At 71.1% G+C, this 57,671-nt stretch carries 34 protein-coding genes and 4 pseudogenes (1 of these 38 running past the window's edge); 17 read left to right on the top strand and 21 right to left on the bottom strand.

Annotated elements, in window-relative coordinates; all coding sequences use genetic code 11:
* On the top strand, nt 1-461 hold the 3' portion of the coding sequence (locus ACWDAK_RS27730; protein ID WP_427395049.1) for a hypothetical protein. The gene continues 115 nt to the left of window position 1, outside the view; 461 of the gene's 576 nt are visible here — the last part of the coding sequence; the start codon falls outside the window, past its left edge; the stop codon is at nt 459-461.
* Here the strand turns inward: ACWDAK_RS27730 and ACWDAK_RS27725 are convergent.
* The 3 genes from ACWDAK_RS27725 to ACWDAK_RS27715 all read right to left on the bottom strand — a co-directional run bounded on the left by ACWDAK_RS27725 (nt 434) and on the right by ACWDAK_RS27715 (nt 3,175).
* Nucleotides 434-955 (bottom strand): hypothetical protein, encoded by a 522-nt coding sequence (locus ACWDAK_RS27725; RefSeq protein ID WP_427395050.1) that lies wholly within the window; start codon nt 953-955, stop codon nt 434-436. The two genes, ACWDAK_RS27730 and ACWDAK_RS27725, sit on opposite strands and share 28 nt — an antisense overlap.
* Before the next feature lie 144 nt (nt 956-1,099).
* The gene (locus ACWDAK_RS27720; RefSeq protein WP_427395051.1) at nt 1,100-1,963 is read right to left on the bottom strand and encodes an LLM class flavin-dependent oxidoreductase; all 864 of its coding nucleotides are present in this window, start codon (nt 1,961-1,963) and stop codon (nt 1,100-1,102) included.
* Between the two features lie 243 nt (nt 1,964-2,206).
* A complete protein-coding gene (locus ACWDAK_RS27715) occupies nt 2,207-3,175 on the bottom strand; it encodes a hypothetical protein (protein ID WP_344640913.1) in 969 nt (322 codons plus the stop codon).
* A gap of 68 nt (nt 3,176-3,243) precedes the next feature.
* Here ACWDAK_RS27715 and ACWDAK_RS27710 point away from each other — a divergent pair, with 68 nt between their 5' ends.
* Nucleotides 3,244-3,915, top strand: a complete 672-nt coding sequence (locus tag ACWDAK_RS27710; RefSeq protein ID WP_344640877.1) for a TetR/AcrR family transcriptional regulator — start codon at nt 3,244-3,246, stop codon at nt 3,913-3,915.
* 120 nt (nt 3,916-4,035) lie between these two features.
* Here the strand turns inward: ACWDAK_RS27710 and ACWDAK_RS27705 are convergent.
* The 10 genes and pseudogenes from ACWDAK_RS27705 to ACWDAK_RS27660 form a co-directional block, all read right to left on the bottom strand.
* Nucleotides 4,036-4,476: pseudogene (locus tag ACWDAK_RS27705) on the bottom strand (transposase); the annotation flags it as partial.
* Nucleotides 4,477-4,493: 17 nt separating this feature from the next.
* On the bottom strand, nt 4,494-5,033 hold the full coding sequence (locus tag ACWDAK_RS27700; RefSeq protein WP_427395052.1) for a hypothetical protein: 540 nt from the start codon (nt 5,031-5,033) through the stop codon (nt 4,494-4,496).
* A gap of 380 nt (nt 5,034-5,413) precedes the next feature.
* Nucleotides 5,414-5,806: a hypothetical protein gene (locus ACWDAK_RS27695; RefSeq protein WP_344640233.1), complete on the bottom strand. Its 393-nt coding sequence runs from the start codon at nt 5,804-5,806 to the stop codon at nt 5,414-5,416.
* 320 nt (nt 5,807-6,126) lie between these two features.
* Nucleotides 6,127-6,957, bottom strand: a complete 831-nt coding sequence (locus ACWDAK_RS27690) for a COG4705 family protein (RefSeq protein ID WP_427395053.1) — start codon at nt 6,955-6,957, stop codon at nt 6,127-6,129.
* 409 nt (nt 6,958-7,366) lie between these two features.
* Nucleotides 7,367-8,869, bottom strand: coding sequence for a replicative DNA helicase (dnaB, locus tag ACWDAK_RS27685; RefSeq protein ID WP_344640235.1), 1,503 nt, complete (start codon nt 8,867-8,869; stop codon nt 7,367-7,369).
* 69 nt (nt 8,870-8,938) lie between these two features.
* Entirely contained in the window at nt 8,939-10,219 is a 1,281-nt protein-coding gene (locus ACWDAK_RS27680; RefSeq protein WP_427395054.1) for a hypothetical protein, read from the bottom strand.
* Nucleotides 10,220-11,566: 1,347 nt separating this feature from the next.
* On the bottom strand, nt 11,567-12,133 hold the full coding sequence (locus ACWDAK_RS27675) for an ATP-binding protein (protein WP_449806507.1): 567 nt from the start codon (nt 12,131-12,133) through the stop codon (nt 11,567-11,569).
* Between the two features lie 25 nt (nt 12,134-12,158).
* Nucleotides 12,159-18,611 (bottom strand): SDR family NAD(P)-dependent oxidoreductase, encoded by a 6,453-nt coding sequence (locus tag ACWDAK_RS27670; protein ID WP_427395055.1) that lies wholly within the window; start codon nt 18,609-18,611, stop codon nt 12,159-12,161.
* A 64-nt stretch (nt 18,612-18,675) separates the two neighbouring features.
* Nucleotides 18,676-19,980, bottom strand: a complete 1,305-nt coding sequence (locus tag ACWDAK_RS27665) for a beta-ketoacyl synthase N-terminal-like domain-containing protein (protein ID WP_427395056.1) — start codon at nt 19,978-19,980, stop codon at nt 18,676-18,678.
* Between the two features lie 272 nt (nt 19,981-20,252).
* Nucleotides 20,253-20,462, bottom strand: coding sequence for a DUF5988 family protein (locus ACWDAK_RS27660; protein WP_427395057.1), 210 nt, complete (start codon nt 20,460-20,462; stop codon nt 20,253-20,255).
* A 665-nt stretch (nt 20,463-21,127) separates the two neighbouring features.
* Here ACWDAK_RS27660 and ACWDAK_RS27655 point away from each other — a divergent pair.
* The 5 genes from ACWDAK_RS27655 (at nt 21,128) to ACWDAK_RS27635 (ending at nt 26,889) form a co-directional block, all read left to right on the top strand.
* Nucleotides 21,128-21,625 (top strand): IPT/TIG domain-containing protein, encoded by a 498-nt coding sequence (locus tag ACWDAK_RS27655; protein ID WP_344640242.1) that lies wholly within the window; start codon nt 21,128-21,130, stop codon nt 21,623-21,625.
* 245 nt (nt 21,626-21,870) lie between these two features.
* Entirely contained in the window at nt 21,871-22,035 is a 165-nt protein-coding gene (locus ACWDAK_RS27650) for a hypothetical protein (protein WP_344640243.1), read from the top strand.
* Between the two features lie 2,405 nt (nt 22,036-24,440).
* A complete protein-coding gene (locus tag ACWDAK_RS27645) occupies nt 24,441-24,638 on the top strand; it encodes a hypothetical protein (protein WP_344640244.1) in 198 nt (65 codons plus the stop codon).
* A gap of 87 nt (nt 24,639-24,725) precedes the next feature.
* Nucleotides 24,726-26,465 carry a DUF6895 family protein gene (locus ACWDAK_RS27640; RefSeq protein ID WP_427395065.1) on the top strand — a complete coding sequence of 580 codons (1,740 nt, stop codon included), beginning with the start codon at nt 24,726-24,728 and terminating at the stop codon, nt 26,463-26,465.
* Between the two features lie 145 nt (nt 26,466-26,610).
* Complete coding sequence (locus ACWDAK_RS27635; protein ID WP_344640246.1) at nt 26,611-26,889, top strand: hypothetical protein; 279 nt, start codon at nt 26,611-26,613, stop codon at nt 26,887-26,889.
* Nucleotides 26,890-28,370: 1,481 nt separating this feature from the next.
* Here ACWDAK_RS27635 and ACWDAK_RS27630 read toward each other — a convergent pair.
* The 6 genes from ACWDAK_RS27630 to ACWDAK_RS27605 form a co-directional block, all read right to left on the bottom strand.
* Nucleotides 28,371-29,918, bottom strand: a complete 1,548-nt coding sequence (locus ACWDAK_RS27630; RefSeq protein WP_427395058.1) for an ArnT family glycosyltransferase — start codon at nt 29,916-29,918, stop codon at nt 28,371-28,373.
* Nucleotides 29,915-30,613, bottom strand: coding sequence for a hypothetical protein (locus ACWDAK_RS27625; RefSeq protein WP_344640248.1), 699 nt, complete (start codon nt 30,611-30,613; stop codon nt 29,915-29,917). Before ACWDAK_RS27625 ends, ACWDAK_RS27630 begins: the two co-directional genes overlap by 4 nt.
* Nucleotides 30,613-31,512, bottom strand: a complete 900-nt coding sequence (locus ACWDAK_RS27620; protein WP_427395059.1) for an ABC transporter ATP-binding protein — start codon at nt 31,510-31,512, stop codon at nt 30,613-30,615. The genes ACWDAK_RS27625 and ACWDAK_RS27620 overlap by 1 nt, the downstream gene beginning before the upstream one ends.
* Nucleotides 31,509-31,901 carry a GntR family transcriptional regulator gene (locus ACWDAK_RS27615; protein ID WP_344640250.1) on the bottom strand — a complete coding sequence of 131 codons (393 nt, stop codon included), beginning with the start codon at nt 31,899-31,901 and terminating at the stop codon, nt 31,509-31,511. The genes ACWDAK_RS27620 and ACWDAK_RS27615 overlap by 4 nt, the downstream gene beginning before the upstream one ends.
* Before the next feature lie 84 nt (nt 31,902-31,985).
* Nucleotides 31,986-32,198 carry a hypothetical protein gene (locus ACWDAK_RS27610; protein WP_344640251.1) on the bottom strand — a complete coding sequence of 71 codons (213 nt, stop codon included), beginning with the start codon at nt 32,196-32,198 and terminating at the stop codon, nt 31,986-31,988.
* Between the two features lie 318 nt (nt 32,199-32,516).
* Complete coding sequence (locus ACWDAK_RS27605; protein WP_344640252.1) at nt 32,517-33,398, bottom strand: SDR family oxidoreductase; 882 nt, start codon at nt 33,396-33,398, stop codon at nt 32,517-32,519.
* 86 nt (nt 33,399-33,484) lie between these two features.
* Between ACWDAK_RS27605 and ACWDAK_RS27600 the strand changes: the two genes are divergently transcribed.
* Nucleotides 33,485-34,063 carry a TetR/AcrR family transcriptional regulator gene (locus ACWDAK_RS27600; protein WP_344640253.1) on the top strand — a complete coding sequence of 193 codons (579 nt, stop codon included), beginning with the start codon at nt 33,485-33,487 and terminating at the stop codon, nt 34,061-34,063.
* A 281-nt stretch (nt 34,064-34,344) separates the two neighbouring features.
* Nucleotides 34,345-34,659 (top strand): annotated as a pseudogene (locus ACWDAK_RS27595) (integrase); the annotation flags it as partial.
* A gap of 636 nt (nt 34,660-35,295) precedes the next feature.
* Here ACWDAK_RS27595 and ACWDAK_RS27590 read toward each other — a convergent pair.
* Entirely contained in the window at nt 35,296-35,460 is a 165-nt protein-coding gene (locus ACWDAK_RS27590) for a hypothetical protein (protein WP_344640254.1), read from the bottom strand.
* Between the two features lie 350 nt (nt 35,461-35,810).
* Between ACWDAK_RS27590 and ACWDAK_RS27585 the strand changes: the two genes are divergently transcribed.
* The 8 genes and pseudogenes from ACWDAK_RS27585 to ACWDAK_RS27550 all read left to right on the top strand — a co-directional run.
* Entirely contained in the window at nt 35,811-36,026 is a 216-nt protein-coding gene (locus tag ACWDAK_RS27585; RefSeq protein ID WP_344640255.1) for an MbtH family protein, read from the top strand.
* Nucleotides 36,023-37,543, top strand: coding sequence for a condensation domain-containing protein (locus tag ACWDAK_RS27580; protein WP_344640256.1), 1,521 nt, complete (start codon nt 36,023-36,025; stop codon nt 37,541-37,543). The genes ACWDAK_RS27585 and ACWDAK_RS27580 overlap by 4 nt, the downstream gene beginning before the upstream one ends.
* Nucleotides 37,528-38,847, top strand: coding sequence for an MFS transporter (locus ACWDAK_RS27575; RefSeq protein WP_344640257.1), 1,320 nt, complete (start codon nt 37,528-37,530; stop codon nt 38,845-38,847). Before ACWDAK_RS27580 ends, ACWDAK_RS27575 begins: the two co-directional genes overlap by 16 nt.
* Before the next feature lie 80 nt (nt 38,848-38,927).
* The gene (locus ACWDAK_RS27570; protein ID WP_427395060.1) at nt 38,928-39,899 is read left to right on the top strand and encodes a TauD/TfdA family dioxygenase; all 972 of its coding nucleotides are present in this window, start codon (nt 38,928-38,930) and stop codon (nt 39,897-39,899) included.
* Nucleotides 39,900-39,901: 2 nt separating this feature from the next.
* Complete coding sequence (locus tag ACWDAK_RS27565; protein WP_427395061.1) at nt 39,902-43,738, top strand: amino acid adenylation domain-containing protein; 3,837 nt, start codon at nt 39,902-39,904, stop codon at nt 43,736-43,738.
* Complete coding sequence (locus ACWDAK_RS27560; protein WP_427395062.1) at nt 43,731-49,439, top strand: amino acid adenylation domain-containing protein; 5,709 nt, start codon at nt 43,731-43,733, stop codon at nt 49,437-49,439. The genes ACWDAK_RS27565 and ACWDAK_RS27560 overlap by 8 nt, the downstream gene beginning before the upstream one ends.
* A gap of 62 nt (nt 49,440-49,501) precedes the next feature.
* Nucleotides 49,502-56,794 carry a hybrid non-ribosomal peptide synthetase/type I polyketide synthase gene (locus ACWDAK_RS27555; RefSeq protein ID WP_427395063.1) on the top strand — a complete coding sequence of 2,431 codons (7,293 nt, stop codon included), beginning with the start codon at nt 49,502-49,504 and terminating at the stop codon, nt 56,792-56,794.
* Nucleotides 56,679-57,512 (top strand): annotated as a pseudogene (locus ACWDAK_RS27550) (thioesterase II family protein); the annotation flags it as partial. The gene ACWDAK_RS27555 and the pseudogene ACWDAK_RS27550, both read left to right, overlap by 116 nt.
* A gap of 55 nt (nt 57,513-57,567) precedes the next feature.
* Here the strand turns inward: ACWDAK_RS27550 and ACWDAK_RS27545 are convergent.
* A pseudogene (locus ACWDAK_RS27545) lies at nt 57,568-57,671 on the bottom strand (hypothetical protein); the annotation flags it as partial.

The following is a 57,671-nucleotide window of genomic DNA, read 5'->3' as shown; positions in this document are numbered from 1 at the left end:
TCGCCGCCCAGCCCACGGTGATCGTGAACGGACAGCTGTACGCCAACGACAACCTCGTCGTCAGTGAAGCCGGGCGCACGAAGTTCACCACGGTCGGCGCCAACGGGCTGCGCGTCCTGGGGGACCTCTCCGCCGACTCCCAGCTCAGCGTCACGGGAACCCTCGTCGCGAACGGCTTCCTCGTCGCCAACAACAACGTCATCGTCAGTGAGGGCGGACGCACGAAGTTCTCGTCGGTCGGCGCCAACGGGCTGCGCGTCGTGGGAGAGCTCACCGCCGAGTCGCGGCTCAGCGTCGAGGGAGACCTGGTGGCACACGGCGTCCTCCATGCCAACAAGGACATCAACGTCAGCGACGGCGGTACCACGAAGTTCACCACGGTCGGCGCCAACGGCCTCCGCGTGGCCAAAGACCTCACCGCCGAGGGCAACCTTTACGCCAGGAAGGGCGTCAAAAAGTAGCCGTGCGTACGGTTGGCTGCGTAGATCACAGCCGGCGCCACCGCGAGGTGAGCCAGCCTTTCCGTACCGCGGGCTGGCTGACCGGGCTCAGATCCGGCTGCGGCGCGCCGCCGGCCTTGAGGGCGGGATCTGTTCGGTGCCGCGCAGCGCAAGTGCTGCGGTGCGGGTGCGCCCTCCAGCCGCCACGTCTTGTGGCGGGCTGCGGTGTTGCCGTCCGAGGCGACCAGGCTGTGCAGCGCGAGGTCGCCGAGCGCCTGCCGGATCGCCTTGTTCGACGCCACACCGGGGCGCAGCAGGCGCTGGAGCTGATCGGCGGTGGCGACCTTGAGGACGCCGAGCGCGGCGAGGACATCCGCGCGCAGCACAGTGGTCGAGCCGTTGGGGTTCTCGGCGCCGCGCCGGTACGCGGTCCGGCCCAGCCGGGACAGCCTCCCGCCGTCCCGGTCGTGGCCGTCGTTGTCGTCGGGCGGGGCTGGGCTGTGACGGGTGCTCACGGACGTCTCCGGTGGTCGTGCCCCTCCGGGATATCCGGCGCTCCTGACAGCGGCCAAGCCCGTTCCGAGCCCGCGCGCCGCACCCTCTCCAACCACCCCGATCCGGCCCCCGCCGACAAGCCCGGCGCACCCTCGAACGGCTCATTAGATGACTGGCGGCCCCGCCTCAATGCGGCGTAGCACCGGGGGCAGACGATCCAGGTCGGGGCCGGTCTGGACCTGCCGCTCGTCCCACCAGGTGGCGCCGGCGTCGTGCAGCGGACCGATCACGTCCTTGGCCTTGGCCGGGTGCGGAGGCGTGGCACCGCCGAACACGAACTCGAAGGGGCGCCCGGCCCCGGCCGTACGCTGCGTGCGCACGTAGCCGACCAGCTCCCGTACCTCCATCGCATCCGGCACGTGACCATGCCGGGCCGTCTCGAACAGCGGCACCGCGCCGTCCCACCGCGCTGCCCGCCGCATAGGCGCACGACGCGGCCAGAACCCGCCGATCCACACCGGCGGACCGGGCCGCTGCACGGTGGCGGGCACCAGCGTCACGTCCCGGACCTCGTAGTGCCGGCCGTGGTGGTTCACCGGCTCGCCGGACCAGAAGCGCCCCAACAACTCAAGCCCCTCGTCCAGCCGCTCGGCGAGGATGCCCGGCTCGGCGACGTCGCCGAAGCTCCGGTATTCGTCCTCGAGCGGGCCGCCCAGGCCCGCGGCGAAGATCACCCGGCCGCCGCTGAGGTGGTCCAGGGTGGCCACCTGGCGGGCGAGCTGCTGCGGACGGTACCAGGGGACCGGTGTCAGCAGGGTGCCCAGTCGGATCCGCGAGGTCGCCAGCGCGGCGGCGGTCAGCAGCATCCAGGGGTCCCCGAAGGGACGCCCCTGATGCTGTCGGTGCAGTACGTGGTCCCAGACGAAGAGCCCGTCCCAGCCGGCCTGTTCGGCGGCAGCCGCCACAGTCGCGACGTTACGGGGGTCAGCGAAGTCGCCGAAGTTGGGGATGTTGATGGAGAAGCGCATCCCAGCAGGATGCGCAGCTGACCGTGAAGGGGCAATCGAATTCGGATCCAGGCGGCTTCACGGCAGGTCGCCGACAGGCGCAGGACTACGCCGCTCGATCTGGACACCTGAACCGCTAAACGAGCGGGGCCCGGCGGCTGCTACGGCCAACGTGACCGTCGACAGGGACACGAGGGATGATCGAGGCGGACAACTTCTTGATCTGGCGGGTCTGGCTTTCAGTGACTCGTCGGGGCCGCAGCGTCACCGAACTGAGGTGACTGGCGGGTTGCCCATTTCATTGATGAGTTGCCGGTAGGTCGCGGAGGCCGGCTTGGGGGTGTAGTCGTCGCGCAGCAGGCCGAAGTGGTGGAAGAGCCCTTCGTCGTTGCTGTCGGCGTCCCGCAGGGCGAAGAGCGAGTAGCCGTCGATGTTCAGGTCGGTGGCGAGGGCGGCGACGGTCCGGATGACAGTGTCGAGGACTGCGGCCTGTCGTTGTTCGGTGCGGCCGGGGCCGGTGGGCCAGCCGTTCTCGCAGATGCGGATCGGGACGCTGTCGGGGATGCCGGCCTGCGGCAGGCTGGTGCGGCGGAACGCCGTGAGGACCGCAGTGACGGCGTCTGCCAGCTGGTCCTCGGGGATGGGGTGGAACACGTCCGGGAAGAAGTCCAGGCCGACGTAGTCCAGGCTCTGCCGGAAGCGCGCGTCGGCCAGGGTGCCGAGGTCGGACCAGAAGGTGTCGGAGGGGTCGAAGGTCGGCACGGCGTTGAAGCCGACCGCCACATGGCGGCCGAGAGATTGGGCCTCCTGCTTGGCGGCGGCGACGCCTTGGACGAGCGCGTTCAGGACGTTGGGGGTGCTGCCGTCGACGGAGGGGAGGTTGAGGTTGGGCTCCTCGCAGACCTGGACGGATGTCAGCTCAGGTCCCCCGGTCCGGACGGCCTCGCGGACGAACTCCGGCCAGCCGTCCAGTTCGCCGGACGGCTCGCGGAACTGCAGCACGAGGTCCAGGGTGCGCCCGCGCTGGAGGTAGGCGTGCGGATCGGCGGGTGCGGGCGGCGGCGGTGTCACGGTGGCGGCGAACGAGCGGTAGGCGCGCACCGCCAGCGTGGCCACGTCGCCCTGGAGCTCGTCGAGGGCCTCGTTGATGCGGTCCGGCTCGTCCGGTCGGACCGGATGGATGATGCCCTGGTCGTCGCCCAGGACGCCGCCAGGGTAGATGCCGAAGGTCATGGTCACGCCGTCGCCCCCAAAAATTCATGGTGTCACACCAAATTTGTGGTGACACTATCATGTGGGGCATGGGCCTTCGAGAGATCAAGAAACAGCAGACCCGCACAGCGATCGCCGACGCGGCCCTGCCTCTGTTCCTGGAACACGGCTTCGACCAGGTCACGGTCGCCGAGGTGGCACGGCACGCAGGCGTCTCCACCAACACCGTGTTCAACTACTTCCCCACCAAGGAAGACCTGTTCTTCGACCGCCAGGCCGAGGTCGAGAACCACCTCGCCACCCTGGTACGCGACCGAACCCCGGGCACCTGCCCCATCGAGGCCGTCCGCGACGACCTGCTCTCCGCCCTACGGCAGGACCACCCCATGCTCGGGCTCCAGCCCGGAGCGCCCGCGTTCTGGCAGGCCATCCAGGACAGCCCGGCCCTGCGCGCCCGCGAACGCGAGATCGGCGAACGCATCGAGGCCGCTCTGGCAACCGCCCTGACCGAACATCCGCCGAACGCCGCAGACACACCCGGCGATGCCGGCTACGCATTGCCCGCGCTCCTCGCAGGCGCCGTCGCCGGAACGCACCGCGCCGCTCTGCGCGAGCTCCGACGACGCGTCATGTCCGGCGAACCGCCCGCGTGCGCCCGCGACGCCGTCGCCTCGGCGGCCCTCCAGGCATTCACCCTGCTGTGCTCCGGACTTCACGCAGGTGACGAACGAACGTCACAGGAGCCACAGCTCCCTCAGTAAGAGCACCCGAAACGTAGTCCCGCTGACACAGGCGCTGTCGAAACCCGCGAACAGTTCGACTCGCTCCTCGGCGCCAACTGCCTCCCCAAACCCTTGAACATGTGCTGTCCTAGTGCCGCATCAGGCAACGTTCGCCCTGTCGACGATGGCGCGTAGGCGCCGGTCGTCGGCATGGCGGTTTCGCCAGATGATGTAGCGGCGGATCATGCTGCCCTGCTCCTTGTGGTCGGCGTGGTCGGTGCCGTCGAGGGTGAAGTAGCGCAGTGCGGTGAACTGGGCCTCGATGCGGTTGAGCCAGGAGCTGTTCGTGGGGGTGTAGGCGATCTCGACGTTGTTCGCCGCAGCCCAGGTACCGACCCGTTGGCACTTCTTCGTGGTGAGGTGCGGGGAGAAGTTGTCGCAGACGATCGCGATACGGACTTCGGACGGGTAGAGGGTGCGCAGGTATCGGCAGAACTCCAGGAACTGGGTGCGCCGCTTGATGGGCTTGATGTGGCCGTAGAGCTTGTCCTTGGCCAGGTCCAGGGCGGCGAACAGGTGCCGGACCCCGCCGTAGCGGTTGACAATGCAGCCCGGTGTCAGGGGCCGACCCGGTCGTAGCGGAGCGCGGTGAAGCCAACGCCGTCGGAGTAGACCTGTGCGACGGTGGCCGCCCCGACGGCGTTGATCTCCTGTGCCTGCAGCCGGATCGTTGTCGGCCCACTGACCCTGATCAGCTCGCTGATCGGCGCGGTCTGGTTGCCGCCCGCCTGGGCGGTGCCCGGGTTCCCGTCGATGATCTGGTAGACGAGCCGCTCGCTCTCCGGTACCTCGGCAACGGCCGTGACGTTCCACAGCCGCGCGCTCATGTAGACGTTGAGCGACGGATTGCCCGCGAGGCGTCCGCGGACATCCGCGTCGAGCTCATACGTGCCGGCCTGGGGAAGCGTGACCTCCAACGGCGTATCGGCCCACCTGCCGGGCGGCAGGTCAACGATCGTGTGCAGCTTCGCGATCCCGCTGACCGCAACCGGTGCGGCCGGGGCCGCCTTCGCGTTGCTCTGCACAGCTGCCGCAGTCGTGGCGCCCACGAGCAGCAGTGCCGCGATGCCGATGAGGCCGGTACGCAGCGTTGACATGGTTCCTCCCGAACGAAGGCGATGGGTTATGCCTCTGACAAGGTAGGAATCGCCCACTCCACGGCCTATCGCCCGAACGGGTGAGGACCGCTCGCGTACCAAGCAGCTGCGAACGGGCGTACGCCTAGCCGTCTCCAGGCGCTTGAGGGCCTTGGCGGCGGCTTTCTCCTGGCGTTCCTCGTGCTTGTGGTGGCAGGGGTGAGAAGGTCGGCCCGGACCGGCTGGAGTGCCCGCAGTGCGTGAGCGACCGGAAGGTGGAGGAGCTGGGCCCGCTGGTGCTGCCCGCCCCGACCAAGCGGGAGCTGGTGGCCGCGCTGGTCTCCGCCCCGGACGATCCGTGGTGGGAGATCCGGCGGCAGCACGCCCGCGACTACCCGAACCTAGCAGCGGCCTTGGGGGCGTCGGGTCCACTGGCCCTGGAGCCCGTACTCGTAGGTGCTCTCCTGCTTGGGGACCTGGCCGCAGTCGGCGCAGGTCAGGGTCTGCATCAGCTCGTGGTGGGCCTGCTTGGCCTTCTTCTCGCGGGCCTGCTGGCGCTGGTCGTAGGCGGCGCGGTTGTTCGGGTTGTCCAGCGCGTCGGTCAGGGAGTGCCGGCCGGGGCGGCCGAAGCGCCACCAGATGGGGCCGAGCGGGCCGTGCTCGGCCAGCAGCTGAAGGGTGGTGGCGACGATGGGCACGGCGTCGTCGTAGGCCCGCCAGCCGTCCCCGTCGTTGTCGAGGTGTGTGACGGTCCACCAGCTGCCGCTCCAGACCTCGGCCGACAGGTCGGCCACCGCCTTCTGGCGGCTGCCAGGCCGACCGGTCCGGCGTCGGTGACGACCAGGGCCACGGGCGGGTACCCGGCTCGGGTGTGCCCGGGCCAGGCGCAGCGCCACCAGTGCACCGTACGGTCGGCGCTCTCCTCGTCGGCGAGGGCCGGATCGTTGTCGCGGACCTTGGTACGGAACAGCTCGCGGTAGGCAGTGAACTTCGCCGCCACCCGCTCCGGCGCCATCGTGGACCGGTCGAGATGGCCACGGCGGGTACCTCGTAAGCGATCACCGGGTGCAGCGGTTCGCCCGCCATGCCCCGAACTCAATCGCTCCCAAGGTCGTCAGAGAACAGTGTCCTCTACCGTACGGGTTTGCCCGTCGTTGCTGAGGAGTTGGTAGCCAACCAGGACCATCAGAACGGCGAGCAGGGCACCGGAGGTAATGGTGGTCCCCACCCCGAGTCCACCCTGCACAACGGGCTTCTCCACCGCGTTCTCCGCGACCGCCCCGAGTGGGCGGGTCAGCACGTAGGCCGCCCAGAACAGCACGGTGCCCGAGACCGCGGTCAGATAGTGTGCGGCAAGGATCAGCAGCATCGCCCCGGAAAGCAGCAGAGCACTGTCGCGGAAGCCGAGGCCCAGACCGTTCGACAGGAAGTCACCGCTGGAGGTGCCCAGCGTGTTGGACACCAGGGTCGCGGTCCAGTACAGGATCTCGCCTTGGGTGGTGTCGATCCGTTCCACGTCCATGGTCTGCCCGGTCAACCGCCACCCGACGAGCACAGCAATCAGGAGGCCGGTCAGCACGGCCGCACCGCCGGCGTAGCCCAGACCGGCGGTGCGGTTCATGAAGTCGGACATCGCGGTGCCCGCGATGCTGGTGGTCAGGATCACCGACCAGAACACCACCGGCTGGAACCGGTCGATCCTCAGCTGCACCGTCAGAGTGAGCCCGAACGCCACCAGGAAGACAACCGCGGCAGCGGCGTAGCCGAGGTGCAGCGGTGTCATCGACACGAAGTTCGACACCGACTCACCCAGAGTGGTCGCCACGATCTTGATCGCCCAGAACAACGCGCCGACCATCGGCAACTTGCTCACAGCAGCCCTGCTCACGACAGTTCCCATACGCATCACCCACGAAGCCGATCGTCGGATCGCTGACAGCACCACCGATGGTCCTGGGGCCGGCGGGCGTCCAGGTCCTCATGTTGTGCCTGGCCACTGGTATATGCCGGGCCGTCACGGAACGCATGACTCGACGGCTCGGCAATCGGGTGCTTCGGGGCCGCCTGCGGTCGGCGTCGAACGGCGTCCTGGACGGGTGATGACGCGTACTGCCACGTCGAGACCGGACAGCAAGAGAGCCCATTTCACGCCCTCAGAGCGCAACAGGTCACGCCTTCCGGTCCTTCGCAGGGTAGAGCTTCGCGTGGAGCACCCGCGTCTCCCACCACGGATCGTCCGTGGTGGAGACCTGCTCGGTCTCGTGCTCCTGGTCCTCCTTCATGCCCGCTCCCCGTCGCGTGGTGCTGATCTCCCCGCTCTACCTCACACCACCGTCGTGCAGCAGCAGAACAGGTCACACCCGGTTGACGATGCGGCAGTAGGGGCCTTGGAAGGACGCGGTGATCACGGCGGTAGGTCCGCCGCGGTGCTTGGCGACGTTGAGCTCCATCTCGCCGACCCGCGGGGAGTCCTTGTTGTAGGCGTCCTCACGGTGCAGCAGGATCACGATGTCCGCATCCTGTTCGATACTTCCGCTCTCTCGCAGGTCGGAGACGTGCGGGCGCCTGTCGTCACGCTGTTCGGAGGCGCGGTTGAGCTGAGAGAGCGCGACGACCGGACACTCCAGCTCCTTCGCCATCAGTTTGAGGTTGCGCGACATGTCGCTCACCTCCTCCTGTCTGTTGCCGTACCGCTTGGCACTGCCGGACTGCATGAGCTGCAGGTAGTCGACAACGACCAGGCCGAGCCCGTTGTACTGCTGCGCGATGCGCCGGGCCCGGGACCGGATCTCCATGATCGTCAGCTCCTGCGAGTCGTCGATCACCAACGGGGCGGACATGATGTCGGTCGTCCGGCGGGCGAGGCGGGCAACGTCGTCGTCATCGACGCTTCCGGAACGGATGTGGTGCAGTGCCACCCTGGCCTCAGCGGAGAACGTACGCTGGACGAGTTCCTTACGGCTCATCTCCAGCGAGAAGAACGCCACCGTTCTGCCCTGGTGGATGGCGCAGGCCCGGGAGAGGTCAAGCGCCAGGGTGGACTTCCCGACTGCCGGGCGCGCGCCGATCACGATCAGCTGACCGGGCAGTAGTCCGCTGGTCAGGGCATCCAGATCCGCGAAGCCGGTGGAGACACCGGCCAACTCCATGCGGGTCTTGGCGGCGTCCAGGTCGTCGAAGAACCCGGCGACATCGTCGCGGACCAGCGCATAAGGAGTGCTGACGCTCCATTGCCCGACCGCCTCGTAGACGGCGCGCTGCGCGGCCTGAATGATGTCGTCGACGTCGCCTTCGGCGGCGTAGCCCATCCCGGCGATCCGCTGCCCGGCCTCCACCAGGCGTCTGAGCACAGCGAGTTCGTGGACGATCGCGGCGTAGTACCCGGCGTTCGCGGCGGTCGGTACTGAGCTGACCAGGGTGTGCAGATAGTCGGGGCCGCCGACGCGTGCCAACGCACCGCGTTTGGCCAGCTCGCTGACCACGGTGATCGGATCGGCGGGCTCCCCCGCGTTGTACAGGGCGACGATCGCGGAGTGGATCAGCTCGTGCGCGGGCCGGTAGTAGTCCGCAGGCTTGAGGATCTCGACAACCTCCGAGATCACCTCTTTGGACAGCAGCATGCCGCCCAGGACCGACTGCTCGGCCGCCAGGTCCTGCGGCGGCAGCCGCTCGAAGCTCAAAGCGGCCCCCGCGTCCCTGTCCTCCCGCCTGCGGTGGTCCACGGGCAGGCCCCGGCCCGAGGTCGGCGGTGCCTTGACGCAGGGGTTGTCGTACGGGTCGTACGGCAGGCTGCGAAATTCGAGGACGTGATCACCGGTCAGGTCCTGGGACTCCTGGCCGTCCCGCAGTTCATTCATGGCGAACTTCCAATTCGATAATGCGTTTGGGTGGCCCGGGATACCCCGGCCACCGTTGTGTTCTGTCGGTCAAACAGTGGCCTTCGGCTGCCATGACACGCCCTCGGTAGCCAGGATCTCGGCAAGGCTCAGCCCGGCTGCTCCACCTCCACGCAACTGCTCTTCCTCACGTCGGCAGGTCGGGCAGTCCAGCGGCAGGACCGGGTGACGCGGACACTTGTCTGCAGCGAGACGCCTGACCTCGCGGGTGCTGCCGCCGGATCGGGTAGGAGCACCGGCGCACTGCGCCTTGGCCGCCAGGCCCAGCTGCCACCAGGCAGGTTTCTCCGCGCCCATCCACGCGGCGACCGACACCAGCCACTCCACCGACTCACCGCTTGCCACCAGAGCGCGTGCCGACTCGGTGAACTCCGCCAGCGCCGACGGCTTGCGGTGGGGCCCGACTCCAGCCGATCGGCGCGACGCCGCCCAGGCGGCCACGATCCGCCCGACAGCAGCCGAGAGAGGATCCTCCGGCATCGGGGTGCCCATGACCGGCTGCTCCCTCCGCGGCGCCGGCACGGCTGGTGGCTGTCCGACAGCAGCCGGGGGAGGATCCTTCGGGGTGCCCATGACCGGCTGCTCCCTCCGCGGCGCCGGCACGGCTGGTGGCTGTCCCGGCAGTTCCCAGAAGGTCGTGTCACGGGCCCGGTCAGCCGCGGCCGTCTGCGGATCGTCCCACCGGCTGTCGATCGTCTTCTGGGGTCGGGACTGCGCCGGCAAGGCGGGCGAGGCAGAAGAGGAAGTCTCAGGAACAGTATTAGAGAGAGTCCCCGCCTCACCGGGGGCCGGTTGACCGGCCCCCGGTTTCCGGGGGGCCGGTCGCTGACGGCCCTGATCGCAGGATGTGGGCCCGACACTGCCGGGGGCCGCTCGACCCGCCTTCCTCGGGTCGAGGTGCTCCGGCTCAACCGTGATCTTCTTGACGTTGCCGTCGGCCATGAGCTCGGCAAGCATGTCTGCAACGTCCTCGGGTGTGAACGGGATGCTGTCGACGCTGAAGGTTGTCCACCAGCTGCCACCGCGCTTTAGCACCGGCGAGCCGTTCGGCCCCACCACCGTCTCCGACCTGGCTCGCTGGACCTTCAGCTTCACGACGTTGCCGGCCTGGACCAGTTCCCGCATGGCCCGGGACAACGCGGCCTCGCCTTCCGAGTAGTCCCTGGCCAGGCTTTCAACTGTCACATGGTCGCCATCCCTCGCCCTGATCAACCTGGTCAACAGACCGATTCCCAGAATCGACGGCAGCGAGTCGATCGCCTTGTTGTCGATCGCGGCGAACCGGGGAGGTCGGGTTACGCGCTTCCTCACTCAGTCATCTCCGAGCCGGCGACGGGCGTCAGGAGCGACCCTCCTGGACGGCAGGCGGGGTACGTGGACGCGGTTGTACGGATGTGTAGCCGAAGGTCCGACGAGTGCACGGGCTCACCCGGATGCGATGTGGCGGGTGCTGCCCTTCGACGGCCACGGAAGTGCTGATCACCCTCAGCGGAAGCGGCCTGCGGACGGATCCTGCCGGGCTCGGGGGCGGCGGACGCGGGCCGGTTGACGTGCCGGGCCGGATCGCCGGATGACGCTGCCTAGAGCTACGGGGCGGAAGGGGTTGAGCGCGTGGCCGATCCGCCAAGTGGTGGCCTGGGGCAAGAAGGCACCGCCTTTCAGGAGGAGCGCCGTCGCTGGCAGCGAGATCCAGTCGGCGGCTGGGATGGCGTCATTCGGAACGACACCGTTCACGGTGCCGGCGGCCGGCTCGCGGTGCCCGGCCACTTCCGCGCTTTCGCGGGATTGCGGCACCTGTCGGCCGGTCGGGTGATAGCCGCGCAAGGCGACGGTGGGATCGGCGTCTGCGAGGAGTCTCCCAACCGCACCGGCCTCGGCACCCTGTCGGGAACGCCGGTTCACGTTTCCCGCTCGGGTACTTCCTCGTGGTCGGGACGGGCAGCCGTCTGGCCCCGGTGCCTGCGGCAGCCGATGGCGGTCCCCTCGGCGAACCGGCCGTTCACCGATGCCCCGGGAGGCGCCGGGAAAGCCGCGAGTCGGCAGATCCGCCCGGCAGGGCCCGGCCATTCTCCGGGTGCGTTCCACGCGGCTTGCGGAAACGGGGCACACCTGGCACTGCAGGGAAAGCCCGAATCCCCCCTCAACGATCATACAATCCCCAGGTCGGAAAAAATGCTCAATTTGCAGAATTCGATGAACTGATCGATAAATATGCCACACGCGCAGCATATCATCAAAGAAGCATCCTCCTGAAGTCCGAGATGTGGGTAATTTTAGAGAGCGTCGAGGCCACCACTTCGACTTTGCGATATCCTGCACCATGACCATCGGAGGAAGCCGGTAATAATTCAAGAATGAATCGACCATTCGAGGGCTTACCGCACACTGCAGACATCCTTCGGGTCCGTACAACTGCTTCCCGGCACCTATTGATGCCGCCCCATCAGAACAATCGTATGCATACTCGAAGCCTGTCTCCGAAATGCCGGTTCAGGTCACGGCGTTCTTTATCGCCCACCTCGGCGGGGGAGTGCGGCGGGCGAGCTGGGGTCGGCAGGACCCGGCGGCTGTGGGCAGTTGCGGGCGGCAGCGCCAGACAGGGCGTTCGGCGCCCTCGCCGGGGTTGTTGCCGACGGTGTCCGTCGAAGCGGAGCGACCTCACCACCTGCTGTCGGGCGTCGGGCTCGAAGGCTCCATCTGCGGGGGATTCTCCAGAGGAAGCCGGCAGGACACGGTCTTGGTGCCGTCTCCGTGGGTCTCGCAGAGCCACGACTCGGCTACGTGTCCCACCAGCAGCAGCCCACGGCCGTTCTCGTGGGACACGGTGGCTCTGACGTCCCGTGGCATACCGGTGGACCGGTCCCGTACGGCGAGAGACAGCCATTGATCGTCGTACTCGACCGCGACCTCGATCGGGCGTGGGTCCGGTGCGTGGCGGATCGCGTTGGTCACCAGTTCACTTGTCACGAGTTGGGCGTCCTCGATGAGATGCTCCAGGCACCAGTGCCTCAAGGCCGCTGTGACCGTGCGGCGTGCCTCGCTGACCCGCTCGGGAAGCGGCGGCACGAACGCTGTGAAGCGGCGCAGTCCGCGGTCGCACGCCGACACCCTGCCCTGTGGCGCCGGGGGAGCGACGGGCGTCGCGTGCCGGCGCGCGGGGACGGTCGGATGCTGATCTGCCAGGCTGATGGCGACCGAGCCAGAAGGTTGCTGATGAGTGTCCATGTCCTTGCCCCCAGCTGTCGTCCGCTCAGTCTGGCTGCTTCCTCGGGGTCCCGTCGCGTCGGCTCGGGCGGCCGGTACGGGTCGGCCGTGCCGGCGCGCTCGATGGCTTGGAACCATCGCCGTCCAGGTCCAGGTCCAGGCCCAGGTGCTCGGCGAGCCCGGTGGCGAGGGCCGCCAAGGTGGGGTGCTGCCACACGAAGTCGTTGGAGAGCCGCGTGGCGAGACCGGACTCGAGGCGGGTGCGGAGTTCGATTCTCAGAAGGGAGTCGAATCCGAGCGCCTTCAGAGGGGTCTGGGGGTCGAGCGTGGTGCTTCCCAGCCGGAGAACGGTGCGGATGTGCTCGGCCAGGTAGTCCTCCAGAGCCGTTCGGCGGGCGAGCCCCGGTTCGGCGGACCTGAGCTCGGTCAGGACGTCCCGTCCCACGGCGCTCTGATCCTCTCGGTTCTGCCCGTCTGGGGAGAGGAGACCGAACAGTGACGAGTGCCGGCCGGCTGGCGGGATCCAGGTAGCGGGTGGTCCGGGGATGACACCGGTGTGTACCCGGTCGTGCGTCAGCAGCGTCGCCAGGGCCTGGAGGCCCTCCGCGGTGGGGATGGTCTGGTAGCCGCGGGCGGCAAAGCCCGTGGCGACGCCGGTTTCACCCCAGGGCCCCCAGTTGACGGCAAGTGTGCGCAGGCCGCAGCCGGTGCGCCAGGTCGCGAACGCGTCGAGCCACGCGTTCGCGGCGGCGTAGGCGCCCTGGCCTGGGTTACCGAGTAGCGAGGCTATGGACGAGTACAGGACGAACCAGTCCAGGGCCAGATGGCTCGTGGCCTCGTGCAGCCGCCACGCACCGGTGACCTTGGGGTGCCACACCCGTTCCAACTGCGCGTCGGTGATGTTGGTGATGGCCGCGTCGTGCAGCACCATGGCTGCGTGGATCACTCCGCGCAGCGGAAGGCCGTCGGCCGTGGCAGCAGCCACCAGGCGGTCGGCGGTGCCGGGCTCAGCGATGTCGCCGAGCACCACGCTGACCCGGATGCCGGCCTGGCGCAGGTGTGCGAGGACCTGCTCGGTGGTGGGCGACGGGGCCGTACGGCCGTTGAGGACCAGATGGGATGCGCCTTGCCGGGCCAGCCAGGACGCGGTGGCGAGGCCAACGCCGCGCAGACCGCCGGTGATGAGGTAGGCGCCGTCCGCCCGGACCGGCGATGGCGGCCGCTGGAGCACCGCGGTGGTGTTGCCGGTGTTCGGGACGGTGAGAACCAGTTTGCCGGTGTGGCGGGCGCCGGCCATCTGCCGCAGCGCGTCGGCGCTCTGGGAGATCGGGTAGACCCGGCACGGCAGGGGCGCGAAGGTTCCTCTGCCGAGCTCTTCGAGAACCTCCCGCATCACCGTGGCGAAGGTCTGCGGGCGGCTGGTCTGGAGCTCGATGAGGTCGACCGTGCTCATCGTGATGTTGTGCCGCAGCGGCGCCAGCCCAAGACGTGCGTCGGAGATGATGTCGCGTACGCCCAGTTCGACGAATCGGCCGAAGGGGCGCAGGGTCTCCAGGCCGGCCCTGATGGCCTGTCCGGACAGGGAGTTCAGGACGACGTCGACGCCTTCTCCGGCGGTGGCGGCGCGGGTCTGCTCGGCGAAGTCCAGTGATCGCGAGTCCATGACGTGCGCGATGCCCATCCCGCGTAGATATCGGCGCTTCTCCTCGGTGCCGGCGGTGGCGAACACCTCGGCCCCCAGTCTGGCCGCGACCGCGACCGCGGCCAGGCCGGTTCCGCCGGTGGCACTGTGGATCAGGACACGCTCTCCGGCGGAGAGGCGGGCGATGTGGTGCAGTGCGTACCAGGCCGTGAGGAACGCGACGGGCAGTCCGGCGGCCGCGTCGGGGTCGACTCCTGCGGGGATGGGCGCCACTGCGTCCGCAGGGACCGTGGCGAACGAGGCGAAGGCGCCGCCGCGCAGGTCCGCGGCAAGCACGGCGTCGCCGACACGGACGTGCTCGACACCGGGACCGACGGCCGTGACCTCCCCGGTGCACTCGAATCCGATGCGGTACCCGGCGTCCTCGTCGGTGGACAGCATGCCCATCGCGGTGAGTACGTCGCGGAAGTTCACGCCCGCGGCCCGCACACGGAGTTCGACTTCTCCCGGGCCTGGGGGGCGTCTGTGGGACAACGCGAACTCCAGCGTGTTGAGGTCGCCCATCCGGCCGACGCGAAGCTGGAAGCGGTCCTCGGAACCGTAGCGGACGGTACGGGTCATGGCCGTCGTACGTTCGCCGTCGGACAGCGGGGTGTAGGACAGGAGGGCGATGTGGCGGGCTGTGCCGCGCAGGGCCACCTCGTCCTCCGGCGCGTCGGCGAGCAGTTCCCGCGCCACGCCGTGCAGGTCGGCGTCACCGGGGTCGGTGTCGATGAGGGTCGCGCGAAGTTCCGGGTGCTCGTGTGTCAGAACCCTGACGAGGCCGCGCAGCGCGCCCTGCGCCGGGTCGGTACCGCGGCCGGGCTCGGGGCTGTGGGCGGCCCGGGTCACCGCATACACGCGGGGCGGCTCCGCATGGGCTGTCGCGGTCTGGGCGACGGCGAGCAGGCGCCGCGTGCGGCGCAGCGCGGTCGTGCGGGTGTCCTGTCCGGGTGTGGGCGGTTCGCACAGCAGGACCACGGCTCGCGGGGGTGGGGCGGGGAGGGCCCAGGAGGTGGTGAGGGAGTCCTTGAGCTGGTCGAGGGAGTCGTCGCCGACGGGGATGTTGAGGGCCCTGGTCGTGGCACCCGCCGCGCTCAGCGTGTCTGCCAGTACCTCGGCGGAACCGTCGCTCTCGCCGAGGACGATCCAGGTTCCCGGGTCGGCGGGGCGGGCGGCCGTCGGCGGCCGGGGCCGCCAGCTGGTCTCGAGGAACCACCGGTCGACGGTTTTGCGACTTGTGCCGTGGCGGATGAAGCGCAGGCCTTCGACGGTGGCGACAGGGTTGCCCGCCTGGTCCAGCAGCAGGACGTTTCCGACCACTCCGTCCGCGGCGGTGTGGTCGATTTGGGCGTGGGCGTAGGCGGCGGTCTCCGGATTGCCGGCGATCCGGATGCGTCCCACGTGGACGGGCAGGATCAGGCCGTGGCCCGGTTCCAGGATCAGGCCGGCCACCACGAGTTGGGCGCACAGGTCCAGAAGTACCGGGTGGATGATCAGGGCGTGGTGGCCTGTGCGCGTGGCGGCGGGGAGGGTGACACGGGCCCAGAAGCTGTCGCCCTGGGACGAGCCGCGCAGGTCGATGATGCCCTGGAAGGCTGGCCCGTGTTCCAGGCCCCGGGTGCGCAGACTCGTGTAGAGGGCGTCGGAGTTGAGGATGACGGGGTGGCGGGCTTCCAGCTCGGGCACGGATGCGGCGGTTGGCTGGGGGGTGGTGGAGGTGCGGCGCAGTACCGCGGTGGCGTGCCTCGCCCAGGTGCCGTCCTGGCCACGGGAGAAGATCTCGCAGTCGGCGCGGTCGGGAGCGGTCTGGGTGACGGTGGTGCCGATGTGCGTGTTGGCGGCGAGGTGCATGAGTTCACGGAAGTGGATGTCGGTTGCCTCCACTTCGTGGGGGGCGGCGCGGAAGGTGTCGCGGGCGGTGGTCAGCGCGAGGGCGCAGTAGGCGGCACCGGGGAGGACGGGACCGCCGTGGACGCAGTGGTCGGCCAGCCAGGGCACGGCGTCGGTTCCTGTGTCGGCGCGCCAGTAGTGGCGGGACTCGGAGCCGGGGATCTCCGTGTGCGTTCCGGGAAGGGCGCTCTCCTGGGCGCCCGGGCGCCGGGTGGCGCGGAGGGCCGGGGCCGTCTGTGTCCAGTGCGGGCGGCGGTCGAAGGTCAGCGGCGGCACGTCGGCGAGGTGGCCGTCGGCGTAGAGGCGCGACCAGTCGACGCCGACGCCGGCGCAGTGGAGGGCGGCCAGCTGGGTGCGGAAGGTGGTCGGCTCGTCCTCGTCGCGGCGCAGAGTCGGCACGATGACGGGGCTGTGGAGCCGGTTGGCCAGGCTCTTCGCAAGGCTGTGGGTGACGACGGGTTGGGGGGAGAGTTCGATGTAGACCTGGTGGCGGGCTGCGGCTGCGGCGGCGACTGCGGCGGTGAAGCGGACGGGATTGCGCAGGTTGGCGCACCAGTATGCGGCGTCGAAGAGCGGGGTCTCGTGAGGGTCGTCCAGGACCGTGGAGTAGAAGGGGATGGCGGGCTGGCGCGGGCTCAGGTTGGCGAGCGCGGTGCCGAGGTCGGCGAGCAGCGGGTCGACCTGGGCGCAGTGTGAGGCGACGTCGACGGCGATCAGGTGTGCGGTGATGCCGCGGGCCTGCCAGGTGGTGACGAGCCGCCGGACCGTCTTGGCGTTGCCGGCGATGACGGTCGAGTCGGGGGCGGCCAGGACGGCTACCGAGACGGTGCCTGCGGCGCTGGCCGCGGTGAGTTCCCTCTCCACGGTGGCGGGGCTGAGAGCGACGGTTGCCATCGCGCCTGAGCCTGCGATGCGGGCGAGGAGGGCGGAGCGTCGGCAGATGACGCGGACGCCGTCGGCGAGGGTGAGTGCTCCGGCTGTGACGGCGGCTGCGACTTCGCCCATGGAGTGGCCGATGACGGCGGCGGGTTCGACGCCGTGGGCGCGCCAGGTGGCGGCCAGGGCGATCTGGAGTGCGAACAGGGCGGGTTGGACCCAGCCGCAGCCGGTGACCTGTTCTCGGTTGTGTATCGCCTCGAGGACCGAGAATCCGGCTTCGGCGGTGATCAGGGTGTCGACCTCGGCGAGGGCTTCGGCGAAGGCCGGTTCGTGCTGGTACAGACCGCGTCCCATGCCTTGCCGCTGGGAGCCTTGGCCGGAGAAGACCCAGACGGGGCGTCGGCTGATGCCTGCTCCCACCTCGCCTTGGGTCAGGCCCGGGTGGGCGCGGCCGGCCTTGAAGGAGCGCAGAGCGCGGACGAGATCGTGGTGTGTGGGTGCCACGACGCCGAGTCGGCCGCGTCCGAGGGAGTGTCTGAGGGCGAGGGTGTGGGCGATGTCGTGCAGCGGAACGTCGGCACCGTCGTGTTCCAGCCATAGCGCCAGGCGCTCGGCTGCGGCGGGCAGGGCGTTCGCGGAGCCTGCCGAAACGAGGAAGACCTCGGGCGGTGGGGTGCGCTGGACCGGTACGCGTGAGCGGTGGCCGGCGGTGGCCTGTGCGGGGACCTTGAGGGCGGTGACGGCGGGTGGGCGGCGGACGGTGGCCGGCGGTTGCTCCAGGATCATGTGGGCGTTGGTCCCGGAGAAGCCGAAGGAGGAGACGGCGGCCAGCCGTGGGGCCGTTCGGACGGGCCAGGGGTTCAGTTCGGTCGGGACGAACAGGCGGGTGCCGTCGGCGGTGATGGCCGGGTTCCAGCGGCTGAAGTGCAGGTTCGGCGGTATCAGTCCGTGCCGGACGCACTGCACCGCCTTGATCAGGCCGATTACTCCGGCGGCGGGTTCGAGATGTCCCACGTTCGTCTTGACCGATCCGAGGGCGCAGCGTCCTTGGCCCACGCCGTAGACGGCGGCGAGGCTGGAGAATTCGATCGGGTCCCCGACCGGTGTGCCTGTGCCGTGGGTCTCGATCAGCCCGACTTCGCGCGGGTCGGTTCCGGCCCGTTCCAGGGCCTGGCGGAAGAGAGCTTGCTGTGCGGCGGGCGAAGGGGCGGCCAACCCGTCGGAGCGGCCGTCCTGGTTGACCGCCGAGCCGCGGAGCACTGCCAGGACACGGTCGCCGTCGCGCAGTGCGTCAGGCAGTCGTTTGAGGACCACCATGCCGCAGCCTTCGCTGCGGACGAATCCGTCTGCCGCGGCGTCGAAGGTGCGGCAGCGACCGGTGGGCGAGAGCATGCCCATCCGGGTGAAGGACCGGGTCGTCCTGGCTCCCAGGATGAGGCTGACACCGCCCGCCAGAGCGAGGTCGCACTCCTGGTCGCGAAGGGCCTGGCAGGCCAGATGGGTTGCGACCAGAGAGGAGGAGCACGCCGTGTCCAGTGCGACGCAGGGCCCGTGCAGCCCCAGGAGGTACGATATGCGGCCGGCGGCGACGCAGTGACCGTTCGTCAGGATGGATCCTTCCAGTTCGCGTGGTTGCCCGGCCAGGGACTCCATGTAGTCGGAGTAGCTCAGTCCGCAGAACAGGCCAGTGGGGGTTCCCGCCAGCCGGTCCGGTGGAATTCCGGCGTGTTCGAGCGCTTCCCAGGCGACCTCCAGCAGCAGCCTGTGCTGGGGGTCCAGTACGTCGGCCTCCCTGCCGGAGACTCCGAAGAAGTCCGCGTCGAAACCGGAGACGTCCCGGAGGTAGCCTCCCCAGCGGGGCGTCGGCTCGCCGGTGTCGGCCGGCTCCTCGGTTCCCTCCGTCCGGCCGGGCGGAGGCTCCGTGACCGCGTCGTGTGCTTCCACGAGCAGTCGCCACATCGCGTTGGGCGAGTCCACGTCTCTGGGAAGCCGGCATCCCATGCCGACGACGGCGATCGAGTCGGCGCGCTGGGCGGTTGCGTTCATGCGGGTCCCTCTTCCTGCCTGAATCGGCCGGATACGGCGGTGGGCGGGTTCTGCGGCGCTAGCGCTAGGTGGCGTCGGGGCTGCCGAGCAGGATCGCGTTCTTGACGCCACCGATCTGGTAGTTGCAGCTCACGGCGTAGTCGAAGTCGAGACGGCGGGTCTGGACGCCGGGAACGGGGTCGAAGGTGAGGCGTTCGTCCGGCTCCTCGCAGTTCGCGGTGGGGCAGACCTCTCCGCGCTCGAGCATGAGGAGGGTCAAGGCGACGCCCACGGCACCTGCAGGCGCGCCGTTGTGGCCGAAGCACGCCTCCTGCGAGGTCATCAGCAGGTCGGCTGCGGCGGATCCGTAGAGCTGTCCGACGGCGTTCGACTCGAAGGCGGTCACCACCACGTCGCCGTCGCTGCCTCCATGGATGTAGGGGACCTGCTCGATGCTCCAGCGTTCGCCCAGGCAGGCGCGGATGGCTGCGACGAGCGAGGCGCCGCTCTGGTCGCTCGCCAGCGGGTTGGAGAGGCCGTCGCGGGTCATGGCGTGTGCGAGGACCTGCCCGTAGACGTGTGCTCCACGCCGGTCCGCGTGCTCGCGGCTCTCCAGGATCAGCGTCGCCGAGCCTTCGCCGTGGTTCACGCAGTCGGCGCGCCGGTCGTATGGGCGCATGATGCGGTCGAAGGACGGCAGGAGTTCGGGCATGCCGTCGACTCGGATCGCGTCATAGCTGTGCTGGGCCCCGTACAGCAGGCGCTGGACGTTCTGGATCACTTCCAGGCCGAAGACGTCGACGCCGGTGACGACGGCGAGGTCGACGGCACCGTCAGCGATCATCCGGCGGGCGTTTCCGATCTGCACGGCCGAGGACGCGCAGCCGCAGGACACCGTGAAACACGGGCCGGTCGTGCGGGTGTACGCCCCCTGGACCAGGGCGACGTCCGACGGGGTGAGTGCCTGTTGGCCCCGGACGAACAGTTCCATGGCCTCGTGCGGCAATGTCGTGCCGGCGTCGGCCTGGGCCACGGCGAGGTAACTGGGGACGTTCGCGTCGATTCCCCCGCGTCCGGCCAGGACTGCGGCCTCGGCGAGGTGGCCGGCGCGGATGTCCAGGCCGGCGTCCGCGCTGGCTTCCACCAATGACGTCAGCCCGAACCGGTGGGCGTTGGTGTAGTGCCGGGAGAAGATCCCGGGAAGGTCAGGCAGGCGCTTGTCGAAGACAGCGGCCGGCAGGTCGACCGACCCGTAGTACACGCCGTGGTGCTTGAGGCATGAACGGCCGTGCGAGGCGACTTCCCACAGGTCGGCGGCCGTAAGCACGGGACCGTCGGTGCCGGGCAGGCAGAAACCCATGCCGGTGACCACGGTGTCGCGTGCGCTCACACTGTTGCTCCTCGGAGCGGGTTTCCTGCTCACCGCGTTCCTCCCCGTGCCAGGTGGAGACCGCCCTCCACAAGCCCTTTGAAGGCCAAGCCGCTCATGCCTTACCTCGGTCTCTGATGCTTCGTCCGGACGGAGCTTCGCGCTGCCGCCGGCCCGGGGCCGGCCGGGGGCTGCAGCTGCCCCGGGCTGCACACGTCGGTGCCGGAGCCCGGGTCTCAAAGCGCCTTCCGGCGGATTTCTGGATTCGAGCGCTATCCGCCCGAAGTGATCGGCTACTCTGCGATCGCGGTTCGATACACCCACCTGTAGACCGGAAGGCGCTCATCGCTGATAGCAGCAAATTCGTTGGCGAATTCAAAGTGCTCATAGCCGTTTCGATATGCAACCTTGATGTGGTCCTCGAACCGGTCGACAAGCACGTTAAGAATCCTCGGTATGCCATCCGGCCCCCCTTCGAGAAGGACGGACAGTGAGCGAGGCATGATACTCACCCCCTCGGAGGCGGAAGAGTATGCCGCGATCAATCAAGAATTCGCAGCACGCCGTGAATTCCCGCACGAAAGATCGCGAAACGCCTGACAAGGAGACCGGCGGAGCGCTTTAGGGGAAGTGCGCCCCCATCCCGTCGCCCGGCCGTCTTGCAAATCAAACGAGGCGCATAGTTCAGATTTTATTACCGCCCCTTCGGGTCGGCTCCTCGATCAACAGAACGAGCCGAAGCCAATTCCCCAGCCGCACGGATCAAATCGGTCGCCGAAGATCTTTTCACGGGAGGGCCAGCCGCCGCTCCAGCTGACACCTCGCACGAATCGCGACCACCTTTAGCCGAAAGCCCAGCAAGCCGCACACATGACGCCATGCCTCAACCCGGACCATAAGCCACAATCCGGCACATCTCCGGGCGGATCAGTCGCGGTCTACCGCTCCGGTGGGCCGCCGTAGATATTCGCCGAACGGCTTCGCATTTGATCGTCAAGGCAACTTGACGGCGCATCGAGAAAAAGTCACTCCCCTCGTCAGCTGATGCTTCGTCAGAGAACTTTCTGCCATTGATGCTCCATCAGGTGACTCCTAGCCTGAAATGGAGACGCCCAGACGGCCGGGCCGAGATGGCCCGCCGGCGTCAGTACGGGGAAGGGGAAAGAAAATGTCACCGATTCTCTTGGCTATCGTGCCCTCGCAGGGTCCGGCCACCGGGGGCAACACCGTGACGCTGGTCGGCAGCGGCCTGACCGGTGCCACGGCGGTCACGTTCGGCAGCACCCCGGCGACGTTCACCGTGCTGTTCGACGGGGCGATCACGGCCACCGCGCCGGCCGGAAGCGGCACGGTCCCGGTGACCGTGACCACGCCCTCGGGCACCAGCAACCCGGTGAACTACACCTACCAGGAGCCGGCCGCGCCGGTCATCATGGCGCTGGTTCCTCCGGTCGGCCTGGCCATGGGTGGCCTCCCTGTCCTGATCGTGGGCACCCACCTGTCCGGCACCACCGCGGTGACCTTCGGAGCCGTCCCGGCTGCGAACTTCACCGTTCTCGGTGATGGCGCCGTGCTGGCGATCTCTCCCCCCGGAAGCGGAACGGTCCAGGTCACCGTGACCACGGGAGCCGGCACCAGTAACGGCGCCAGCTACACCTACCTGTAGGACGGCCGGGCGCAGGTGCAGCGGCAGCCCGCCCACTTCGCGCCGGAACCGAGGCAGGAGCACTCGTCGTGAGCTCCGGCAGGTCCACAGCACCTGCCGGAGCTCAACGGCGTTGAAAGGCAAAAACGCCTCCGAGCCCGGCAGCACGAGATTCCACTTCACTGCCGGCGGAACGCCGGATCGGCGAGAGCGGTCTGCGTGCCAGGATCAGTGGCGGTGATCTCGGTATGCGAATTATGAGCTCTGTGATCCTTCGTCCGATCTTCATCATCCGGATACCCGAGGATGCTGGCGACGATGTGCCGGCCTCCGCCGAACCGATCCCGAGCACGCCGATACCCGCCTGCGTGATCGAGCCGCAATCCTCGGGTTCGCAGCCGGCGCGCCGCCGGGATGACAGCGCAGAATGAGATGATGTGTCGTCGAACTGGGCGTTGACCCGGTGTTCGCCGGATCCGCCGCCGACGGAAATCAAGCGATAGGACCGTCCCGGCCACTGCCGGCGGCGCCTCGATCAAGCCGGGCGCGTAGCCGGGGGGACGTCATCCGATCCGGCGGTGACGGATTCGCGAAGCTTCCGACCATGCCGCTTGCCACACCGATCTGCATCACTGCCGAAGTCCGAGACCGCCCTACACTCCACGTCGTGTCGGAAGATGCCGAGGGAAAGCCAGCACCGCGTACCGAACCGGGCCCGATACGGCAGCCGAAAAGCCGGAGACGGCTCAGCGCATGTACGAATCAGTTTTCCGTGCGCTTTCGACAGGGCTGCCTCGCAGAACCGGTCCGCATGCCTTGGCGGCAGGACGCGAAGCCGCTCGACTGGACCGCTCATCACCTCGGACGTCCCGCCGACGGTTCCAAAATCCTCCCGCCGACCGCAGCGGAGGGTCCTCCGTCGGCGCCGCCGTTGTCCGGCTGCTGCAGGAATCGGAAGACGTGGCCGCGGAATCGAATCTCCAACGGAGAGCGCTGCGGCGCCGGGCATTCGGTTTCCGGTGCCGCCCATGGCTTCCGAACTGCAGCCGCCGCGTCGGCGCTGCGGGAGACACCTTCACCGCCCTCATCGGCGGCGCCGTCCTGCGGGACAGAGCCGACCGGAGTGACAGAAGAAACCGGTCCGGACGGATCCGTCCCAGCCAAGGAAGCACAAGCGGCGTCACAGCCCCGCTATCGGGTCGCCAGCGACAAGCCGTGTACAGAAGCATCGGCCACAGCCAGCGTCGCCAACAGCATGACCGCGCACCAAAGCCCCTTCGCGTCGGCGTGGAGCGACCCCTGGCCTTCAACGCGGCCAGCACGTTCCGGAGTGCCTTGGTCGCCCCCATGACGCCTCCTGGCGCATATGGGCCACACCGGCCGACGCAGGGATCGACGTCGGCCGGTGGATCCAAGTCCTCTCAGGGGCTGCCCATCGCGGCAGGTCGGCCTGAGCGCGGACGACTCCCCGTTCGGGAGAGGAAGCGGACACGCCACCTGCTGCGTTCCCCCGGAGAGGGATGGGCGGCCCGCCGGTTTGGATACAAAAATGTAATCCAGAGGAGTGAAACGATTACAAGAATCCCGTTGCCAAGTCACCCGATCGGCCGAGCGCGCGGCGCTGGACCGACCGCTGGCACCTCATCTCCCGGGTCCCATGGCGCGGTCGGACCACCAACGCGGGCTCCTTCTCGGAGCGCTACCGGCGGACGATGATGCCTGGCGTCGAGGTGAGCGGTGACGGCGTGCAGGTGCTTCCGCTGGTCGCCGTCCAGGCTGAGCACGGCGTCGTCCGGCACCGGCGGGAGCGCGGCGGCTGCAATGCCGGTCCGGCGGCAATGCGTTGCGGGGGCCTCCGCGCGGGCGTCCTCGCCACAAATGTCGCCCTGGTGGTGCCGGGCGATCTCGAACGCGTCCCTCGCGCGCCCGGTGACGTGTCGTTGGGTGCGTGGGTTTGCGTCGTCGCTGCCGAAGACGAACCGGGACCGGGCGGCAGACGGTGCCCGGGCCACCGACGCGGTGGCGGGCCGCTCGCACTCGCAGGAGTGGATGCACGGCTACGGCCGTACGCTGCTGACCCGGCTCTTGGCGGCTGTCGGCCACACCTCCGACTACGCCGACGCCGCCGCCAGTGCGACGTCCTCGACCGGGCGCAGCACATCAGCGACAGCACGGGCCTGCAAGGCTCGGACGGCCGGCGGCGCCGGTTTCGACTGGGATGGACGCCGCCGACGCCCCAGGCGCATGTCTGGCCGAGCGCGCCGAGCAGGCCCACACCCTGGCCCCACGGCGGCGGCACCCCCGCGCCCCCGAAACCCGCCACGGCCTCTTCGCACCTGACGACCCGGAAGACAGCACGCGATGACGGCCTTCGAGTCGTGTGCCGGGTCGCCGCGTCGACGGCGGTAGGTGGTGATCGGGAGGATCGCGGCGAGCAAGAGGACCAGCGCGATCAGCACTCCCAGGAGCAGCGGGGCTGGTCTCGACGGGGCTTGGGGGTGTGCAGCGACGGGTGAGGTCGACCCGGCGCCGTGCGGATAGGTGATCTTCGCTTGGCAGGTCTCCTGCCTAGTCCGCCCCCTCGTCACCCATGCCAAGGGGGCGCCTTCCCCGCTGGCCGCGCTTTGCGCTGCTGGGCCCGCGTCACCCGTGTCCGGCCACAGCAGGGGCAGTACGAAATCCACTCACAGGCAAAACAAAATATCATGTTCAGATTGCACCATTCGAGTGAATCCGAGTATCTGCCGATGACACTCGCGCAAACCGTCGACACAATCGGGAACAAGCGCTCCGCGTGATAATTCCGCGGAAAGAACGACCTCAGTGGAGGTTCGCCATGACCAACTGCTCGAATGTCGACGCCCGGGCCGCTCTCGCCTTCCTGAAGAACAGCGGGCTGATCAACATGAACACTACTCTGGAGCAGCTGGTCAGTGCGACCACCACGCTCGGAGAAATCGCCGGCTATGTGCTGGCCTGGGACAAGTACGTGCTCGTTGTCCCGTCCGTGGCCGAGGACGTTTCGCAGGCCTAGCCGGAGACCGCGTCGCGCAGGGGCTCCCACCCCAGAAACATAATCAAGGGGTCTGTGACATCGGATCAGGGGGCGACTGTGACGGACATGTGGCGCACGGTGGAACGCGCAGCGGTCTCCTGGCTGGCCGCGCACCGCTCCCGCTTCGACCCCGACGCAGCCGAGAAGGGGCGCGTGCTGTTCGTCCGCAAGGCGCTTGTCGAGGTCGCGTTGCTGGTCGGACTCCGTGCCCGGGCAGAGTCCGGGTCCTTCGGCGACGACGCCGACTATCGGACGCTGCTCGACCAGGTCACCGAGGTGACGTCCCGCGCCTCGTATCGTGAGCTCGTCGCACGCGACGAGCGGGCCCTGCTCCTGTACGCGGGCACTTACGCGTCACGGCGGCTGTGCGGGCAGCGCGACAGTGAATTCGAGCGCCTCATCGAGCAAGCGGTCGCCGGGCGTTATGCGGCCTGCTTCGAGCGCGTTCCATTTCGGCAGCTGGACCTGCTGCACACACTGGAGTTGTCCGGAATCGATCACGGGATGCCAGCGGTCGGCGCTGTACTGCCCTTCTCCCTGTTCTGTGCGGATCCATCCGTGCTGAAGCTGAGCGACGGCGATATCTACGCGATCACGCACACCGTGTTCTACGCCACCGATTTCGGTCGGCGTGTTCCGCGGTGGCCCACTGGATTCGATCTGTCCCGGGCCGTGGAAATGCTGGAGTCGCTCAGCCTCCTGTGTCGCCGCAAGGAGAACGCCGACCTCGTCGCCGAGCTGCTCTGCTGCCTGCTGTGCCTGAGGATCCACGACTCGCCCGAGGTGGCACGGGCCTGGGCGTTTCTCGCCGACGTGCAGGAGCCCAGCGGGCGGGTCGCCGGGCCGGACGGGGTCCTTCCGCCGGAACTCCAGAACGGCGACGCGGAATACCGCGACTGGGCCACCGGCTATCACACCACGATCGTCGCGGCGCTGGCCGGGCACCTCGCCCGCGACCCGGCCGTCCTCCGGCAGGCGAGCCCCTCGCCGGCCCGGTCCATCGGCAAGGGAGGACTTGGGCACGCGATCCGGCGTGCCACCGCCTGGCTGGCCGAGGCCGCTCTCGAGGTGTCCTTCGACGACGCAGTCCCGGCAGCGGGCGCTGCCGCGCGAGGCGCACGCTCGGTGGGGGAACCACAACTCGCCGCCCGGGCTCTCAGCAGTCTGGCGCAACATGCCAGGAACATCCTCGACCAGCCGGTGGCTTGGGGCCGGCAGGGCGTCGACTCCGTCGCCGAGTGCGCGCGAGGCCTTTCGGCCGCCGGGCTGACCTGCGACTCCCTCGACCGGTTCCTGACGGAAACGGCAACAGCGCTCACCGAACTCACCGTCATTCCTGCGACCGCGGCCGGGGGAGTCAGCCGGCTGCGGGACCTTGGCCGACTCACCCCGGAGCATGCGGCTCTTCTTCTCGCTTCCACGAACCCCACGAGCCTGCTGGCAGGGAACCGCGCGCCTGCAGTCACCGCCGCAGCCCTTGCGCAGTATGCCGATGGCGAACCGCATCGCCTCGGCAACGACCTCTCCACCTGGCACCTCGTCGCAGAGCGGTTCGCAGCCGCGGTACCGGCCGCCTGCCGGAGTTACCGGCTCGAAGAAGTCGCCGCGCTCCTCCAAGGACTGGGTCTGCTCGGCTGGGCCGACCACCGGATCACCCGCGACGGGGTCGACTTCCTGCTCGGCCAGCAGCACCCCACAGGCGCCTTCGGCTACCCGGCGTGCGACGGCCACCGGGAACGAGCAACGGCGCTACGCATCTGGACCCAGGGGTGCGTCGTCGCCCTGTCATGCCTGTACGACCTTTGATAGCTCGCTGTGGAACCGATGTCGTAAATCGCTGTTGGTCGTGATCATCGACTGGAACAATCCCGTTCGCACGGCCGATGATCGGCCGTGCTCACGCCAATCGCGTGACCACGGAAGCGGGGGGATCGAGATGAAGATCGCACGAGTGACGAAGCCCGGAGCGCCGGGCCGCGCCGGACGGCTGCGCCCGACGGCGGCCAGGCTGGGCCTAGCGGCCCTGCTGGCCGGCGCCGCAGGCACGGTGGCGGCCGGGACCACCTTCGCGCAGAGCGGCGCGGCACCGGCGCCGTCAGTGTGGAACAACACGGGATCGGTGGGCTCGCCGACGGAGTGGAACGGCACGGGCGCCGCGGTCCGGCCGACGGAGTGGAACGGCACGGGCGCCGCGGTCCGGCCGACGGAGTGGAACGGCACGGGCGCCTGACACCTGTGACCGCTCGCGGCTGCGGCACCCCTTGCGGGCCGCAGCCGCACCCCGGGCCACGCCGTCAGCGCTGCCGGACGCTCTCCGCGAGGGCGTCCGGCAGCTGTGCGGCGTCGTGGCCTCGGACGGGCCGAGGACGCCGGCGCGCGGCAAGGCGGTGGAGCCATCCGGACTGGCCCGGCCCCGCGCGAACGCGGACCCGCCGGTCCGACTGGACACCTTCGGTCAGCGCGGACGGGTCGGCTGCCGGTTCCCAGCACCGGATGGGGCACCGGTGACGGCCGCACGCGAGGCGGCCTGGCCGGGCGCGGGCAGAGTCGTTCCGCTCGCCGATGAACGCGGCCACGTCGCCGAATGTCCCGTCGTAGTCCTGGGCGGGGGCCGGCCACAGCTGCCCAGGGACCAGATGACAAGGCCCCCAGCAACTGTCGGCATCACACCGCAACACCGTCGACAACCGGCACCGCCCCGGGCTCCGCCGCCGGCACACTCACCTGACCCTGGTCGTCTGGCAGCAACAGCTCAGCGGTCCACAGACGGGCCGCACTCCCCCGCCCGCTCGATTGCACTGTCACCCGGCGGTGAAGCAGCTGCCCATGCCCATCGTCGAGCCTGGACCAGGCGGCGGCGGTGACCTCCAGGCGCAGCTGGGCGCCGCCCGGCCAGGGCCCGTAGGAAGAAGAGGACCGAGCCGGTACGGCGCAGGTGGGCGGCCAGGCGGGCTGCTGTGCGCGGCTCCGTCCGGTCCGGCGGCCGAACCAGGAGCAGCGAGAGCTGAGACGACCTCGGCCAGGTGCTCGCCGGGCTCGTCGACCAGCAGGAGGCGGTGCATCGGGATGCCGTGGCCGATCGCCGCCGCCAGCCCGAGGTCCGCCAGCCCGAGGTCCGGCCGCGGACCAGGTCGCGGGCGTCGCATCCGCCGGCCCCACCGCGAGCGCCAGGAGCAGCGACAGATCAGCGGATTCGCAGACGGTGCCGCGAGCCAGCCCGCCATGGGGAAGCAGCGGCGCGAGGGGTGGGTGGACGGCGACGGTGGCGGCGGCCTGGCGGGCGCGGGTTGCCGGTGAGGTCTGTTCGAGGAGTTCGGCGAGGGTGGGTTTGGCGGGGGGCGGTGGTCATGGCGCGCCCTCGAACCGGGCCCTGTCGCGGTGAGGCCTGCCGATGCGGCGGCGTCCGAGGGCTGCGGGATGGGGCGGATGGTGGCGGGGTCGTAGAGGTTCCCTGTCAAGCTGGCGGGTTGAGAGTGTCAGCACGTCGGCAGGGGATCGCTGTGCCAGGGGGAAGGGGCATCTCTCGCAACTGCTCATTTACGAGAGGTGCATGAGCCGCCTGGAAATCATGGCTGGTTCCGACCTCGTGACCGCGCGGGCCTCAGGCCGCTCGATCCACCGTGGAGAACGCATGGACCTGCGCCGGTACAGGACGGGGCCCGGCCGCGCCAGCGTCTCGCGTGCCGCAACACCAGCGCAGCCCGGTGGGCATCACGCGTAGTTGCGCAGTTCGGGCCAGGTCGTGCCCCAGGGGCGGACGGAGTCGGTGCAGATATAGACGTGACCGCCCGATTCGATGTTGTGCACGCCGTCGGGGTTGGTGAGGGTGGCAGCTACGCGGACGTTCCGGAAGTACTGGCGCAGGTGGGCTTCATACCCGGGGGCGTAGTCGGGGCCGGGGGCAATGGCCATCACGGTGGTGGCGTTCGGGTTGCCGGGGCCCCACCACCAGTCGGTGTTCTGGGAGCTCACTGCGGTGGGCAGCCCGGCGGTGCGGCCCAGTTCGTTGATGGCGCCGGCCTCGCTGTAGTCCGCTGCGAAGATCACCGCGTTCGCGCGCTGCTCGGCGGGCAGCCCGGTCCACACCTGCCGCACGGTGCCGACCAGTTGGGGCCAGCCCTGGGTCTCCCCCGAGATCGGGCTGGTGCCGTACGTCCAGGCCACGCCGGAGGCCGGCAGCACCGGCAGCACGACCACGGCGGACAGCGCGGCCGAGACGGCGGTTGCGATCACCAGGCCGCACAACCGCTCCGGTCGGGCGTACAGCCACCTGTCGAGGTCGACCGCGCCGGCCGCCAGCAGGCACACGTACAGCCCGGCCAGGTAGTACACCTGCGCTCCGGTCGTCACGGCGAACAGGACGAACAACGCCGCGTACGCGATCACCAGAGCACGCCACAGCGGCTGACCGGACCGCCACAGGAACCGCAGGCCCGCCATCCACAGCAGGGTCATCGCCAGGCAGGACATGCCGAGCTGCCCCATGAGCCAGGTGAGGATGTTGCCCGGGCCGCCGTGCTCGCCGTTCAGCGCCCGCGTCATCTCGAACATGGCCCAGCCGTGGTGCGCCTGCCACCACAGGTCGGGCAGCACGAGCAGCGAGGCGATCACCGCACCCGCGAGCAGTCGGCGGTCGGACACGGTCCGGCGGGCAGGGCCGAGCAGCACCGCAGCCAGCAGGACGGCTGCGAAGATCGCCGCAAGGTGGTTGAACTCCGCGCCGAGGCCGACCAGCACCCCTGCGGCGAGCCACCACCGGGTGTCGCCGGTGCGGCCGATCCGCACGACCACGAACGCGATCGCCGCCCACGCCAGCAGTTCGTAAGACGTCGTGTTGGCAACGTGCGCACTGCCAAGCAGCACGGGCATGGTGCCCGTCGCGATCGCCGCGAGCAGCTGCGCCCGCCGCGCGCCGCCGAACTCCCGCGCGGTCAGGGCGCCCACGACCACTGTGCCCGCGGCGGCCAGCGCCGGCCACAGCCGCAGGCCCACCGCCGAAACCCCGAAGAGCGACAGCGAGACCCGGGCCATCAGCGGCGCGAGCACCGGCTGGTCCACGTAACTCGCCTGGAGGTGCCGGGCGCAGTCGAGGAAGTACAGCTCGTCACGGTGGAATCCGTAACGCTGGGACAGCGCCATCAGCACGGCGAATACCACCCCCGCGACGGCGAACACCCGCCGGGCCAGCGGTGCTATCCGCTCGCCGTCCTGCCCGTCCTGCGCCGCGCGCCCCACGTCCACCATCTCTGCCGCGCTCATATGGTCATCCGTCGGATCGTGGCGAAGCCGCCGGCGAGCAGGACAGCGACGGCGACGGCGAGGACGCCGGTGAGGCCGGTGGCGGTGACGGTGCCGAGGTAGTGGCCGATGCCCGTCCAGCCGTGTGCCCACGTCGCGACGAGCGTAGCGAGGGCCAGCGCGCCGAGTTGTGCCGCGCCGAACGCCGTGGTGCCGGGCAGTCCGGCGCGGCGGTAGACCAGGCCGTACCACATCCCGTAGACGAACATGAGGACGAACATTGTCGTCGCCGTGAGCCACGACAGGTACCAGGGGCCGTCGAGGAGGTGGGGGACGCGGAAGTAGGCCATGTTGATGCCCCATCCGCCGGTCGCGCGTTCGAGGATCTGGCCGATCACGACGACGAGTCCGAAGCCCACGGACAGGGCGAGGGCCAGTGCGGTGGCGCCGAGGAAGTAGGTGCGTCGGCTCACCCCGAGGGTGAGGGCGAACGGCAGCGCGCGGGCAACCGACTGCGCGCCCACGACGAGCATGACGAGCGGGACCGCGACCAGGCCGCCGACCCAGCGGTGGTCACTGTGACCGGCCGGGATGAGCCGCAGGATCACCACGTCGAGGACGAAGCCGAAGGCCGCCCATGCCCAGGGCAGTACGAGGTAGGTGACGCGGTCGAGGAGCAGGTAGCGGACGACGGTGACAATCGGGGTGGAACGCATCAGGGTGTCCTCGTTGCCATGAGCTCGGCTCGGTCGTGGTGCTCGGCCGCGTAGGCCGCGAGCTGCTGGAGGGTGACCTGCTCCAGGCGAAGACACAGGTGGTCGGCGAGTTCGCGGTCGCGGTCGTCGAGCCGGCCGACCATCACCGCCGTGGTCTGCGCGCCCATCGTGCGCCGGTTCAGCGTCGTGCGGCCGGCGACGAGCCGCTCCACGCTGCCGGCCTGGCCGGTGACGGTCGTGGCGGTGCCGCGCAGGTCGTCGGCGGGCGCGTCGAGGACGAGCCGGCCGTGGTCGAGGACCAGGACCCGGTCCAGGAGGTCGGCGGCCTCGTCGATGAGGTGGGTCGAGAGCACGATGCACCGCGGGTGGGCGGTGTAGTCGGCGAGCAGCTGGTCGTAGAAGAGCGTGCGGGCGACCCCGTCCAGGCCCGCGTACGGCTCGTCGAACAGGGTGAATTCGGCGCGGGCGGCCAGCCCGATGGTGATGCCGAGGGCGGTCCGCATGCCGCGCGACAGCTTCTTGATCGGCCGGGCCGGCGGCAGCTCGTAGGCGTCCAGCAGCGTGCCGGCCAGGTCGGCGTCCCAGTTCGGGTACATCAGCGACGCCGCTGTGACCGCGTGCCGAACCCGCAGATCGGGGTAGGTCTGGTCCTCCCGTATGAGGATCAGCCGGCGCAGGACCGCGTCGTTCTCCAGCGGCTCGGCCCCGAACACGCGCACGCGGCCGGCGGTGGCGAACTCCTGACCTGCCAGGATGCGCAGCAGCGTGCTCTTCCCGGCACCGTTGCGGCCCAGCAGTCCGGTGATGGACGGTGTGTCGATCTCGAAGGTGACATCGGTCAGCGCCTGGTGGTCGCGGTAGCGGCGCTTGAGGCCGGCCACCGATATCGCCGGGGTCACGCCTTCACCCCCGTCGTCACCTCGGTCGAGGTCAGTTCCTCGCGCACCAGCCCGAGCAGTTCGTCAAGACCGATCCCGAGCCGTGCCGCCTCGACCACCAGCGGCCGCAGGTAGCGGTCGGCGAAGCGGCGTCGCCGCTCGTGCACCAGCCGCTCCCGCGCGCCTTTCGCGACGAACATGCCGACGCCCCGCCGCTTCTCCACCAGGCCCTGCTCCGCGAGCACGGTGAGGCTGCGCGCCGCCGTGGCCGGGTTGACCCGGTAGAACGCCGCGATCTCGTTAGTGGATGCGACCCGCTCTCCCTCACCCACCGTTCCGTCGGCGATCTGGTTCGCCAGCTCGGCGGCAATCTGGGCAAAGATCGGGCCGTCGCCATCAGACAGTGACATCATGCCTCCATTGCTCTACTGGTTACCTACCTTACTCATGAACCAACATGGTAGCGTGATCGTACGGATGATGATGACGAACAGTCACTTCACGTCTCGCCATTCGCGGCGCGGCGGCCGCATACGCCGAGCACCGCCCGGACATGGGACGGTCTCGGTACCATCGCCGACCTGGGCTTCGCCGGACTCGACGATGGCGCTCCCGATGCCGACCCGGCGGTGATCACCAGCTACAAGGCGGCCCGGAACCGACCCCTGACCCGTGGTCAGAAGCTTTTTGTAGACCAGATTGGCCATGCCGCTCCCCGTGTCGGTGGTCGCATCGCATCCGGCCGTAGCTGTCACCAAACCCTGTCGTCATCCGCCATCGGATCCGATTGGATGCGCGCCCCGAAAACTCCGGGTTCATTGGACGCCCGTCGTATCTGTCGTCATTCGAACGTTTGACGACAGGCAGCGTGCGGCAGCCGGAGCAGCGGAAGGGCGTTGACCGCGGGATGTGCGGGTACGAGATGTCGCTGCGGCGAGACGGTCGGTCGCGAGTGACGTAGGTGAGGGTTTTCTGCTGTCAACGTGAGCGCCGCCAGCGGGTCCGCCCCGATCGTCGGTCGCCGATCAGGGCTGGATGTTCTCCAGGTCCTCCAGAAGGCTGGGGTGCTTCGGCTCCCAGCCGAGCGCCTGCCGGGTGCGGGTGCTGGACGAGGGCTGGTCGGCCTTGAAGATCGGGCCGAGCGGGCCGTAGGTCTCCTCCGGCACCGACTCGACCGGCAGGCCCAGCCGTCGGCCGATGACGGCCGCGATGTCCCGTACCTTGTCCCCCTCGTCGGCCACGGCGTGCCAGACGGTACCGGCCTCCGCCTGCTCCAGGGCGAGCCGGAAGAGAACGGCCGCGTCGAGCGCGTGGACGGCGGGCCAGCGCTGTGTGCCGTCACCGGGGTAGCCGGAGATCCTGCTCTGGCGTGCGATGTTGGTCAGCAGACCGGCGAACCCGCCCGCGCCCTCGTTGTGAACCGTGCGCGGCATGCGTACGGACGTGCTCCGGACCCCGCGGGAGGCCAGGCCCAGGACCGCCGTGACCGTGCGACTGCGGCCGCCGACCGGCCCGTCGGTCGGCACCGGGTCGGCCTCGGTGGAGGCACGGCCCGGCACCCAGGGCGTACCCGAGACGGTGACCAAGGGGCGGTCGCTGCCGACGAGCTCCTCGCCGAGGGTGGTGAGGGCGGCGGTCTCCTCGGCGACGTTCTGGGCGAGGGCTTCGGGGCTGCTGAAGTCGTTGCCGAAGGCCAGGTGGATCACCCCGTCGGCCTGGGCGGCGCCGGAGCGCAGGACGTCCAGATCGGCGAGGCCTCCCCGCAGCGGCTCGGCGCCGGCTGCCTCGGCGGCCTGTGCGGAGGCGTCGGAGCGGGCGAGCGCGAGGACGGTGTGGCCGTTGCCGAGGAGTTCGGCGACGACGGCGGAACCGATCAGACCGGTGCCGCCGGTGACAAAGATGCGCATGGAAACCCTCCCAGAAGTGATGGGACTCTTGTCCCATCACCCTAGCAGGGTGACGGGACAAGAGTCCCATCGCATATGCTGAACCCATGGGTCGATGGGAACCAGGTGCGCGTGAACGCCTCGTCGTGGCTGCGGTCGACCTGTTCACGGAGCAGGGGTATGACGCCACGACGGTCGCGCAGATCGCCGAGCGTGCCGGGGTCACCAAGAGCACCTTCTTCCGGCACTTCCCCGACAAGCGCGAGCTGCTGGTCGCCGGGCAGGAGACGCTGAGCCGGCTGCTGACCGAGGGGATCGCCGACGCGCCCGGTAACGCCAGCCCGCTTGAGGCAGTCGCTGCCGGTCTCGAGCGCGCCTCGACCGCGATGGGCCCCAGGAGTCGCGAGCTCGCCCCCCGCCTGAAGGCGGCCGTCGCCGCCAGCGCCGAGCTTCAAGAGCGTGACGCCCTCAAGACCGTCAGTCTCGCGGCCGCGATGACAACCGCCCTGGTCGCCCGCGGCGTACCCGATCCGACTGCGGCTCTCGCGGGCGAGCTGGGCGTCCTCGCTTTCAAACGGGGGTACGCCGAATGGGCCGAGGACGACCGTGGCGCCGAGGACGAGCTCGCCGGGTACACCCTGGCGGCCCTCGACGAACTGCGTGCGGCGAGCGCATCGCTGGGCTGACCGGACGAGCATCGTCCAGCGCTGGTGCGGTGGACGAGAAGCAGACCTCGCAGCTCTTCGAGCTCGCTGGCCTGATCTTGGCAGTGGGCCGCCATATCCAGGCGTCCAAGGAGGCCGCAGCCGAGTCCGGAACGCCTCTGCAAGGAGCCGTGACGCGTTTCATCGACCGGCACCCGGGCGCTACGGGGCCCACGAAGGCCGTGTACAGGAACGCCCCGCGACCGCACCGTGACTATGGAGGCGCGCAGGTCGTTGGTGGTGCCGAGACCCCCTGGTACCCGTCGCAAGCGGACGTACTCCTCGCGTGCGACTTCTTCGAAACGGTCACCCTGTCCGGAGCCCGGCTGCACGTGCTCGCGGTCATCGAGCACACCAGCCGCCGTATCCGGATCCTGGGCGCCACCGCGCATCCGACCGCATCCTGGGTGGCACAGGCGGCGAAGAACCTCGTCATGGACCTCGAGGACGCGGGATGCCGGGCGCGCTACATGATCCGGGACCGGGACAGGAAGTTCCCCGCACTGTTCGGCGCCCTCCTCAAGGACGCGGGGATCCAGGTTGTCCTCAGCGGCGTCCGGATCCCCCGCATGAACTCGTCTTCGCCGCCGAGCCCCGCACGCTGCGCTACGCCGACACCGTGATCGCCACCCTGCTGGCGGCCGGCCTCCCACCGCGCACGGCCGCGTAGACCCACTGGTCGATCTTCTACCTGGCCCTGGGCCTCACCCAGGAACAGCAGGCCGCCCGGGAGACCGCACCGGCCCTCCTGCCGGACCAGGTCCCGGCCGAAACCCACCCGACCCCCGGCCACTGCCCTGCCGTACGTCGGCCCCGACAACTTCGACCAGCGCTTCGAATTCGCCCTCGACCTGATCATCGCCGGCCTTCCCCGGGTCGAGGGGCCAGTCGGCTGGCGGTCGTGAAGAAGAGTCCCCGCTGGACAGGCGTCCGGCGGGGCGCGGTCGGCTCCAGCGGTCCCGCACGGAGCGGGGTGTGGCGCCGCTTGCGAGCCAGCCGGAGCACGTAGCCGGTCGGCGCGCTCGGGTGTGCGACGGTGGAGTGTCCAGGCAGGCCGCCCCACGAGCCGGGCATGAAGAAACATGACCGCAGTGGGTGCGGCGTGGCTCGTGAGCGCCGCGCGTCCTCGAATCACCACCCCTGCAAGAGCCGCAACCAACGACGTTTGACCTCGGAGATCGCCAGCGTCGGTCAAATTTCGGTGAGACGGGTGATCACCGGCCGGGTGCGGCGTCCTCCGGGGCGGTGGTCAGGCGGGTGTGGACGTCGGTGGCGGCTTCGCGGGTGACCGGGTCGGGGTCGTCCAGGTGGGCGGCGATCAGTTCGGCGGCCGCGGTCGGCACCGGCGCCGGGATGGTGGCGGTGCGCAGGTGGAGCATCTGGGCGGCGGCGCTCGCCCGGGGTGGTGGCCGGGTGGGCGGGTGGGGATCAGGGAGTGCGGCCGCGGCTGGGAGCTGGTCACTGCCCTGTTCTCCCGGCTCCGGCCAGGCCCTGGTGCCACATCAGATTCTGGTGGCCCGGCCGGCGGCGACCGCCTCCTTCAGTGCCTCGGCGGCTGCACGCCGACCGACCCTGGCCGGCTTCGGTCGGGCGGGCGCGGTCTCTCTCTTCCGAAAAGCGTGCGCATCGCACGCATTGCTGCTACGGTGACAGGGATGCGTGCGCAGTGCACGCATTTCTGGAAGGACCGCCGTTCTGGCGTCCCGGTAACCCCGAGGAGTGAGGCTTGATGCTGAATCCGCTCGACGATCCCCAGGGTCGGTTCGTCGTGGTGACGAACGATGACGGTCACCATGCGCTCTGGCCGGAGTTCTCCGTCGTACCCGCCGGATGGGCCCTCGTGCACGGGCCGTCGGACCGGTCTTCGTGCCTCGACTACGTCAACGGGCACTGGACGGACATGCGGCCGCTCAGTCTCGTGACGCAGATGGCGGCGGACTGTTGACCACCGCTGCCGGGCAGGCCGGTCCCTCCCTCCCGGACGCGGCCGGACGAAGGACCGCCGCGCAGACGCGCCTGGACTCCGTGTCGCCGGCGAAGCGCGCGCTTCTGGCGAAGCGCCTGGCAGGCCGCGGAGCAGGCTCCGGCGCCGCCGCGGCGCCCACGGCCGGGGCGACTTCCCCCGCGCTCTCCGCCGCTCAGCGGCGCGGGCCGCTCAGCTTCCCCGAAGAGCGCTTCTGGATCGCGTACACCTTCGAGGAACAGTCGTCCGCATATCACGTGCCGGTCACCCTACACCTCAAGGGAGAGCTGTCCGTGCCCGCCCTCACGGAGGCACTGCGGACCCTGACCGCCCGGCACAGCATCCTGCGCACCCGCTATCCGATCGGCCCCGAAGGCGAACCGACCGCCGTGGTCGGCGACCCCGAGCCCGTCGAGCTGCCGCTCCGGGACGTGGCGGGCCACCCGTGGGAACTGCTCGACCGTGCCACCACCGCGCCGTTTGACCTGGAGCTGGACGCGCCGATCCGTCCCCTGCTGCTGCGGCTCTCCGATGACGAGCACTACCTGCACATCACGCTGCACCACATCGCCACGGACGCCTGGGCGACCAACATCCTGCTGCAGGAGCTGACGACCGCGTACACCGCGCACGCCCGCGGCGAGCGGCCCACGCTTCCCGAACTCACCGTCCAGTACCGCGACCACGCACACTGGCAGCGCGCCCAGGCCGAGCGGTTCGCCCGGCAGCTGGCGTACTGGCAGGAGACGCTCGACGGCGCGCCGCGGGACCTGGGGTTACCCACCGACCGACCCAGGCCGCCGGAGCACCGGCCCCTGGTCCCGGGCCGCTGCTTCACCGCCGCGATCCCGGCGGAGCCGGCCGTCCAGCTGACCCGGAGCACCGGGACCACCCTGTTCATGGTGCTGCTCGCGGCGTACTCGGCGGTCCTCGGCCGCCGCGCGGGCCGCCAGGACGTGGTGGTCGGCACACCGGTGGCGGGCCGACCCGATCCCGCGGTCGATCCGTTGATCGGATGCTTCATCAACACGCTCGCGATGCGGACGGACCTGTCCGGCGACCCCACCGTCGCCGGGCTGCTCTCCTGCGTACGGGAGCGAACGCTCCATGCCTACGAGAACCAGGACGTGCCGTTCCAGCAGGTCATCGAACACGTGGGCAGGCGGACCGACGGCCGCAAGGCCTTGTTCCAGGCCTGGCTGGCCCTGCAGAACGTGCCCGACGCGCCGCTGGAGATGGCCGGCCTCGAGGTCGAGGAGACGCCCGACGTCGTCGAGGCGACGAAGTTCGACCTCACCTTCCATCTCCTCCCGGCGGCGGACCGGCTCGAACTCCGCGTCGAGTACGACAGCTCGCTCTTCGACGAGGTGACGGTGCGCGGCCTGGTTGAGGAGTTCAGCGCTTGGCTCACGACCGCCGCGGCGGATCCGGACCGGCGGCTTTCCGAGATCGCACCCCCCGCTTCCGATCTGGAGGTTCCCCCGTGTCCGTGTCCGTGACCGCCGAGCCGGGCTCCCTGTTCCGGCACCGAGGTTTCTTCCTGCTGTGGTCCAGCCAGTCCGTGTCGTTCCTCGGGACGCAGATCACCTATGTGGCGCTTCCCCTGACCGCGGTGCTGGTCCTGAACGCGACGCCCATGGAATCCGGCCTGATGGGGGCGCTCGAGAAGCTTCCCTTCCTCCTGTTCGGGCTCTTCGTCGGCGTATTCGTGGACCGCCGGGCCCGACGGCCGATCCTCGTCTGGACCAACGCCGTCCGGTTCGCCGCGCTGACCTGGATCCCGGTCGCCTATCTGCTGGACATGCTGACCATGGGGCAGTTGTTCCTGGTCGTCTTCGTCGTCGGCACGATGACCGTCTTCTTCGAGATCGCCTATCCGTCCTACGTCCCCGGCCTGGTCGGCCGCGAACGGCTGATGGAGGCGAACAGCAAGCTCCAGGTCTCGGAGTCGGTCGCGGAGGTCGCCGGACCCGGCACCGCGGGTGTGCTGATCAGCGCGCTGAGCGCGCCGGTGGTGATCGTCCTGGACGCCGTGAGCTACGCCGTCTCCGCCCTGGCCCTCGCCAAGCTGCCCGCGGACGCGGCTCCCCGCACCGCCGAGGACACCGACCGGAAGGCGCCCTCGGTGTGGACGTCGGTGCGTGAGGGCTTCAGCGTCATCAAGCAGCACGCCGTACTGCGCTGGTGCACCGTGGCAGCCGTCTTTACGAGCCTCTCCTTCAGTGCCGTGATGGCGGTGTACTTCCTCTTCCTCATCAGGGAGGCCGAGGTCGGAGCGGCCGCGATCGGCGTGATCACGGCCGTCGGCAGCGCCGGTGCCCTGTGCGGTGCGCTGGTCGCCGACCGGTTGACCCTCCGCTGGGGTGTCGGCCCGACGCTGGTCCTGTCCCTGGTCTTCCCGGCGCTGGGCTACCTCGTCCTCGCGGGCGTGCACGGGAGCTCCTTCTGGGCGGTCGCGACCGCGGCGGTCGCAAGCTTCATCGCCCTCTTCGGCATCCCTGTCTTCGACGTGACGGTCATCAGCTACCGGCAGGCGGTGACCCCCGACCACCTGCTGGGGCGGGTCAACGCCACGGTGCGCACCTTCGCCTGGGGCGCCCTCTCGATCGGCTCGCTGCTCGGAGGCGCGCTCGGCACGGCCCTGGGCCTCCGACAGGCCGTCCTGGTGTCGGCGATCGGCCTGCTCGTGCCGTCCCTGATCCTCTTCCTCTCCCCGGCTCGCCGCGTGCGCCGGCTGGACGAGGCCGCACAGGCCGCGGCCGAGCCGAAGGCCCCCGAGCCGTCCCTCCCCCTCAACCTGTGAGGACCATCATGACCACAACGTCTCCCACGAGTGTCCGGGGCATCCGCCGTCGGGTCGCCGTGTCCGGAACGCAGGAACTCGTGTCTGTCAGCCACGACCCGCACTCCGTCATCTCCGTGATCGAGCCCACCGCGCCCTCGGTCGACCTCGCCCACTGGGTGCGCGGCAACCGCTCCCGCGTGGAGGAACTGCTGGGCGAGCGCGGCGCGGTGCTCTTCCGGGGCTTCCCCGTGTCAGGGGCCGCGGACTTCCACGCCGTCGTCAAGGAGTGGTCCCCCCAACTGCTCAACTACACCTACGGATCCACGCCGCGCAGCCGCTCGGACGTGTCCGGTGTGTACACGTCCACCGAGTACCCCGCCGACCAGACCATTCCGCAGCACAACGAGATGGCCTACGCACGGATCTGGCCGACGTACCTGTGGTTCTACTGCGACCAGGCCGCCGCCGCGGGCGGTGCGACCCCGCTGGCGGACAGCCGCCGGGTCGCGGCCCGCCTGGACCGGTCGCTGCTGGACGAGTTCGCCCGGCGGGGCGTGCGCTACGTACGCAACTACGGGACCGGGTTCGACCTGAGCTGGCAGCAGGCATTCGAGACCGAGGACCGTGCCGAGGTCGAGGCTCTCTGCCGGGCCCAGGGCATCGAGTTCACCTGGTACGGGGACGACCGGCTCCGCACCTCACAGATCTGCCAGGCCGTGATCGGGCACCCGGTGACCGGGGCGGAGATCTGGTTCAACCAGGCGCACCTCTTCCACACCTCCGCCCTGCCCGCGGAGGTGAGCGCCGAACTGCTGGAAGGCGACCCCGCGGACATCCCGCGGCAGGTCTACTACGGCGACGGTGAGTCCATCGAGGACGCCGTTCTCGACGAGGTACGCGCGGCCTTCGCCGCCGAGACGGTGCGCGAGCCCTGGCAGGAGGGCGACGTCCTGCTCATCGACAACATGCTCGTCTCGCACGGGCGGGACCCGTACGAGGGCCCGCGCCGGGTCCTCGTGGCGATGACCGACGAGCACAACGGCCGTCACGACGAATGTGCGGGGGAATGAGAATGACCGCGGTCGAACCCGAGCAGATCGAGGGTTACGAGCTCTCGCCCCAGCAGCAGGCGGTGTACCTGCGGCAGGGCGCCGACCACCGGGCCGAGCACGGCGTGCGCTGTGCGTCGACGATCGCCCCGAGCCTGCTGGCCGGGCGGATGGAAGCACTGGTCGCGCAGTACGAGATCCTGCGCACCCGGTACGTCACCCTGCCCGGGCTGCGTATGCCCGTCCAGGTGGTCGACGCGGCGGGACCGGTCGACGTGGCGCCGGGTCCGTTCGGCAGCACGCTGCTGCGGGCCGGCGAGCTCACGGTGGAACACACCGACAGCCCGGACGGCAGCCTGCTCCGCCTCGGTCTGCCGCGGCTGAGCGTGGACCGTACGACCTGGAGCGTGATCACCGGTCTCCTGCTCGGCGAGTCCCCCCAGGACGCCGACGCGCAGGCCGGCGAGGAGCGGCTCCAGTACACCGACGTCACCGGCTGGCTCGCCGACGAGATCGACCCGTCGGGCACCGCAGAGGAGACGGAGGAGACGGCCGGGACGCGGACCGCGCTCCCGTTCCTCGCGCCGGCCCGCCTGTGGAACCCCGACGCCGAGCCCGAGACGCTGTCCCTGACGGTCGAGGGCCCCGCGCTCCGGCGGCTGCGGACCGCCGCCCGTGACCTGGACGTCGACGAGGCCGCACTGCTGCTCGCCGCGTGGTGCTCCCTGTACGCGCGCTACACCCACCACAGCGACGACCGGGTCGTGGTGGTCACGGACGGGCGTTCCGCGGACGGGCTGAGCGGCATGCCCGGTCTGCTCGAGCGCCCGGTGGTCACGCGGCCGACGCTCGATCCGGAGGAGTCGTTCGCCCGCGCCGCGCGCGCCGCGGCCGACGCCCTGCGGGACGCCGCTGCGAGGCAGTACCGGTGCGACCCGCGGAGCGCCGCCCGGGGCGCCGGGGACGGCGCCGCCAGCCCCGTGCTCTCCTTCCGCCATCATCGGGACCCCTGGGCCGCGGCCACCGAACCGGGACGCCTCGACAGGCCGGAGACGCCCGGCACGCTCCATCTGGACTGCACCGAGGGCCCGGAGCGCCTGTTCCTGACCTTCGCGGGCACCGGCGCGCGGATCGCGGCCGACGACCTGGCACCGCTTGCCGAGGCGTACGAGCAGCTTCTCGCCGACGCCCTGGCCGACCCCGAGCGGGCCGCGGGCACGCTGCGTCTGGTCGCCGCCGCACCGGCCGCGCCCCCGGCCGAACTCCCCGGCGAGGGGGAGACGGTGCTGGAGCGCTTCCTCCGGCAGGCCCGGCGCACGCCCGACCGGGCCGCCGTCCGCAGCGGCGACGAGACGCTGACCTACCGTGAACTGGCCCATCGGGCCGAGGCCGTCGGCGCCCTGCTGCGGACCCGGGGCGTGCGGCCCGGCGACCGGGTGCCCCTGCTGGCCCCGGCCTCGGCGGACACGCTGGCCGCCATGATCGGCACCTGGCTCGCCGGGGCCGCGTTCGCGCCCGTCGATCCCGGGTGGCCCACGGAGCGCGTCGAGACGGTGGTGGGCCAGCTCGGCTCCGCACCGGTCCTCGTCCCCCGGGCCGCCGCGGGTGTCACGCTCTCCGTCCCGTCGCTGCCCCTGCCGGACCCGGACGGCCTGCCCGCCGACCTCACGTCCGGCCCCGCCGACGCCGGGGGCGCCGCGTACGTGATCTTCACCTCGGGGACCTCGGGGCGGCCGAAGGGCGTCGTCGTCGGCCACCGCCAGCTGGCCCACTACGCCGAGGCGGCTCTGCACCGGTTCGGGCTGCCGGACGGCGCCGGGTTCGCGGCCGTGTCCACCCTGGCCGCGGACCTCTCCTACACGGCCCTGTTCCCCACGCTCGCCGCCGGCGGCTGCGTCCACCTCTTCGACACCGACGTCGCCACCAGCCCGCGGGTGCTCGCCGAGCGGCTGCGGACCGACCCGGTGACCGCGATGAAGCTCGTGCCCTCGCACCTCTCGGTGCTGCTGGCCGAGGCCGACGACCCGCGGGAACTGCTCCCGAAGGAGGTGCTGGTGCTCGGCGGCGAGCCGCTGCCGCGCGGGCTGCACGACCGGCTACGTGAACTCGCCCCGGAACTGCGGGTGTTCAACCACTACGGGCCCACCGAGACCACCATCGGCGCTTCCTGCCTGCCGCTGGAGGCGCCGGTCGACGAGCGGTGCTCCTCGGTGCCGGTGGGTACCGGCCTCGGGCGGAACATCCTGACCGTCGCCGACCCCGAGGGCCGGCCGCTGCCGCCGTGGTGTCCCGGTGAGGTGCTGATCAGCGGCCCCGGCGTCGCCCTCGGCTACCTGTCCGAACTGGACGAAGGACGCGAGGGCTTCGGCTGGCCGGTCGACGGGGGAACGTACCGTTCGGGCGATGTCGGCCGACTGGTGCCTGGTGCGGGCGTCGAGATCGTCGGCCGCCTCGACGACCAGGTCAAGCTGCGCGGGTACCGGCTGCAGCTCGGCGAGGTCGAGGCGCTTCTGCACCGGCAGCCCGGCGTGCGCGCCGCGGCCGTGGTCGCGCGCACCGACGAGAACGGCCTGGTGTCCCACCTCGACGCCTATGTGGTGGCAACCGGTGACGAGAGCGCCCCGTCGCCCGGCGATCTGCGGACGGCGCTCGGCGGCGAGCTCCCCGCGGCCCTGGTCCCGACCGGCTGGCAGGTCCTGGAACGCCTGCCGCTGACCAGCAACGGCAAACTCGACCGCAAAGCCCTGACGCCCGTGGAGGCGCAGCGCACCCGGGCCGGTCGCCCGCGCGACTCGGTCGAGCAGCGGCTCCTCGTCCTGTGGTCCGAGGTCCTGGGCGTGGACGGCATCTCGCCCGAGGACGACTTCTTCGAGCTCGGCGGGTACTCGCTGCGCGCCATCAAGCTGATCTCCCGTACCAACGCCGCCTTCGGCTGCCGGCTTCCGATGTCCTCGATCTTCAGCGCGCGGACCGTCGCCGCCATGGCCGGACTCGTGCGAGGCAGCGCGGGACAGGACTCCAACCTGGTGCCCCTGCGGCACGCCCAGGGCGCCGCCCCGGTCTTCTGCATCCACCCGGGCGGCGGAAGCACCCTCAGCTACTGGGAACTCGCTCGCCTGCTGCCGGCCGACCGGCCCGTGCACGGCGTCGAGTCCTGGGGCCTGCACGGCAGGCCGCCGCAGCAGGACTTCCACGAGATGGCCGCGGACTACGCCGACGCGATCGCCGCGGCCTGTGCCGAGCCGCCGGTGATCATCGGCTGGTGCTACGGCGGACTGATGGCGCTTCAGACGGCCCGGGCGCTTCGCCTCAAGGGGCGTGAGGTGGCCCGTCTGGTGATCGTCGACTGCCCCGCCCCCGGATACGACGAGGAGGACGAGGCAGGCGAGGAGGTACAGCCGCTGACCGAGGAGGTCCTCGTCGGCCGCTTCGCCTGGCACTACGAGCTGGACCTGCCCGCCCAGCTGCCCTCGGGACCCGCGGCGTACGCGCTGCTGCTGGATGCCATGCGGAGCAACGGGCATCTGCCGCCGACCGCGGGAGAGGACGAGCTGCGCGCGCTGTTCGACGTCTACGCCTCGAACATGACCGCTCTGGAATGCCTTTCCGAGGACACGGACCCGAACACCCGGACTCCCGACTACCCCGTTCTGCTCGTCCGGGCCGAGCCTGCGGGCACCCCGCGGGACGAGGACCGCACCTGGGGCTGGCGTGCCCTGGTCGGGCCCGGCCTCGCGTTCGCCTCCGTCGACGCGGACCACCACGGCATCATGCGCGCGCCCGCGGTCGGCGATCTCGCCGACCTGGTCGGGCGGGCCATCGAGGAGCCCACGGCCCAGAAGCGGGTGACCCGTGACTGAACGTCAGCAGGACGTCGCCGGGCCGCCCGCACTCCGTCTGCCGGCGGACCGGGTGGCCCCCGCCGCGCAAAGTCGCGGCACCGAGTCCCTCACGTTCACCCTGGGGCCGGCCACGGCCCGGCGCCTCGACGAGCTGAGCCGGGAGCACGGGGTGAGCCGCTTCCTGACGCTCCTGGCCGCCTTCCAGCTCGTCCTGGGCCGGTACGCCGGGGTGCGGGACGTCGCCATCGACGTCGGCGTCGCCGCTGATCCGCGGATGCCACGGGACGCCCACGCGGACCCGGGCACTCGGGCGGTCAGGGCACGCTGGGAGGACGGTCAGAGCTTCGCGGAGTTCCTGCGACACGTGCATAAGCACGGCGCGCAGGCCCTCGAGGCGTCAAACACCCCGGACCAGGTGCCGCTGTTCCGGACCGAGGACCTGTCCGTGGCCTGGGAGGCGGCGCCGGCCGAAGGCTCGGGGCCGGGCGCGCTGCGCGGTACGGCGCGGTACGACGGCGACCTGCTCGACCGCGCCACGGTCGCGCGGATGACGACGCACTACGTGACCCTGCTGGAATCCGCGCTGGCCTCGCCCGAGGAGCGTGTCGCGGACCTGGCGCACACCACCCCGGAGGAGCGCGCCCTGCTGGCCGCGTGGGGAACCGAAGGGGGCGCGGCCCGCGCCGACAGCGTCGTGGCCGCCTTCCAGGCCCGGGCCGAGGCCGCTCCGGACGCCGTCGCGCTGGTCTACGGCGACGAAACCGTCACCTACGCGCGGCTCCGGGAGCACGCGACGCACGTGGCGCACCGGCTCGTCGAGCGCGGCGTCGGGCCGGAGAGCGTGGTCGGCCTCGCCATGGAGCGGTCGGCGTCGCTCGTCGTCGCCATGCTGGGCGTCCTCACCGCGGGCGCCGCCTATCTGCCGCTGGACCCAGGACACCCGGAGGCTCGGCTGGCCTACATGGTCGAGGACAGCGGGGCGTACCTCGTGCTGGCCGACCGGGACGTCACCCTCGCCGGCGACGTGCCGGTCCTGCGGACCGACGAGCTGGGCGCGCCGCCTGCGGAACTCTCCTTGACCACGGGGGAGCTGCCCGCGGTGCGCCCGGAGCAGCAGGCGTGCGTGCTCTACACCTCCGGGTCCACCGGTCGTCCCAAAGGCGTCGCGATCACCCATCGCGGGATCGTGCGCCTGGTCTGCGACGCGGGCTACCTCGGCTTCGGGCCCTCCGACGTCGTGGCGCAGGTGGCCAACACCTCTTTCGACGCGGCCACCTGGGAGGTCTGGGGCGCGCTGGTGAACGGTGCCCGGCTGGTCGGGATCAGCAAGGACGAGGCGCTCACGCCCGACCTGCTGCGCGCCCGTGTCGATGAGCACGGGGTCACCGCCATGCTGCTCACCACCGCGCTCTTCCACCGGTGCGTGGACACCGCCCCGGCCATGTTCGCCCCGCTGCGCACCCTCTTCTTCGGCGGCGAGGCGGCGGACCCGCGGCGCGTGGCGGCCCTGCGCGCGGTCGTGCCCGGGCTGCGGCTGGTGAACGCGTACGGCCCCACCGAGGGCACCACCATCGCCAGCACGTACGACATCGTGGACACGGCGCCGGACGCGGCCCGCGTCCCCATCGGGCGGCCCATCGCCGACACCCGCCTGCACGTGCTCGACCGGAGCGGCCGGGAGGCCGGCATCGGCGTGCCCGGCGAACTGCACATGGGCGGCGCGGGCCTCGCGCGCGGCTACGTCGGGCGGCCCGACCTGACCGCGGAGCGGTTCGTGCCGAGCCCGTTCGGCGTGGGTGAGCGCCTGTACCGCACCGGCGACGTGGTGCGCTGGCGCGAGGACGGCGTGCTCGAGTACCTGGGCCGCGCCGACACACAGGTGAAGATCCGGGGCGTGCGCATCGAGCCCGACGAGATCGCGAACGTGCTCTCCACGCACCCGGACGTGCGGGCGGCCGTCGTCGACGTGCAGGGTGCGGACGGCTCCGAGCGCCTCGTCGCATACGTCGTCCCCCCGGGCGAGCGCCGGGCCGCGCCGCGCGAGCTGCGCGCGTACCTCGCGGCTCGGCTGCCCGAGGCGATGGTGCCCGCGCGGTTCGTCACGCTGCCCGAACTGCCGATCACCCCTAACGGCAAGCTGGACCGACGCGCCCTGCCCGCGCCGTCGGACGATGACGGCGTCCTGGCCGAGACGTACGTCGCGCCGCGTGGAGCAACTGAGGAACTTGTCGCGCGGGTCTGGGGCGACCTCCTGGGAGTCCCGAAGCTCTCCGCCTACGACGACTTCTTCGCGCTCGGCGGACACTCGCTCCTCGCGACGCAGGCCGTGGCACGCGTGGCGGCACGGCTCGGCGTGGAACTCGGCGTCCGCGCCGTCTTCGAGGCACCGACCGTCGAAGGGTTCGCCGCGCGAGCCGCCACGGCCCGCCGTGGGGACGCCCACCTGGCCGTCGTCTCCACCGGCGGCGGTCCGCACGCCCTGTCCTTCGCCCAGCAGCGCCTGTGGTTCCTGGACCGGCTCGCTCCGGGCAGCCCGCTCTACAACGTGCCGCTGGTGCTCTCCGTCGACGGACCGCTCGACGTGGCCGCGCTCGGCGAGGGCGTCCAGGGGCTCGTGCGGCGCCACGCCTCGCTGCGCACCCGCCTTGTGGCGGACGGGGACGAGCCGCTCCAGGTTGTCGACGCGGACGCGGACGTGCCCGTGCGCGTCGAGGACCTGGGGCACCTGCCGGCGGCGGAGCGCGAGCGCGCGGCGGACGACCTCGCGCGGAGCGAGGCGGAACGCCCCTTCGACCTGGCCCGGGGGCCGTTGGTCCGGGTCCGTATGCTGCGGCTGGCCGAGGAGCGGCACCTGCTGCTGCTCACCCTGCACCACGCCGTCTCCGACGGATGGTCGGTGGGCGTCCTCGTCCGCGACCTCGGCGCGCTGTACGCGGCGGCGCGGGGCGGCACGGCCGCGTCGCTGCCGCCCCTTCCGGCCCAGTACGCGGACTACGCGGCGTGGCAGCGCCGGTTCCTCGACGCCGGTGCGCGCGACGAGCAGGCCGCCTACTGGAAGGACCGCCTGGCGGGGGCGTCCGCCTGCCTGGAACTGCCGACCGACCGCCCGCGTCCCCCCGCCCCCCGGTACTCGGGGGAGGCGTTCGCGCTGCGGCTCGCTCCCGGGCTCACCGAGCGCCTGGGCGAGGTGAGCCGGGCGCACGGGGTGACCCGCTTCATGACGCTCCTCGCCGTGTTCCAGCTCGTCCTGGGCCGGTACGCGGGGGCACGGGACGTCAGCGTCGGCACACCGGTGTCGGGGCGTACCCGGCCGGAGTTCGAGGAGCTCGTCGGCTTCTTCGTGAACACGCTGGTGCTGCGCACCTGCTGGGAGGACGGCCTCACGTTCGCGGAGTTCCTCGCCCGGGTGCGGGAGACCACGCTGGGCGCCTACGAGCACCAGGACCTGCCGTTCGAGCAGGTCGTCGAGGCGGCACGGCCGCCGCGCGACCCGAGCCGGACGCCGCTGTTCCAGGTGATGCTGGCGATGCAGAACGCGCCGGCGGGCACCAGCGCGCTGCCCGGCCTGACGGTGTCCCTGCGCGAAGGCGCGGGCCGGGTCGCCAAGTTCGACCTGACCGTGGTGTGGGAGGAGGCGTCGCTGGACTCCGGCGAGCTGTGCGGCTCGGTGGAGTACGACGTCGATCTCTTCGACCGGGCGACGGTCGAGCGGATGATGCGGCACTACCTCACCCTCCTCGACTCCGCGCTCGCCACGCCCGACGCCCGCCTGACCGACCTGGAGATGATCGACGCCGAGGAACTCACCGCCCTGGTCGGGCCGGTGGCCGAGGCTCCGGCGCGTCGGGCCGTCACGCTGCACGGGCTCGTCGACGCCGCGGCCACCCGCGCGCCGGAGCACCCGGCGCTGGTCCACGGCAACCGGTCGATGGACTACGCGGAGCTGCGGGAACGCTCGGACGCCGTGTGCGCGCACCTGCGCGCGCGGGGGGTGGGCGCGGGCGACACCGTCGTCGTACGGATGGACCGCTGCCTGGAGTGGCCCGTCGCGCTTCTCGGTGTGCTCAAGGCGGGCGCCGCGTACGTCCCGGTCGACCTGGGCACCCCGCCGGAGCGCCTCGGCCACGTGCTGCGCGACGCGCGGGCCGCCCTGGTCCTCGGATCACGTGCGGACGGCGCGCCGTCCTACCCGGAGGTGCCCTTCGTCGCCGTCGAGGACGCCTTTGAGCACGGGGCCGGCCTGCCCGCCGGTGAGCACGCCGCGTACCCCGCGGCGACCGCGTACGTCCTGTACACGTCCGGTACGACCGGCCGCCCGAAGGGCGTGTGCGTCAGCCACGCGAACCTCGTGCACACGCTGGAGGCGGTGGCCGAGCGGTACGGGCTGGGCGCGGAGGACCGGGTCCTGCAGTTCGCGTCGCTCACCTTCGATGTGGCGGCGGAGGAGCTCTTCGCGAGCCTCGTCCGCGGCGCGACCGTCGTCCTGCTGCCGGCGGGGCCCGTGCCGGGCATCGACGAACTGATGTCCCTGGCCCGGCACGAACGCCTGTCGGTGCTGAACCTGCCCGGGTCGTACTGGCACGAGTGGGTGTCCGCCCTGGACCGGCACCCGCCGACGGCATGCCGGACGCTGCGCCTCGTCGTCGTCGGCAGCGAACGCGTCGACGGCGGCAAGCTCGCCGAGTGGCAGGCCGCCGTGCCTGCGCACATCCGCCTCCTCAACGCCTACGGTCCGACCGAGACGACCATCACGGCGACCGTCCACGAGCCGCCCGTCGCCCCACCGCCGGGCCGGGCGGCGGGCGGCACCGTCCCCATCGGCAGGCCGCTGCCCGGCGTCCGCGCCTACGTGCTCGACGATGCGCTGCGGCCCGTACCGCAGGGCGTCCCGGGCGACCTGTACCTCGCGGGTCCCGGCGTCTCGCACGGCTACCTCGGCGACCCCGGGCGGACCGCCGGGTCCTTCCTGCCCGACCCCTGGGGGCGGCCCGGCGAGCGCATGTACGCGACCCGGGATCGCGCGCGCCGCGGCCCCGGCGGCGAACTGGAGTTCCTCGGCCGCACGGACGACCAGATCAAGCTGCGCGGCTTCCGCATCGAACTCGGCGAGATCGAGGCCGCCCTCGCCGCGCACCCGCGGGTACGGGACGCGGCGGCGGTGCTGCGCGAGGACACGCCCGGCCGGCCGCTGCTCGCGGGGTACGTGGCCCTGGCCGGCGCCACGTCGGAGGCGGAGCTGCGCACGCACCTGGAGCAGCGTCTGCCGGGCTACATGGTGCCCGCCGTGGTCGTCACGCTCGACCGGCTCCCGCGCAATGAGCGTGGCAAGACCGACCGCCGTGCGCTGCCGCTCCCCCTGCGCTCGGAGCGGACGCCCACGTCACCGGACGCACCCACGGGCGACATCGAGCGCGTCGTCGCGGACGTCTGGCGCGAGGTCCTCGCCACCGAACGCGTCGGCGTGGACGACAACTTCTTCGAACTGGGCGGCCACTCCCTCCTCGTCGTGCGGGTGCAGTCGCGGCTGACCGAGACGCTCGGCAGAGCGGTGCCGGTGGTCGACCTGTTCCAGTACCCGACCGTGCGCGCCCTCGCCCGGCACCTCGCCGCGGGCGACGGGCCCACGGCGGCCACGGGAGCCGAGGGGCGCCGCCGCGCCGCCGCCCGCCGGCAGCTGCAGGGCGCGCGAACGGCGCGGACCAGGAGGCACACGAGATGACAGCGCAGACGCCGCGGACGGATGTGAAGCCACCGATGACGGACCATTTGGAGACAGAAGCGATGAGCGACGAAAACGACCTGCCCGCCGGCGCTGTTGCCGTCGTCGGCATGGCACTGCGGGTTCCCGGTGCCCGAACGCCGGACGCCTTCTGGCACAACCTGCGCGAGGGCGTGGACAGCGTCACGACTTTCACGCACGAGGAACTGCTCGCCGACGGCGCGGCCCCCGAAGAGCTCGCGCACCCGGACCACCGCCCCGCGCTCGGCGTCCTCGACGACATGGAGCGGTTCGACGCGCGGTTCTTCGGGTTCTCCCCGCGCGAGGCCCAGATGCTCGACCCGCAGGCCCGGATCTTCCTGGAGTGCGCCTGGGAGGCCCTGGAGCACGCGGGCCTGCCCTCGGACGCCACCGACGCCGTCACCGGCGTCTACGCCGGCGTCGGGGAGAGCGCCTACCTGCGGCACAACCTGCTGGCCCACGAAGGCCTCGTCGAGCGCATCGGCGCCTTCCAGACCTCCATCGGCAACGACAAGGACTTCGTGCCGACCCGGGTCTCGTACAAGCTGAACCTGCGCGGCCCGAGCGTCAGCGTGCAGACCGGCTGTTCCACCTCGCTGGTCGCCGTGCACACCGCCGCGCAGGCCCTGATCGGCGGCGAGTGCGACATCGCGCTCGCGGGCGGCGCGACCGTCGTCCCGCACCGGCGCGGCTACCGGTACGAGGAGGGCGGCGTCCTGTCCGCCGACGGCCGATGCCGGGCCTTCGACGCGAGTGCCTCCGGCACCGTCCCGGGCAGCGGTGCCGGTGTCGTGGTCCTCAAGCGGCTCGCGGACGCCCTCGCCGACGGCGACGTGATCCACGCCGTGATCCGCGGCTCCGCCATCAACAACGACGGCGACCGCAAGGTCGGCTTCACCGCCCCGAGTGTCGAGGGACAGGCCGACGTCATCACGGAGGCGCTCGACGTCGCCGGGGTCGATCCGGCCACCGTCTCGTACGTGGAGGCCCACGGCACCGGAACCCAGCTCGGCGACCCCATCGAGGTGGCGGCCCTCAAGAACGCCTTCGCCGGCGCGGGCGCGGCGCACCGCTGTGCCCTCGGCTCCGTGAAGACCAACATCGGCCACCTCGACACCGCCGCCGGTGTGGTCGGCCTGATCAAGACCGTGCTGGCGCTGAAGGCGCGGGAACTCCCGCCGTCCCTCCACTACACGCAGCCGAACCCGCGACTCGGCCTGGAGGAAGGCCCGTTCTACGTCAACGCCGCACTCGCCCCGTGGCAGGGCGACGTGCTGCGCGCCGGTGTCAGCTCCTTCGGGATCGGCGGCACCAACGCCCACCTGATCCTGGAGGAGGCGCCGCGGCCCCCCGCCGCCGCCGGGCCGGGCCGCGGCCGGCACGTGCTGCCCCTCTCGGCCGCCACGCCCACCGCGCTCGACACCGCCGCCGCGGAGCTCGCCGCCCATCTGCGCGCCCACCCGCAGGAGCGCCTGGACGACGTGGCGCACACCCTGCAGCACGGCCGCTGGACCCTGCCGTACCGCCGTTTCGTCGTGGCCGGCAGCATCCAGGAGGCGGCCGAGGCCCTGAGCGGGCCCGCCCCGACGCACTCCGCCGGGCCCGAGACGGACCGGGACCGCGAGGTCGTCCTCACCTTCCCCGGACAGGGCGCCCAGCGCATCGGCACCGGTCTCGCCCTGTACGAGCGTGAGCCGGTCTTCCGCGCGGAGGTCGACCGCGCCGCCGAGATCCTCCTGCCGGTGCTCGGGGAGGACATCCGCCACCTGCTGTACCCCGCCGACGCGGAGCGGGAGACCGCCCAGGAGAAGATCCGGCGGACCGAGTACGCACAGCCCGCCCTCTTCGTCGTCGAGTACGCCCTCGCCCGGCTGTGGGCCTCCTGGGGCATCCGCCCGGCGGCCATGCTCGGACACAGCCTCGGCGAGTTCGTCGCCGCATGCCTGGCCGGCGTCATGGCGTACGAGGACGCGCTGCGCCTGGTCGCCGTACGCGGGCGGCTGATGCAGGGCGCGCCCGCCGGTGCGATGGCGGCGGTGCCGCTGCCGGAGAGCGAGGTCACGCCACTCCTCGGCGCGGAGGCCGTCCTGGCCGCCGTGAACGGGCCGCGCGAGTGCGTGGTCTCCGGCCCCTTCGAGGCGGTCGAGGCCGTCGAGTCGCGCCTCGCCGAACGCGGGGTCACCACGAAGCGGCTGCGCACCTCGCACGCCTTCCACTCGCGCATGATGGACGGCGCCGCCGACGCGTTCGAGGTGGAAGTCGCACGCGTCGCCCTGGCCGCGCCCCGGATCCCCTTCGTGTCCAACGTGACCGGCACGTGGGTCACCGAGGAGGAGGCCACCAGCCCGGCGTACTGGGCCCGCCATCTGCGCTCCACCGTGCGGTTCGGTGACGGCCTGCGCACGGTGAGCCGCCCCGGCGCGACGCTGCTCGAGGTCGGCCCGGGCCACGTCCTGACGGGCCTCGCCCGCGCCGGGAAGGACGCGCACGGGGCGGTCGCCTCGCTGCCGTCGGCCGGCCCGGACGCCGACGCCGAGCAGGAGATGCTTACCGCCGCCGGCGAACTGTGGCGCCTCGGCGCACCCCTCGCCTGGGAGGCGCTGCACGACGGGGAGACGCCGCGCCGCACTGTGCTCCCGACGTACCCCTTCGAACGCGAGCGGTACTGGGTCGACCCGCCGCGCGGCACCCGCACGGCGCGCGCGAACCCGGACGGACTCGCGGTGCGCGGCTTCCGCCGGGTGGGCCCGGCGAGCCCCGCGGCCGCGCACGACGCCACGGCACCGGCCGCGTGGCTGGTCGTCACGGACCAGGTGGGCGCCCTCCAGGGCCTCGCCGAGCGCCTGCACGACACCCGCTCCCGGGTGATCGAGGTCCCGGCCGGCGCCGTCGGCACCCAGGACGACTGCGCCCGGCTCCTGGAGACCACGCTCACCGCGGACGAGCGGATCGCGGGCGTGGTCCACGCGGCGCTGCTCGGCACCGGTGCCGAGCCCGACGCCTTCCACGCGCTGGAGGAGCTGGAGGCGCTGGAGCGCGCCGTCACGGCACGCGGGGACGACGGCGCACGGCTCGTCACCATGGTGTCCGGCGCGCTCGACGTCACCGGCGAGGAACCGCTCGTGCCCGGGAAGAGCGCGCTGACCGCCTGGGCCCACGCCGGACGGCCGGGCTCCCGGACGCTCCTCGACGTGCCCGTACCCGGAACGGCCGCGGCCGCCCGCCGCCTGACCACCGCGCTGCTCGCGGAACTCGACGGCACGCTCGTGGAACCCGTCGTCGCCCTCCGCGGTGGCCACCGCTTCGTGCCCGAGCTGGCCCCTCTGGGCGCGGCGACCGGCACCGACGCCGGCCGACACGCCGGTGCGCACTACACGTCGACGGGCGACGACCCGGTCGCGACCGTGTTCACCCGGGCCCTGATCCGTGCGGGCGGCACGGTGACCCCGCTGCCCGCCGCCCCGGTCGTACCGTCCACCCTCCTGGTGCTGCTCGACGCGAACGCCCTGCGGGCCGACGTGCTGGACGCACTCGAGCACGCCACCACGGCGGTCGCCCAGGCGCCCGCGGGCACCGTGCTCGCCTGCGAGGTCCACCTCGTGGGTGACGCCGGCTTCGAGCCGTCCCGCTCGCCGGTCGCCGCCGTCGTCGAGACCCGTGTCGCCCTGGTGGGCCGCGAGTCCGAGATCCCGTGGACCGGCTTCGTCTGGTCGCGCGCGGACCACGCCGCCGTCGAGCGGTGGGCGGCCCGCGTGGTCGGCGCGGCCCCCGGCAGCTGCCAGGCGGTCGTGGAACCGTCAGCCGAGCTCGCACCGGGCACCGCCCCGGCCCCGCAGGGCGCGACCTGCGGGGCCCGCGCGGACCACACCGACGACACCGAGCGCCAGGTCGCCGCGATCTTCTCGGACCTCCTCGGCGTCCCCGACATCGCCCCGGACACCGACTTCTTCGAGCTCGGCGGACACTCCCTGCTCGCGGCCCAGTTCGTCGCGCAGGTCCGTACGGTCTGCGGTGTCGAGGTCCCGCTGCGCACCTTCGTCGGCGAGCCGACGATCCGCGGTCTGGCCGCCGCCGTGCGCGCCGCCCGCGCCGAGGCCGGGGACACCCTGCTGGAGGCGCTGCCGACCGTGGTGCCGGACCCCGCCAACGAGGGGGTGCCCTTCCCGCTGACGGACGTCCAGCAGGCGTACTGGATCGGCCGCACCGGCGTCTTCGAGATCGGCAACGTCGGCATGCACGGGTACGAGGAGTTCGACGTCCAGGACCTGGACCTGCCCCGGATGGAACGGGCCTTCCGCCGGCTCATCCAGCGGCACGGCATGCTCCGCGCCGTCGTGCTCCCGCACGGCGAGCAACAGATCCTGACGGACGTCCCCGACTACGTCATCGAGACGGAGGACCTGCGCGGACGGCCCGGGAACGAGGCGGACGCGGCTCTCGAGAGCATCCGCGCGGCCATGTCCCACCAGAACTTCGAGGCCGACCGATGGCCGCTGTTCGAACTGCGCGCCTCGGTCCTCGACGGCGGCCGCACCCGACTGCACTACAGCATCGACGGTCTCGTCACCGACGCCCGGGCCTCGAACGTCCTGCTGCGCGAACTCGCCCACCTCTACGAGCGGCCGGACGTCGAGCTGCCCGCGCTCGAACTGTCCTTCCGTGACTACGTGCTGGCGGAGCACAGCCTGGAGTCCTCCGAGCTGTACCGCCGTGCGGAGGCCTACTGGCGGGAGCGGATCCCGGCCCTGGCTCTCGCCCCGGAACTCCCGCTGGCCCGCGACCCCCGCACCGTCGACTCCCCGCGCTTCAAGCGCGTGGAGGGCCTGCTGCCCCGGGACACCTGGGAACGCGTCAAGGGCCGGGCGTCTCAGCGCGGCATCACACCCACGGCGCTGCTTCTGACGGCCTACAGCGAGGCGCTGGCCACCTGGTCGAAGAACCGCCGCTTCACGCTCAACCTCCCTATGGCGAACCGGCTTCCGCTGCACCCGGAGGTGGACGCCATCGTCGGCGACTTCACCTCGGTGACCCTGCTCGAGGTCGACGCGGCGAGCGAGGCCACGTTCGAGGCGCGTGCCCGCGCCGTACGGGACCGGCTCATCACCGACATCGACCACCGTGTGTTCAGCGGTGTGCGCGTCATACGGGAGATGAAGAAGGCACGCGGTGACGCGGCGGCGGCCATGCCGGTCGTGTTCACCAGCCTCTTCCTCGACCACGGCCAGGACACCCCGATCGGCGAGGTGGCGTACAGCATCTCGCAGACCCCGCAGGTCTGGATCGACGCACAGGTCTACGAGGTCGACGGCGCGCTCGCGTTCGACATCGACGCGGTCGAGCAGCTCTTCCCGGAGGGTCTCGTCGCAGCGATCCACGCGGCCACGCTGGAACTGCTGGAGTGGCTCGCGCGGGACGAGGACAACTGGAGCCGGCGCACGCCCCTGCTCGTCCCGGGCGCCGAACTGGCCGAGCGGGAGGCGTACAACCGCACCGAAGGCCCGCTCCCGTCGGGGCTGCTGCACACACCGTTCTTCGCCACGGCGGCCCGGACGCCCGAGCGCACCGCCGTCGTCACCCCGGGCCGCACCCTCAGCTACGGGGAACTGGCGGCGCGGGCCGGCGGCATCGCCCGGCGCCTGACCGGCCTCGACGTGCGGCCAGGCGACCTGGTCGCGGTGGTGATGGAAAAGGGCTGGGAGCAGTGCGCCGCCGTCCTGGGCATCCTCGCCGCGGGCGCCGCCTACCTGCCCATCGACCCCGAACTGCCCGACGAGCGCATCCGGCTCCTGCTCTCACACGGCCAGGCCCGCGCGGTCCTCACCCAGGGCCGCGTCGCACAGGGCGGCGAGGACCGCTTCGCCGGTGTCCCGGCCGTGTTCCGGGTCGACGAACTCCCCCTGGAGGAGCGCGCGGCCGACGGTCTGCGACTGGAGGGTCCCGCCACGCCGGACGACCTCGCGTACGTCATCTTCACGTCGGGTTCGACCGGTCTCCCGAAGGGCGTGATGATCGACCACCGCGGCGCCCTCAACACGATCGTGGACATCAACGACCGCTTCGGCGTGGGGGCCGACGACCGCGTCCTGGCCCTGTCGTCGCTGAGCTTCGACCTGTCGGTCTACGACGTCTTCGGCCCGCTGGCGGTCGGCGGTGCGGTCGTCATGCCCGACGCCGGCGCGCACCGCGACCCGGCGGCCTGGCTCGACCTGCTGGAGACGGCCCGGGTCACCCTCTGGAACTCCGTGCCGGCGCTGATGGAGCTGCTCGTCGAGCACATGAGCGTGAAGGAGGCGACCAGCACGGCGCTGCGGCTGGTGATGCTGAGCGGCGACTGGCTGCCGGTCACGCTGCCGGACCGCATCCGGCGGGTGCTCGGCGCCCCGGAGGTCGTCAGCCTCGGCGGTGCGACGGAGGCGTCGATCTGGTCCATCCTCTACCCGATCGGCGAGGTGCCGGCCGACTGGCCGAGCATCCCGTACGGCAGGCCCATGCGGAACCAGACGTTCCATGTCCTTGACGACGCGCTCCGGCCGCGCCCGACCGGGGTGCCCGGCCAGCTCTACATCGGCGGCGTGGGTCTGGCCCAGGGCTACCTGCACGACGAGGCCAAGACCAAGGGCAGCTTCATCGTCCACCCCGAGACCGGCCGGCGCCTCTACCGCACCGGAGACCTCGGACGCTTCCTGCCGAGCGGCGACATCGAGTTCCTCGGCCGCGAGGACTTCCAGGTCAAGGTGCAGGGCTACCGCATCGAGCTCGGCGAGATCGAGGCCGCGATCATGCAGCACCCGGACGTCCGGGCGGCGGTGGCCGTGGTCCAGGGGGAGCCGCGCGGCGCGAAGCGTCTGGTCGCCTTCGTCGTCCCGCAGACCGCGCACGACGTTCCGCAGGACCTCCGCGACTTCCTCGGTACGAAGCTGCCCCGGTACATGGTGCCGGACGTCTACGTGGAGATCGACGAACTGCCGCTCACCGCGAACGGCAAGGTCGACCGACGGGCGCTCGTGGTGCCCGAGCAGGTGGTCGAGGAGGCCACGCCGCTCTACGAGGCTCCGCGTACCCCGATAGAGGAGGCCGTCGCCGAGGTCTGGGCGCACATGCTCAAGATCGAGCGCGTCGGTGTCCACGACAACTTCTTCGCCCTCGGTGGAGATTCGCTCATGGCCATGCGCGCGGTGGTGCACCTGCGCAAGGCGCTCGACACCGAGCTGCCGATCCGTGTCCTGTTCGACAGCCAGACGCTGGCGGACACCGCGCTCGTCATCGAGGACCACCTCCTCGCCGAGATCGAGGAACTGTCCGAGGAAGAAGCCCAGGCGTTGCTCGCCGACTGAGCCGATCTGTCACGGAGACCTCAAGGTGAACCGAACCGCAACACCCCGCGCGACGCGCGCCCACGGCTGGATCGTGGGCGCGCGGCGCCCGGCCGCACCGGCCGTCCGTCTCTTCTGCCTTCCGTACGCGGGAGGCGGGGCCTCGACCTACGCCGCGTGGCCCGCGCTCTTCCCGGACGACGTCGAAGTCTGCCCCGTCGAACTGCCCGGCCGGCAGACCCGCTGGGGTGAGAACGCCTTCGAACGGGCGCGGCCGCTCGTCGAGACGCTCGCCACCGCGCTGGCGGACGAACTCGACGTCCCCTACGCGCTCTTCGGACACAGCATGGGTGCCCTTCTGGCGTTCGAACTGGCCCGGGAGCTGCGCAGGCGCGGCGCCGACCTGCCGCGCGTCCTCTTCCTCTCCGCCGGCCCCGCCCCGCAGCTCCCGCGCCGGAAGCCACAGGTGCACGACCGGCCGGACGACACCGTGGTGGCCCGGCTGCGTGACCTGGGGGCCGTCCCGGACGACGTGTTCGCGGAGCCGGAGCTGCTCGAACTGCTCATGCCGACGATCCGCGCGGACTTCTCGGTCGTCGAGACGTACGCGTACCAGCCCGAACCGCCGCTCGACTGCCCCGTCGTGACCTTCGCCGGAACGGAGGACCGGGAGGTGCCGCCCGACCAAGTGGCCTTCTGGCACGAGCAGACGACCGGCGGCTTCGCCCACCACGTTCTGCCCGGGGACCACTTCTTCCTGCACAGCGAGCGGACCGCGCTCCTGGACACGCTCCGCGCCGCGCCCCGGCGTCGAAGGGGGTCAGCTCGGTGGAGAGCTCGTGCCCGTACAGCGGCATGCCCGCCTCCAGGCGCAGGGTGTCCCGGCAGGACAGGCCGC

The sequence above is a fragment of the Kitasatospora sp. NPDC001175 genome (genome assembly GCF_053598215.1).
Note: the sequence above shows the minus strand (reverse complement) of the source record. Positions and strands in the feature narration are given on the sequence as shown.

What these genes read in the sequence shown, in the direction of transcription:
- ACWDAK_RS27720 (WP_427395051.1), bottom strand. Translation starts at nt 1,963, where the DNA reads ATGCGCTTCTCCATCAACATCCCCAACTTCGGCGACTTCGCTGACCCC.
- ACWDAK_RS27715 (WP_344640913.1), bottom strand. Translation starts at nt 3,175, where the DNA reads ATGACCTTCGGCATCTACCCTGGCGGCGTCCTGGGCGACGACCAGGGC.
- ACWDAK_RS27710 (WP_344640877.1), top strand. Translation starts at nt 3,244, where the DNA reads ATGGGCCTTCGAGAGATCAAGAAACAGCAGACCCGCACAGCGATCGCC.
- ACWDAK_RS27700 (WP_427395052.1), bottom strand. Translation starts at nt 5,033, where the DNA reads ATGTCAACGCTGCGTACCGGCCTCATCGGCATCGCGGCACTGCTGCTC.
- dnaB (WP_344640235.1), bottom strand. Translation starts at nt 8,869, where the DNA reads ATGAATGAACTGCGGGACGGCCAGGAGTCCCAGGACCTGACCGGTGAT.
- ACWDAK_RS27675 (WP_449806507.1), bottom strand. Translation starts at nt 12,133, where the DNA reads ATGGACACTCATCAGCAACCTTCTGGCTCGGTCGCCATCAGCCTGGCA.
- ACWDAK_RS27670 (WP_427395055.1), bottom strand. Translation starts at nt 18,611, where the DNA reads ATGAACGCAACCGCCCAGCGCGCCGACTCGATCGCCGTCGTCGGCATG.
- ACWDAK_RS27660 (WP_427395057.1), bottom strand. Translation starts at nt 20,462, where the DNA reads ATGCCTCGCTCACTGTCCGTCCTTCTCGAAGGGGGGCCGGATGGCATA.
- ACWDAK_RS27655 (WP_344640242.1), top strand. Translation starts at nt 21,128, where the DNA reads ATGTCACCGATTCTCTTGGCTATCGTGCCCTCGCAGGGTCCGGCCACC.
- ACWDAK_RS27645 (WP_344640244.1), top strand. Translation starts at nt 24,441, where the DNA reads ATGACCAACTGCTCGAATGTCGACGCCCGGGCCGCTCTCGCCTTCCTG.
- ACWDAK_RS27640 (WP_427395065.1), top strand. Translation starts at nt 24,726, where the DNA reads ATGTGGCGCACGGTGGAACGCGCAGCGGTCTCCTGGCTGGCCGCGCAC.
- ACWDAK_RS27630 (WP_427395058.1), bottom strand. Translation starts at nt 29,918, where the DNA reads ATGAGCGCGGCAGAGATGGTGGACGTGGGGCGCGCGGCGCAGGACGGG.
- ACWDAK_RS27625 (WP_344640248.1), bottom strand. Translation starts at nt 30,613, where the DNA reads ATGCGTTCCACCCCGATTGTCACCGTCGTCCGCTACCTGCTCCTCGAC.
- ACWDAK_RS27615 (WP_344640250.1), bottom strand. Translation starts at nt 31,901, where the DNA reads ATGTCACTGTCTGATGGCGACGGCCCGATCTTTGCCCAGATTGCCGCC.
- ACWDAK_RS27610 (WP_344640251.1), bottom strand. Translation starts at nt 32,198, where the DNA reads ATGGCCAATCTGGTCTACAAAAAGCTTCTGACCACGGGTCAGGGGTCG.
- ACWDAK_RS27605 (WP_344640252.1), bottom strand. Translation starts at nt 33,398, where the DNA reads ATGCGCATCTTTGTCACCGGCGGCACCGGTCTGATCGGTTCCGCCGTC.
- ACWDAK_RS27600 (WP_344640253.1), top strand. Translation starts at nt 33,485, where the DNA reads ATGGGTCGATGGGAACCAGGTGCGCGTGAACGCCTCGTCGTGGCTGCG.
- ACWDAK_RS27590 (WP_344640254.1), bottom strand. Translation starts at nt 35,460, where the DNA reads ATGCTCCACCTGCGCACCGCCACCATCCCGGCGCCGGTGCCGACCGCG.
- ACWDAK_RS27585 (WP_344640255.1), top strand. Translation starts at nt 35,811, where the DNA reads ATGCTGAATCCGCTCGACGATCCCCAGGGTCGGTTCGTCGTGGTGACG.
- ACWDAK_RS27565 (WP_427395061.1), top strand. Translation starts at nt 39,902, where the DNA reads ATGACCGCGGTCGAACCCGAGCAGATCGAGGGTTACGAGCTCTCGCCC.
- ACWDAK_RS27555 (WP_427395063.1), top strand. Translation starts at nt 49,502, where the DNA reads ATGAGCGACGAAAACGACCTGCCCGCCGGCGCTGTTGCCGTCGTCGGC.